The organism is Kluyvera fluvialis (assembly GCF_059725275.1).
On the sequence record NZ_AP046142.1, the window covers coordinates 4,016,667 to 4,074,337 of the forward strand.

Sequence of the window (57,671 nt, forward strand, 5' to 3'; positions counted from 1 at the left end):
ATCTGGCGCATCTGAACGTCGGGCAAGAGGCGTGGCAACTTCCTATTCCTCTGGTGAAAACGGGTCAGGGCTGGCATTTTGATATGCCCGCCGCCCAGGAGGAGATCCTCACGCGAACCATCGGTCGTAATGAACTTTCGGCTATTGGCGCACTGCACGCCTACGTCGATGCCCAGGAGCGCTATTACGCGCTGAATCAATCGTATGCGCAAAAAATTGTCAGTAGCGAAGGGAAAAAAGATGGTCTTTACTGGCCAGTCTCACCGGGCGAAGAGCCTAGCCCTCTGGGGCCAGCCTTCAGCCCGCAAGAGCCTGGAGCAGGATATCACGGCTATCGTTTTCGTATTATTCCCGACCACAACAGCGGTTTTGCGATGGTGGCCTGGCCTGTCGAGTACGGCCAAACGGGCGTGATGAGCTTTATGATTAGCGGCGATGATAGCGTTTATCAGGCCGATCTTGGCGAAGCATCACCACAGAAAGCGCAGGCGCTAAACGCTTACGCCCCGGATAGCAACTGGCATCCCGTCAACCCATAATACAAAAGGCCGCTCAACAGAGCGGCCTTTAAATTGCGCGGGTAAAGTGAACCGCAGCGCCAATCAGATTCGCGTCATTGCGGTACTGACACGCCACCACGCGCGGCAGAAATTCAGATAGCCCTTTCTCAGCGACACTCTCACGTAACTGTTGCTGAATACCGGCAATAACCGCATCGTTAGACGAAATACCGCCGCCGATAATAATGCAATCGGGATCGTAGCAAACCTGTAAATTGAGCAACCCAGTCGCCATCCAGTGATAAAATGACGCCACCTCCTCCTGCGCCAAAATATCGCCCTCCTCCGCCAGGCGGAAAATATCACTACCGTTTAGCGAGTCAGCAATCAGCGCCTTACGTTCGCAATAACGTCTCGCCATCGCTACCGCCGTACCCAATTCGCTAAACGTCTTGCCATCGTGCAATGTCATCAGACCAAACTCACCGGCATATTTGTGCGCCCCTCGATGCAGGGTTTTATTACGCACCACCGCCCCACCGACGCCAGAGCCGACAATCACAAATAGCACCGTTTCATCCCGCTGCCCTGCCCCTATGGCGGCCTCTGCAATAGCGGCGGCATTCGCGTCATTCTCAATACAGACCGGCAGTTTAAACAGTGCGCGAAGCTCATCCACGATGCAAAAGTGATGAATATAAGGAATTGCACTTAACCCGCCAATCACGCCCCTTTCAGGATCGACATTCCCCGGCGCGCTTATCGACACCCCTTCAAGCGTAAAATCCTGCCGGTACTGGTGGTAAATCGCCATCATCGCCGCCTGCATTGCCGGCCAATCGGCGGGGGTTTTAAACGCAGATTTTTGCACCAGCGAGCCGTTGTCCCAGACGCCATATTTTACCGATGAGCCACCCCAGTCAAAAAGTAAGATCGCCATTCGCATCCTCCATAATTATATTTAAACAACAAACCATAAATAACAATTATATATAACGTATTGCACATCTGTTTATTTACGACAAGAAAAACAAAAGCTCAATGTAAAAATCAACTTAACCATTAAACCAGGATTAAAGTCACAAAAGACATATCCTTTATTAAAATTGGTATTTACATGAAAAAAACGAAGCGTATGTTAGCTGACACTACGCGTATCAATTATTCAACAAGATTTCCATGGAATATTATCCGATTAGATTTATGGAGCCTTAAATATGAATATTTCACTTTTTTGTAACTCAGGTATGTCCACCAGCATGATGGCCAAAAAATTAAAAGCGGCGTATGCCGCAGCAGGAATAGAACATACCGTTGAAGCGTATGATTATTCCAGCTTGCCTGATGTCGCCCCAGACTCACAGATCATTATCCTCGGGCCGCAAATTGCCTGGGCGCAGGAAGATATCAAACGAGATTACCCGGAAAAATTAACCTTAACGCTGGGTATCCAGGAGTTTGGCAGCATGGATGGCGAGCGGCTTAAACAGCGAATCGATGCGCTACTGAAAGACTAATTTTATTGTCATTACAGGGATGGGGTTGCACCAATGTCAACAACTGCTCTTCAGATGGCGCTCACCAAAGGCATCAGCAAAATTGCGGGAAACCGCTTACTACTGACGCTGCGTGACACCTTTATTATGTCAGGCGTTCCATTAATGATTGCCGGTATCGCTATTATGATAAGCTCCGTTTTTCTCGATCCGGCGGGTATTATTTTTGGCCCATCCGGGCTGGGGCTTGGAGAACTGTTTTACAGCAGTAGCGAGGCATGGAAAACCTCTGCAATGGCGGCGAGACTGGTGCTGCTACAGCATTACTGTAATTACTTTATCAATGGCACGATGGCGATAAACGCCCTGCTGATTATTGTCGGTTTCACATTCTTCGGCACACGGCGCTTTTTCCCGAAAAATAAAGAGCCAATTGTGGTGGTCTTTTACTCGCTGGCGGCGTTCTTTATTTGTCTGCCGTGGGAATTTACCACTAACGATATCAATCAGCAGGTCGTCACGCTAAGCGGCATCGTTAACACTCGTTTTATCGGTCAGGAAGGGATTTTTACCGGCCTGTTAGTTTCTGGCCTAACCATCTGGCTATTTAATCGTATGGTGGAGCTGAATTTCACCATCAAAATGCCGGACAGCGTCCCGCCCGCCGTGGCGCGTAGTTTTGAGTCGCTGATCCCCGGTAGCTTCACCCTGCTGGTGTTTGTCATCCTGGCGGCGATACTCCACGCCTGCTTTAGCTCCTCTGTGCCGGAAGTTCTGCTCTCGATGCTGCAAAAACCCGCGCTGGCAGCCGCGTCAACGCCCTTCTTTGCGGTTGTCGCCATCGTCACCACTGGCCTGCTGCAATGGTTCGGCATCCACGCCACCTCCGTCTGGGGGCCAATATTCGGGCTGACGTGGGGCATTAACGATAACGAAAATATTATGGGCGTGGCGCATCATCTGTATTCTACGCTCTTCTTCAATTTCTCGGCAGTTTCCTCCGGTGGGATGACCGTCGCACCGATTATTGCCGTCTGGCTTTTTTCACGTCTGGCGGAAAACCGTAATACGGCGAAGATCGCCTTTGCACCGGCTATTTTTAATATTAGTGAACCGATTAATTTCGGCCTGCCCATTATTCTCAACCCGGTGATGTTTATTCCTTATATGTTGAGCTGGATCATTCCATTTTTCGGCGCGGTGATGCTCACCAATATGGGAATGTTGCCCATCATCACTAATAACGTTCCGTGGACCGTTCCGCCCATTATCTCAGGCATTCTGTTTACCGGACAAATATCCGGCGGCATTTATCAGCTACTGGTTATTGTAGTCATGACTGCTGTGTATATGCCGTTTATCCGAATAGCCAACTCAATCAATGAAAGCCGTCTGAATGCGGAGAACCGATAAGCATGGAAGAACATATTCTCAATAAAGCCGTTAATGGCTGGGATTACCAAAAAAGCGATCGCCTCTTTTATCATGAGGGCTATCATTACGACTATGTCACCGAGGTGACGGGGATTAATCAAAAAGAGGACGGCGTTGAGATTCTGGTGACGCTAACCAGCGGCAAAGCGGCTTGCCTGACACTGGCGGTAGTGGAAACAAACAACCTCTATTTTACCTTCAGCCCGCTGCCGGTTAACCATGAAATGCCCGCGTTTTATCTGCCGGTAACGGATTTACCGCGCCGTCCGTTGGCCGTCAGCGCCGGTAGCAACAGCACCGTTCTGCGCGACGGCGAACTCAGCGTGGCGCTCACCCACTCCCCTTTTGCACTCCAGGTCGGCCGTGGCACGCAGCGTTTTACGTTATCCAGTAAAAAAGTGTCGCGTCAGCCCGTGACTCCAGGCCTCGGCATCCGCATTGATGAGCTGGGCCAGACGGAGACATTTCTCTCATGGGAAATGAAAAACGGTCAGCATTTTTATGGCCTCGGCGAAAAATTCGGTAACGTCGAAAAATCACAGACCCGCATCACCAGCTACGTGATGGACGCCTGCGCCACTAACTCAACGGATCTCAGTTATAAAGCCCATCCCGTGCTGCTCAGCGATGCCGGATATGGTGTGCTGATGGCAACCGCCAGAAGAACGCACTGGGAAGTGGGCCATTTCTGTTTTGAGTCTGCCAGCGTGCTGTGCGAAAGCGGCTTACTGCGCGGCTATCTTTTCTTCGCCGACTCGCTGAAAGCGTTAGTCAGCATCCAGGCGCAAATGCAGGGAACACCGGCGCTCCCCGCCCCCTGGACGCTGGGCGTCTGGTACAGCCGCTGCGCTTATCAAAACGCGAAAGAGGTGCTGGACATTAAGCGCCAGCTTGAAGCGCACCGCCTCCCCTACGATGTACTTCACCTGGATGTGAACTGGGGCAAACATTACTGGTATAAGGATTTTTGGGTCGATTGCTGCGACTTTGAATGGGGCGATGCCAATTTCCCCGAGCCGGAAGCGTTCTTTGCCGCGCTGGAAAAAGAGAACGTGGCCTGCTCGGTATGGATCAATCCTTATCTTCCACCAGACACCGATATTTACCGCGAGGCGCTGGAAAAGGACTACCTGGTCAAAACCCAGGACGGCGGCATCGCCCATATTTACCGGCGCAATGTCAGCGAAATCGGCATTCCCGACCTCACCAACCCGCAGGCTTACGCGTGGTGGAAAGGTTATCTTAAAATACTGCTTGGCCGTGGCCTGAAAGCCTTAAAACCGGATTATGCCGACCGCATTCCTGCGGATGCGCGGTTTTATAACGGCTACAGCGGCAAAGATATGCATAACGCCTATATCTGGCTGTACGCCAAAGTTTGCTATGAGGCGACGCAGGAGGTTCACGGCACGGCGCTGGTGTGGAAAAGACCGGGATTTTTGGGCTGCGGACGCTTCGCCGGGACGTGGTCCGGGGACGTCGAATCCACCTTCGAGGGGCTAAAGCATACCCTACGCGGCGGGCTGAGCGTCGGTTTTAGCGGCGAATGCTACTGGAGCAGCGATATCGCCGGTTTTAAAGGACAGGATGTTGACCCGGAACTTTATATCCGCTGGTCACAGGTGGGATTGCTCTGCTCTCTGGCGCGCTATCATGGGGTTAGCCCACGCGAACCGTGGTATTTCGGCGAGCAGGCGGTGGAGATTGTCAGACGCTACAGCCAGCTTCGCTATCAGTGGCTGCCGCAGTTACTCGCGCTCGGCTGCGAAGCCGAAGATTCGGGCCTGCCGCTGATGCGCCATCTGGCGCTGGTGTTTGAAGGCGATCCCTTTGTCCACGCCATTGACGATCAATTCATGCTCGGCGAGAGCATCATGATTGTTCCCGTTCTGGAACCAGAGCAGCAGCAGCGAAGCATCTATCTGCCTGCGGGGCGCTGGTATTCACTGCATGACAGAAACTGGCATGAAGGTCAGCGTGTTATCACTGTCGATATCACCCTTGATGATATTCCTCTCTTTATTCGTGAAGGGGCGATGATTCCCACTTTCGCCCAGGCAATTAGTCATCTGAAATCCTTTAACCATGTGCCGGTGATATTGCAGGGCTACGGCGATATCACTCAAAACAGCGGCGTTCTCGTCGATGAAAATCGCCATCGCTATCACTGGGCCATTGAAAATGGCGTGGTTCACAGCGACTACCCCGGCACCGTGGCATTTACCCATATCGTCTAATTTCTGGCAGGGCTGAAAATGAAACTGATATTTCCTGATAAATTTATGTGGGGTAGCGCCGCTTCCGCGACCCAAACCGAAGGGGCTAGCCAGCAGTTCGGTAAAGGCAAGAACGTTTGGGATCGCTGGTTTGAACTGGAGCCAGAGCGATTTCACCGCCGCGTCGGGCCGCAGGATACCTCGCAGTTCTATAAGAATATGCACGAGGATATCGCTTACTTAACGGCAACCGGACATAACTCATTTCGTACCTCAATTAGCTGGTCGCGCCTGTATCCCTTAGGCACTGGTGAGATAAATCCCCAGGCGGTCGATTTTTATAATGAAATGATTGATGAGTTAATTCGCAACGGCATTACGCCGATAATTAACCTCTTCCATTTTGATATGCCGATAGCGATGCAGGAGATCGGCGGATTTGAAAATGAACAAGTGGCGCATCATTTTGCCGATTATGCCGCAAGCTGTTTCCGTCTATTTGGCGACAGAGTTAAATACTGGTTCACCTTCAACGAGCCGATTGTCCACGTAGAAGGCGGCTATTTATACAATTTCCATTATCCTAACCGGATGGACCCGGAGGCGGCAGTACAGGTCGCCTTTAATACCTTATATGCCAGCGCACTGGCTATTGCACAGTACCGTGAACAGCAGCAGGACGGGAAAATAGGGATCGCTTTAAATCTGACGCCGTCTTACCCACGCAGCCAGCATCCGGCCGATCTGCGCGCGGCGGAAATTGCCGATCTATTTTGCAACCGCTCGTTCCTCGATCCGGCAGTCAAAGGCGAGTTCCCCAGCGAACTGGTGGCACTGCTGAAAAAACATCAGCTACTGGGGCAAATGCCCCCGCATGCTTGCGAGGTGATCCGCCGCCATACCGTCGATTTTTTAGGGGTGAATTACTACCATCCTCGTCGGGTATGCGCCCGCAGTTCTCTGCCTAATCCAGAAGCGCCGTTTACGCCTGAATACTATTTTGATAACTACACCATGCCTGGCAGCCGAATTAACGAGGATAAGAACTGGGAAATATACGAGAAAGGGCTTTACGATATCGCGCTTAATATCCGCGATAATTACGGCAATATTCCCTGGATGGTATCTGAGAATGGCTTTGGCGTGAAAGATGAGCGCAAGCGTATCGTGAATGGCGAGCTGAACGATGATTACCGCATTCAGTTCTATCGCGATCACCTGCTCTGGCTGCATAAAGGGATTCAGGAAGGGAGCCAGTGCTTTGGTTATCATGTCTGGACGTTTATTGATAACTGGTCGTGGTCTAACGCTTACCGGAATCGCTATGGGCTGGTTTCGCTCGATCTCTCCACAGGCAATAAGCTGATTAAAAAAAGCGGTTACTGGTTTAAAGCGTTACACGACGCCAATGGCTTTGACCACTAAGCGCCTTGCCGGATGGCGCTACGCTTATCCGGCCTACGTTATATTTTGTCGGCCCGATAAGGTGTAAGCCGCCATCAGGCATTGCTGTGACATTGCCGGATGGCGCTGCGCTTATCCGGCCTACGTTATATTTTGTCGGCCTGATAAGGCGTAAGCCGCCATCAGGCATGGTGTTTAGTGTCTACGCCACCTGAAATGCAATATCACGTAGCGTTTCCTGTGTGCGCCAGCTAAGTGGTATAGTGGTTTTATTTGCATATTCAAAATAGCGAAATGACCGATAATTCTCTGAAATATAAAATAATATTTAATGATATAAGAAGCAAAATCATTACAGGTTATTATAGTATCAACCAGCAACTTCCTCTGGAAAAGGAGCTGGGCAGCCTCTATAACGCCAGCAGAATTACGGTCAAAAAAGCGATGGATTTACTGGTCAACGACGGGCTTATTATTAAGCGCAGGGGCGTCGGGTCGTTTGTTAAGGGCGCAGCCTCGCTGGCAGGAAATATGCCGCTGAACAGCAAAAATTTCGGTTTTTCTGCGGCTCACCCAGAAGAATCGGTATCAACCAAACTGGTTCAGTTTAGCGTCGTCCACCCTCAAGAAAATAGCGTTAAATATCTTCATATCGACTCCAACGATTTTGTTTATCAGTTTATTCGTGTCCGTTACGTTGATAAGCAACCTTATTGCATTGAATATACCGATATTCCCGTAACGCTCTTTCCCGGTATTCGTATCGATAATCTGATGGACTCGGTTTATCGCTATATTGAAGTCGAAACTAATTTCTCCATCCAAAGCCAGCACCAGACTTTACGGGCATGTCGAGCCAATACGCTGGAAGTGGAGAATCTCGCGATTAATCCCGTCGATCCCATCATGGAAATTGAGCAAGTGTCGTATCTGGATAATGGCCTGCCGTTTGAATACAGCATTATCCACTACCGTCACGATCGCTACGAACTTCAGCACGTCAATATTAATAGTTAAAATAGATATCCTCCGGCATAGCCGGAGGTTTTTCAGATAGGTTACACCCGTAAATTGTGCGTAATGCCAGCACGACTTCGAATAAAAGGATCAGAACCAGGTTTCAAGTTGCACACCAAACAGCAGAACGCCGCCATTACGATAACCCTCGCTACCCAATGTATCGGAGGTAGAGTAGTTATCCAACGACTTATCCCAGTTCATGTAAGTTGCGAAAAAGCGAATTTCCGGGCGCTCAAATAAATCGGTGACATTATGCATTTTAAAGGTTGGGGCAAAGGTTAATTTCATATAACTACCGTTGACCGACTGACGACCATTAAAGCCCTTAGGGTCGATATTCATATATTGATAACTAGCTTCATATTGCAGGGCGAAGTTTTGGTTGATCTCCTGAATAAACCGCGAGTTAAGGGTTACCCAAAAATAGTGGTCGTCACTGAGATAACGGTTATTGCTGCTTTGTGTAACCAGCAATGGTGCCCAACTGAATTGGCCGTTAAGTGGCGTGACTCCGTAAGAGGCAAATTTGACGGTCCAGGCATCGTCAATCAAGTAACCATCAGAACCCGGACCGCGAACTTCCGCGCCAAGTCCTTTGCCGTACAGTAGCACGGTCTTTGACGAACCAGGCCCCAATCCGTAAAAACTGTCGCCATGATAAGCCAGCATGGTATTAATACCGCTCGACGCGGCCTTATCCGTCGCCAGACCATCATTAATCCGTTTATTATTATCTTTCGCGTAAAGACCATTGAGCATCCATTGCCACGGCCCAAGTCGGTTATTCAACGTAAATGTGTAGTTCTGAATAAAGGTATTATCCGCTCCGGTCATGTTGTTATATTCAACATTTTCCATGGTATCGATATCATCAAAGTTACGCCCATAGACCGAGAAATTCGTTTTAACATCCCCCCAAAAATTGACGTCGTAAACTCCGGCGCCGGTGCCGATCAGGTTCATCATATCGGAATCAAGCCAATGGATATCGAAGTTGTCGCGATCTTCACGTTTTCCCGCCCACAAGGTCGCTTTTTGAAATGGCCCGCTAAAGGTTGGCATATCGCTCATTTCAACAAAAGCCTGCCGCACATTCATCTGTCCGTTAAAAGAGCTGTCGGTATTGTAAGTTTTATCCCATTCAGCAATTTTCATGTAGTAACGCAGTTTTGCATTATTTTCATACTGACGGAGATAATTCATATCTGCCGTCACATAAGTATCAGACTCATTGCCCAGGCGCCCAACGCTACCGCCAGAGCTACCGGCTGGCGTCATTGAAGGGCCGACAGTGGTGGTGTTGCCCTGCTTACTGCTGAGAATGCCAGTGCGCGCGTAGCCGCCAAATTTCAGCTCCGTCATTTGCCCGCCCGAAGCCTCTTGACTAAAAGCTGGAGACGTTGTCAGCGCAATGTCGCTGTGAGGTTGTCGCACGGTGCGTAATTCTTCCTGCGCTTGTGCCGCACTTCGCTCCGCCGCTGCGGCTCGCTTTTCGGCCTGATTGATTTTCTGTTCCGCCAGCGATAATTGCGATCGTGACTGATGGAGTTCTTGCTCTAGTTTTTCCAGACGCGCACTAATGTCACTCAGAGTCAGTTCTGCGCTGTACCCAACGCAGGGTAAAAGTAATGCACCAAAGGCAAGATTATTTATTTTCATTGTATTTTCTCATAAGCCAGCAGACGTGCGCGGGCAATAAGAAACCCTACGCACTACTGCGCATATATAATCATTAATAATTAGCGAATTACGCTATGCTATTATTATTTAATTTCACTTTATTATCCGTGGGCGATTTATTCACATTGACCAACAGGGAGGTTAAAGTAAAGGCGAAAATAAATACCGCGATCCCCACACAGACATAACTTACGACCTGGTAGCGGTCATAGATATACATTAACGGTGATAACAACACTGCCAGACCGTAAGAATTGGCTTTGACCGATAATAAAGAGAGCACCATTCCGCCCAGCGCCGAGCTGGTTAACATGATGGCGATAGCACGAACGCCGGAGCGCATCACAATCCCAAATAGCGCAGGTTCTGAAACCCCTAATAACTGAGTGGCAGTAGCGGAAACCCCCGCCGTTTTAAATGCCGGATTACGGGATTTCAAAGAGATCGCCAGACATACGGCGGCATTGGCAAAACCATACATCGCGCAAACGGTGATGAGCGGGTTAAAACCCGTACCAGCAATAAGTGAGGTTTCAATCATGATGAACATATGGTGCATACCGGTCATCACCGCAATAGGATAGATAAACCCGATCAGCAAACCACCAATACCCGCAGGCAAGGAGAGGAACTTCTGAATTGCCTGAATCGCATAATATTCAAAACCGTGTACCAGTGGCCCCAACACCAGCAAAGCGATGATCACCGATAATAAGATCACGACAAATGGCGTGAAGATCAGATCCATCGAGTTCGGCATAATTCTGCGCAGAACAATCTCTAATTTTGCGCCGATAATCCCAGTGATCAACGCTGTCAAAATCGATCCCTGATAACCCACCAGTGGAATAAAACCAAACACGTAGATAGGGCTGGCATGACCATAAGCCACCTCATAGGCGTTAGGCAACGCAGGAGAGACGAGCATCAGACCAATAAGAAAACCGATAATTGGCATACCGCCGAATTTTTTAAATGCAGACCAACAAATAAACGCCGCCAAAAACGCAAACGAGGTATCACATAATACAGTCGCTAACGTTTTCAGATATAGGGGGATATTTTCAGTATTACTACCAAAATAGGCCAGCACAGTGTCATTGAATAAGACCCCTTTCAGGCCGAGGAAAAGGCCGGTTGCGCCAAGTATGGGGACAATTGGCACAAAAACGTCGGATAAATTACGAATTCCCCGCTGTAGCGGGTTTCCGCTCTGGCATGTCATCTCGTCTTTGCTCACCTCACTGACATTAAATGCAGCGGCCAACTCACTATAGACTTTATTGACAATTCCGACGCCGAGTATAATTTGATATTGCCCAGAATTAAAAAAAACGCCTTTTACTTCACTAATATTGCGAATTTTTTCATCATCAATACGTTTTCGGTCTTTGACCTGCAAGCGTAAACGTGTGGCACAGTGCGTTGCTGATATAATATTTTCAACACCAATGACATTGACTATTTCGACAGCTATATTTTTAAACTTGCTCATTTTCACATCCCTTTAATAAGAATGGTCTGGTAAGGTTGCAGACAAGAATTGACGCTATCATAGTTATTAAGCAGCACTTCACCTGTGGGTATCATATAAGGCAGAGGCTGGTCGCTCATATTGGTTATGGAGATAAACCGCTGGCTTCCCGCGCTTCTTACATAAGCAATAATGTCATCGGCTTCCGTTTCCAGTGGCGTGAATGCCCCGTAAATCAGCACGTCCGGGAAAATTTTATTACGCAGTTCAATCATTCGTTGATAGAAGTGGAACACCGAATTTGTCTGTTGCAGCTGATCTTCAGCATTGACGGTAAAGTCGCGGGTGGAAAATTCTAGCCATGGCTGCGCACCGTCATTGAAACCACCATAACTATTGTTCGCCCACGGCATAGGGGTACGCGTGTTATCGCGGGAGCGCTGGTTAACAAACGCCAGAGACTGTTCCGGGGTAAAGCCTTCGGCTATTGCACGGTGATAATTATCAATACTGGATATGTCATTAAATTGTTCAATACTGTCACGGCTGAAGTTGGTCATCCCCAACTCCTGACCTTGATAAATATACGGGGTTCCATGCATAAAGAAATACATTGCCGCCAGCGCTTTCGCCCCTGTCGCATTATGGAAATCAGGATTGCGAATCAACTTTGAGAGCGCACGAGGTTGATCATGGTTTTCAATAAAGGTAGTGCCCCAGCCAGAGTTAATAAATGCCTTCTGGCTGGCAAACAACGTTTCTTTAAACTCTTTCACCGTCCAGTGACGGCGGCGGAACCATTCGGAACCGCTTTCCACATCTATATCAGCGGCGTGAAAATCAAAAATCATATCGAAGTAACCATCAGGGCCGATAAAACGATCGTACTCCGCCAAAGAAACTCCCGGCGCTTCCCCCACCGTGACACAGGCAAAACGGTGGAAAGTCCGCGCTTTTAACTCATTGAGGAAAACCTCAATCCCCGGACGATTACGCGATTTCTTTTTGATGGAAACCAGACCATCAACTCCGTCGGTAGGCAGGGAACCATAATCCTGATCCTTTTTAATAAAGGTAATCGCATCCACCCTAAATCCCGCAATACCTTTTTCCAGCCACCAATTGATCATGGTGTAGATCTCTTCACGCAACGCCGGGTTTTCCCAATTCAGATCCGGCTGTTTGCGATGGAAGGTATGCAGATAGTATTTATCTTCACCAGGTACTTTTTCCCACGCGCTACCACCGAAAATCGATCGCCAGTTATTCGGTGCTGCGCCAGCAATGCCAGATTTGAAAATATAGTAATCGCGATAGGGAGAAAGCGGCTGTGCCAGCGCATCCTGAAACCACGGATGCTCGTCACTGGTATGGTTCACCACCAGGTCGATCATTATCTGAATACCGTGCGCACGGGCTTGTACGATCAGATCGTCGACATCCTGCATCGAACCAAAATCCGGGTTCACCGCATAATAATCGGCAATATCATAGCCATTATCCGCCATCGGCGATTGATAAAAAGGCGACACCCAGATCATGGTGATACCGAGTTTTTGCAAATAGGGCAGCTTAGCGATGATGCCTTTAATGTCGCCAATGCCGTCGTTATTGCTGTCATAAAAGCTCTTCGGATAGACCTGATAGATTACTGCTTCTTTCCACCATACCTGGTGAATGGATGACTCTGACATAATTCCCTCTCTGGATATGAAATCGATACCATATTGTTTGAAAAAAAATTCAAGCTGACTGGCGGATCACCAGTTCAGGTTTCAGCAGCGCGGCATCGTACTGATACTTCTGGCCATGAATTAACGCCAACAAGTACTCCGCAGACACCTTGCCCAACGCAGCAATCGGCTGGCTAACCGTGGTTAACGGGATATTGAGCATTTCGGCGACAGGCAGATTATCAAAGCCGACGACCGCAATATTTTCCGGCACTCGTAGACCGTTCGCCGTCAACGTGGAGATAATCCCGCAGGCAACTTCGTCACTCCCCGCAAAGATGGCATCAGGACGCAGGGGCATTTGCAGTATTTCTCTGGCTATCGCCTGACCATCCTGGTAGGTATGTTGATGGCGGAAAAGCCACTCTTCGTTAACGGTCAAACCCGCTTCTTTCATCGCTGTCAAAAAACCGCTATTTCTGCGGCTACCGTGGCCTTTTTGCTGAAAGCCACCGCCGGTAGAGTACGCAATATGGCGATAACCTTTTGCGATCAAATAGTGGATCGCATGATAAGTCGCACTCCTGTCATCCACCCGAACAGCGGGCAACATTGAGGTTTCACTGCCAGCATTACACAAAAGGATTGGCCCATATTTTTGATATTCTTCAATTACCTGGGGTTCACTTTCCACGGCACAGAGGATCAGACCGTCGATTATTTTTTTCTTTAATAAATCAAGGCAGTTTTTTTCTTCGCCGGGGCTATTGTGGTTCTGGACTATCAGCACCGAGTAGCCATTTTTACGCGCGGTACTTTCAAGCGCATCAACTAAGCTGGCGAAAAAGGGGTTGGTGATCCGCGAAATCAGCACGCCAATACGTTGGCTTTTGACGCCACGCATTTGCTGCGCTGCCGTGCTGGGTTCATAATCCAGCGCCTTCATGGCTGACAGAATTTTTTCTCTTTTATCATCAGAGATATAGGGATGATTATTAAGAAATCGTGAGACGGTGGTGACTGATAAACCCGCTTTTTCAGCGACATCTTTGATAGTAGCCATAGTAAATTATGAAATCGATATCAGAATGCTCACGAAAATAAGGGATAACGAAGGCGTAAAGCAATACAATTTATTGAAAACATGATTAGCCTCACAAAATGTTTAGCGACAAATTTTTTATATCTCATTTAACAAAAATGATCCCGCCCGAAACCCTTTCTATTTTCGTTCTTTGACTATTCCTCGGGTCTAAAAATTATGTTTTAATTTGCTAAACCGGTTTAACAAAGTTTAGCCAGAAAGGATTAACCATGAACAGAAAAGTATGGGTTATCGGCGATGCAGTCGTTGATTTGCTGCCGGAAAGCGAAGGATGTTTGCGAAAATGCCCCGGTGGCGCGCCCGCAAATGTGGCTGTAGGTATTGCTCGACTCGGTGGTAATAGCGGTTTTATCGGCCGTGTTGGCGATGACCCTTTTGGTCATTTCATGCACAGCACACTGAGGCAGGAAAATGTAGATATTGCGCATATGTCTTTTGATAGCGAACAGCGCACCTCTACCGTGGTAGTTGATCTTAATGAGCAGGGTGAACGAACTTTTACTTTTATGGTGCGCCCCAGCGCCGATTTGTTTTTACAGCAAAGCGATCTCCCGACATTTTCCGCTGAACAATGGCTCCATATTTGCTCTATTGCACTGAGTGCGGAACCCAGTCGAAGCACCACGTTCGCCGCGATAGATAAGATAAAAAGTGCGGGGGGATACCTCAGTTTCGATCCCAATATTCGAACCGATCTATGGTCAGATCAGCAGCAACTACGTGAGAATATTGAACGTGCGCTAACTCTGGCGAATGTGGTTAAGCTGTCGGAGGAAGAACTGTTTTTTATTAGCGGCCACGACGTATTGCTTGAAGGGATTACCCAACTGGTGCAACGTTTCAAATTAGAACTCTTGCTGGTTACAAGGGGGAAAGAGGGGGTATCCGTTGCCTTCCGTGGGCAAATTATTGATTACCCTTCTCGTCCGACAATCAGTATTGATACGACGGGTGCTGGCGATGCCTTTGTCGCCGGTCTGCTTTTCAGTCTTGCAACTCATGGGATGCCGGATAATTTACAAACACTGGAACAAGATATCAGGCTGGCACAAACCTGCGGCGCACTGGCAACAACCGCTAAAGGCGCAATGACCGCCCTTCCCCGCATGGATGAGCTATTGGCTCGTTTTCGCCTTGAAGACACCGATAACAACGCGTATGCCGGATCGGTTCAAAACATGATGGTAGATTAACAGGTCGCATTCCCGACATTTTCAATTTAAATTAAACCGGTTTAGCCGATTTCATTTCATGCAGCAGAAAATATCTCTGCTGCAAAAATAAAAATGGGTACGAAATAATGTCACTACCATCACATTTGCCTGCTATTTTACACGCGATTACACAAAATCGCCCACGCGCGCTGGCCGATAATCATTATCCTCAGTGGCATCATGCTCCCGTTACCGGGCTAATGAATGATCCCAACGGATTTATTCAGTTTGCCGGACAGTACCACCTATTTTATCAGTGGAACCCGCTCGCCTGCGATCATTCCTTCAAGTGTTGGGGACACTGGACTTCCTTCGACCTCGTGCATTGGCGACATGAGCCTATCGCCCTTTTGCCTGACGAAGAGTATGACCGTAATGGCTGCTACTCCGGTAGCGCCGTTGAACAGGACGGGATGCTGAGACTTTGCTACACCGGTAACGTGAAATTTGCTGACGGTAGCCGTACCGCCTGGCAGTGTATGGCGACACAGAATGCCGACGGTACTTTTAGCAAACAAGGCCCCGTGTTGCCCCTCCCTGAGGGATATACCGGGCATGTTCGCGATCCAAAAGTCTGGCAGCACAACGACCGCTGGTACATGGTGCTGGGCGCTCAGGATTTACAGCATCGCGGTAAAGTGCTGCTGTTTAGTTCCACCGATTTGCAGCAATGGCATAGTCATGGCGAAATTGCTGGCTACGGCCACAGTGGCCTGGAAGAGAGCGGCTATATGTGGGAGTGTCCCGATCTGTTCCCGCTCGGTGAGGAACATATACTGATTTGTTGCCCACAGGGTTTGCCTCGTGAAGCGCGTCGCTTCCTCAATACCTACCCTGTCGTGTGGATGCGGGGTCACTTTGACTATGTCCACGCCACATTGGATTATGGCCCACTGCATGAAGTCGACAGCGGCTTCGAATTCTATGCGCCACAAACCATGATGTCAGAGGATGGACGCCGCTTACTGGTGGGTTGGATGGGCGTTCCTGACGGAGAAGAGACGAGCCAGCCAACGTGCGAGCAAGGTTGGATCCATCAGATGACCTGTTTACGTGAACTGAGCTGGCACAACGGCACGCTGTATCAACGTCCGCTGCGAGAATTAACCACCTTACGCGGCGAAATGCATCAGTGGCAGGGAAACACGCTGTCACTACAGCCAGCAGAATTATCGTTTGAGATTGCCTCGGGTAGCGAAATGGCGCTCGACTTCGCCGGCGTATTGACCCTCACCGTTAACAGCGACGGGCTTCAACTTGCGCGCCCAAGCCTCCAGTCTGCTGAAATGCACCATCGTTACTGGAGAGGTACGGTGCGCAGTTTGCAGATCCTGATTGACCGTTCCAGCGTAGAGATTTTCATCAACGATGGTGAAGGTGTGATGAGCAGCCGCTTCTTCCCCAGCTATCCCGGACAACTCACTTTCAGTGGCTCGATGCCCGTGGCATTCCGTTACTGGTTACTACGGTCATGCATGATAGAATACGCGCCTTAAATTACAGTTTCTTTTGCGATGATGAAAACCAAACGCGTTACGATACAAGATATTGCCAACATGGCTGGGGTCTCAAAAGCGACCGCTAGCCTGGTACTTAATGGTCGAGGTAAAGAGCTACGCGTTGCGCAAGAGACGCGTAAACGCGTGCTGGCTATCGCTCGCGAACAACATTATCAACCGAGCATTCACGCCCGCTCGTTACGCGATAATCGCAGCCATACCATTGGTCTTATCGTGCCGGAAATCACTAATTATGGGTTTGCCGTTTTCTCACACGAGCTGGAGATGCTGTGCCGTGAGGCCGGCGTCCAATTAATTATTGCCTGCACTGATGAAAACCCCGCCCAGGAGAGCATCGCAGTTAACAATATGGTTGCCCGCCAGGTTGATGGTTTGATTGTCGCATCCTGTCTGTATAGCGATGCCGACTACCTAAAACTGAGCGAGCAGTTACCCATCGTGTTGTTTGACCGCCGTCCAGGCGGAAGCACCTTACCCCTGGTGATGACCGACTCCATCGCCCCGACGACAGAACTGATATCGCGCATTGCACCGCTGCATAAAGATGAATTCTGGTTTCTCGGAGGTCAGCCTCGATTATCGCCCACCCAGGACCGGTTGGCCGGGTTCACTGAGGGGTTGATGAAGGCAGGCGTTGCTCTGCAACCCGAATGGGTGAGTCATGGTAACTACCATCCAAGCTCTGGCTATGAGATGTTTGCGGCGCTCTGCGCGCGCCTCGGACGGCCGCCGAAAGCGGTGTTCACCGCAGCCTGTGGGTTACTGGAGGGGGTGCTGCGCTATATGAGTCAGCATCATTTGTTGGCTTCCGATATCCATCTGGCCAGTTTCGACGATCATTATTTGTATGATTCTCTCTCCCTGCGCGTTGATACTATCCGGCAGGACAATCGCCAGTTAGCCTGGCACTGCTATGATCTCGTAAGCCATCTCATTGATGGAAAAACACCGCAGACACTACAGCGTTTTCTACCTGCAACTTTGCAGATTCGTTATCAGTAATCCCGCCCGGCCTTCAGCGCTATCCAAAAAAAAACGACCCTAAGAAAGGGTCGTTCGTCGCTCATAAACCCGGTATTCCGTTCACTTAACCTATCTTAAGTGAACGGGCTTAACCGTTAAGCCGCTTTTTCAGCGCAGAAGTATTACTTCTTCTTCGCTTTCGGATTCGGCAGGTCAGTAATGCTACCTTCGTACACTTCTGCGGCCAGGCCAACAGATTCGTGCAGGGTCGGGTGAGCATGGATGGTCAGCGCGATATCTTCGGCATCACAACCCATTTCGATAGCCAGACCGATTTCACCCAGCAGCTCGCCGCCGTTAGTACCGACAATCGCACCACCGATAACACGGTGAGATTCTTTGTCGAAGATCAGTTTGGTCATACCGTCTGCGCAGTCGGAAGCGATAGCACGGCCAGAAGCAGCCCACGGGAAGGTGGCGGTTTCGTAGCTGATGCCTTTTTCTTTCGCTTCTTTCTCGGTCAGGCCAACCCATGCCACTTCTGGTTCAGTGTAGGCAATAGATGGAATGACTTTCGGGTCGAAGTAGTGTTTCTTACCGGCGATAACTTCAGCGGCAACGTGACCTTCGTGAACACCTTTGTGCGCCAGCATTGGCTGACCGACGATATCGCCGATAGCAAAGATGTGCGGCACGTTAGTGCGCAGCTGTTTGTCAACGCGGATGAAGCCACGGTCGTCCACTTCCACGCCAGCTTTGCCCGCGTCGAGGTTTTTACCGTTCGGCACACGGCCAATCGCAACCAGCACGGCGTCGTAGCGCTGCGCTTCTTTAGGCGCTTTTTTGCCTTCCATGGAAACGTAAATACCGTCTTCTTTCGCTTCAACGGCAGTTACTTTGGTTTCCAGCATCAGGTTGAATTTCTTGCTGATGCGCTTGGTGAAGACTTTCACCACGTCTTTGTCGGCAGCCGGGATAACCTGGTCGAACATTTCAACCACGTCAATCTCTGAACCCAGCGCGTGATATACGGTCCCCATTTCCAGACCGATGATACCACCGCCCATAACCAGCAGACGTTTAGGAACTTCTTTCAGTTCCAGAGCATCAGTGGAGTCCCACACACGAGGATCTTCATGTGGAATGAATGGCAGTTCGATCGGACGGGAGCCCGCCGCGATGATCGCGTTGTCGAAGTTGATCACGGTTTTGCCGTTTTCGCCTTCAACTTCCAGGGTGTTAGCCCCGGTAAATTTACCCAGACCGTTGACCACTTTCACTTTACGGCCTTTCGCCATACCAGCCAGACCACCGGTCAGCTGCGTGATCACTTTCTCTTTCCAGGTACGAATTTTGTCGATATCGGTTTTCGGCTCGCCGAAGACGATACCGTGCTCAGCCATTGCTTTGGCTTCTTCGATAACTTTTGCTACGTGCAGCAGTGCTTTAGAAGGGATACAGCCGACGTTCAGACAAACACCACCGAGGGTGCTGTAACGTTCTACGATGACGGTCTCCAGACCTAAATCCGCGCAACGGAAAGCAGCAGAGTAGCCTGCCGGGCCCGCCCCAAGTACCACGACCTGAGTTTTAATTTCAGTACTCATCATGACCTCTTAATTATTTCCGGCGGTCCTGGGTACTCTTGTCGCCCATATCCACCGGGACGTTCTATCCGTGTTTATAGTACAAAATTGTTAACAATTTTGAAACAACAAACGGCAAACGAATTTGTCCTTTATTGCTGATAACCCCAAAAATACGAAGAGATTATCAGAAAAAAGCCGGCCGTCAGGCCGGCTTTTTCAATTACATCACCAGCCGACGAATGTCAGACAGGGTGTTGTTGATGATGGTAATGAAGCGCGCACCATCAGCACCGTCAATCACACGGTGGTCGAAGGACAGAGAAATCGGCATCATCAGACGCGGAACGAACTCTTTCCCATTCCATACCGGCTCCATTGCCGATTTGGACACACCGAGGATAGCCACTTCCGGCGCGTTCACAATCGGAGCGAAGTGGGTAGTCCCCAGACCGCCGATGCTAGAGATAGTGAAGCAACCGCCCTGCATTTCGCCAGCAGTCAGCTTACCATCACGCGCTTTCTTGGAGATGGTGGTCAGTTCACGAGACAGCTCGGTGATGCTCTTCTTGTTCACGTCTTTAAAGACTGGAACCACCAGGCCGTTCGGGGTATCAACTGCCACACCGATGTTGATGTATTTCTTCAGCGTCAGACGCTGGCCGTCTTCAGACAGGGAGCTGTTGAAGCGTGGCATCTGCTCAAGCGCCGCAGCAACCGCCTTCATGATGAAGACCACTGGGGTGAATTTCACGTCCAGTTTGCGTTTCTCAGCTTCTGCGTTCTGCTGTTTACGGAACGCTTCCAGGTCAGTGATATCGGTTTTGTCGAAGTGGGTAACGTGCGGGATCATCACCCAGTTACGGCTCAGGTTAGCACCAGAGATTTTCTGGATACGACCCAGTTCCACTTCTTCGATTTCACCAAACTTGCTGAAGTCCACTTTCGGCCATGGCAGCATCCCAGGGATACCACCACCAGCCGCCGCCGGTGCTGCGTCAGCGCGTTTAATAGCGTCTTTCACGTAAGCCTGTACGTCTTCGCGCAGGATACGGCCTTTACGACCCGTGCCCTTCACTTTCGCCAAGTTAACACCGAACTCGCGCGCCAGGCGACGAATCACCGGAGTTGCGTGAACGTAAGCGTCGTTTTCTGCGAAGTCAGATTTGCCTTCAGCTTTCGCCGCAGGCGCCGGAGCGGCAGCTTGCGCTGGGGCCGCAGCCGGTGCTGGAGCTGCCGCCTGAGCTGGAGCCGCAGCCGGTGCGGCGCCTTCTACTTCGAAGACCATAATCAGAGAACCGGTTTTCACTTTGTCGCCGGTGCTGATTTTGATTTCTTTTACCGTACCCGCGAACGGAGCCGGAACTTCCATAGAGGCTTTGTCGCCTTCTACGGTGATAAGAGACTGTTCTGCTTCGATTTTGTCGCCAACTTTAACCATCACTTCGGTGACTTCAACTTCGTCACCGCCGATGTCTGGTACGTTAACGTCTTTCGCGCCACCCGCAGCCGCTGGTGCAGCCGCCGCCGGAGCAGCCGCCTGTGCAGGCGCGGCAGCAGGTGCAGAACCCGCCACTTCGAATACCATGATCAGTGAGCCGGTAGACACTTTGTCGCCGGTGTTCACTTTAATTTCTTTCACAGTACCGGCGAACGGTGCTGGGACTTCCATCGAAGCTTTATCGCCTTCTACGGTGATAAGAGACTGTTCAGCGGCAACGGTGTCGCCCACTTTCACCAGGATCTCAGTCACTTCGACTTCATCACCACCGATGTCCGGTACGTGAACGTCTTTTGCCGCTGCCGCAGCAGGTGCTGCTGCCGGAGCTGCTTCTTTCTTCTCTTCTGCCTTAGCAGGTGCAGCATCAGCTGCACCGTCGGCGGAATCGAAAATCATAATAAGTTTACCAGTCTCGGTTTTGTCGCCGACAGAGACTTTAATCTCTTTAACGACGCCAGCCTGTGGAGACGGAACTTCCATAGAGGCTTTGTCACCTTCTACGGTGATAAGCGACTGTTCAGCTTCAACTTTGTCGCCTACTTTGACCAAGATTTCGGTGATTTCAACTTCATCAGACCCGATGTCCGGTACATTGATTTCGATAGCCATTGTTCTTTTACCTCTTACGCCAGACGCGGGTTAACTTTTTCTGCATCGATGTTGAATTTAGTAATTGCGTCAGCAACCACTTTCTTATCGATTTCGCCACGTTTAGCCAGTTCGCCCAGAGCCGCTACAACCACATAAGAAGCGTCAACTTCGAAGTGGTGACGCAGGTTCTCACGGCTGTCGGAACGACCGAAGCCATCAGTACCCAGTACGCGGTAATCGTCAGCTGGAACGTAAGTACGTACCTGCTCAGCGAACAGTTTCATATAGTCAGTAGATGCTACGGCCGGAGCGTCGTTCATCACCTGAGCGATGTACGGAACGCGCGGAGTTTCCATTGGGTGCAGCATGTTCCAGCGTTCACAATCCTGGCCGTCACGCGCCAGTTCAGTGAAGGAGGTTACGCTGTACACATCAGAACCTACGCCGTAGTCTTTCGCCAGGATCTGAGCGGCTTCACGAACGTGACGCAGAATAGAGCCTGAACCCAGCAGCTGAACTTTACCTTTGCTACCTTCGAGGGTTTCGAGTTTGTAGATACCTTTACGGATACCTTCCTCTGCCCCTGCTGGCATTGCCGGCATGTGGTAGTTTTCGTTCAGCGTGGTGATGTAGTAGTAAACGTTCTCTTGTTTCTCACCGTACATACGCTCCAGACCATCGTGCATGATGACCGCAACTTCGTACGCGTAAGACGGATCGTAAGAGATACAGTTCGGGATAGTCAGAGACTGAATGTGGCTGTGACCATCTTCGTGCTGCAAGCCTTCGCCGTTCAGCGTAGTACGACCGGAAGTACCACCGACCAGGAAGCCGCGAGCCTGTTGGTCGCCAGCCTGCCAGCACAGGTCACCGATACGCTGGAACCCGAACATCGAGTAGTAGATGTAGAACGGAATCATCGGCAGGTTGTTAGTGCTGTAAGAGGTCGCAGCCGCCAACCAGGACGCGCCAGCACCCAGTTCGTTAATACCTTCCTGAAGAATCTGACCTTTCTCGTCTTCTTTGTAGTAAGCAACCTGCTCACGGTCTTGCGGGGTGTACTGCTGACCGTTCGGGCTGTAGATACCAATCTGACGGAACAGACCTTCCATACCGAAAGTACGCGCTTCGTCGGCGATGATCGGAACCAGACGGTCTTTAATAGACTTGTTCTTCAGCATCACGTTCAGGGCACGAACGAAAGCGATAGTGGTAGAAATTTCTTTGTTCTGCTCTTCCAGCAGCGGCGCGAAATCTTCCAGCGTTGGCAGCTCAAGCTTCTCGGTGAAGTTCGGCTGACGGCTTGGCAGATAACCGTGCAGTTTCTGACGCTGTGCGTGCAGATAAGTGTGCTCTTCGGAACCTTCAGGGAAGGTCACGTATGGCAGTTTTTCGATGTCTGCATCGGCAACCGGCACGTTGAAACGATCTCGGACGTAGCGTACGCCGTCCATGTTCATTTTCTTAACCTGGTGAGCGATGTTTTTACCTTCAGCGGTATCGCCCATGCCGTAACCTTTAATGGTATGGGCCAGGATTACAGTTGCTTTGCCTTTGGTTTCCTGCGCTTTTTTCAGTGCAGCGTAAACTTTCTTCGGATCATGACCACCACGGTTCAGCGCCCAGATCTGCTCGTCAGTCCAGTCAGCAACCAGTGCAGCGGTTTCTGGATATTTACCGAAGAAGTGTTCACGAACGTAAGCGCCATCTTTGGATTTGAAGGTCTGGTAGTCGCCATCAACGGTTTCGTTCATCAGCTGAATCAGCTTACCGCTGGTGTCTTTACGCAGCAGCTCATCCCAACGACCGCCCCAGATAACCTTGATAACGTTCCAGCCAGCACCCGCGAAGATACCTTCCAGTTCGTTAATGATCTTGCCGTTACCGGTTACTGGGCCATCCAGACGCTGGAGGTTACAGTTGATAACGAAGACCAGGTTGTCCAGTTTTTCGCGGGTGGCGATGGTGATAGCACCCTTGGATTCTGGTTCGTCCATTTCACCGTCGCCCAGGAAGGCGTAAACGGTCTGTTTGGAGGTATCTTTCAGGCCACGGTGTTCCAGATATTTCAGGAATTTAGCCTGGTAGATAGCACCGATTGGACCCAGACCCATTGATACGGTCGGGAACTGCCAGAATTCTGGCATCAGTTTCGGATGCGGGTAAGAGGACAGACCATTACCGTGAACTTCCTGACGGAAGTTGTTCATTTGTTCTTCGGTCAGACGGCCTTCAAGGAACGCACGTGCATAAACGCCCGGAGAGATGTGACCCTGGAAGTACACCAGGTCGCCGCCATCCTGCTCGTTGCGTGCACGGAAGAAGTGGTTGAAGCACACTTCGTAGAAGGTCGCAGAAGACTGGAAGGATGCCATGTGGCCGCCCAGTTCCAGATCTTTTTTGGAGGCGCGCAGAACGGTCATAATCGCGTTCCAGCGGATAGCAGAACGAATACGGCGTTCCAGCTCCAGATTGCCCGGGTATTCCGGTTCATCTTCAACGGCAATAGTGTTGACGTAACCGCTAGTTCCTGCACCTGCCGCTACCTGAACGCCACCTTTACGGGCTTCAGAAAGCAGTTGGTCGATAAGATACTGAGCACGCTCAACACCTTCTTCACGGATGACCGATTCGATCGCCTGTAGCCAGTCGCGAGTTTCGATCGGATCCACGTCATTTGGGAAACGTTCTGACATGGGGGTATTCCTTATCTATCTAGTACGTTGATTTGTCTGGAACCTGTCCCATTGTGCTCTCGCAAAGAACACAATAAGACAGGTTCTGCGTTTAGTTGCTGCGCTCATTTATTGGCGCTTATCACACATCTTTCTGGTAAAACTGCTGCCAGAAAAAACTCAATCCTTTCTCTGCTGGAGGCGGCGTAACGAGCGCTCACGGCGGCTCTGTTCACGGCTTCTGTCCAACAAAATTTCTTCGATAAACGCCAGGTGGCGATGTGACGCTTCACGCGCCTGTTCAGGCTCACCGGCGATAATCGCTTCAAAAATACGGGTACGATGATTGCTGACCAGCGGGAGCATCTCCCGGCGGGCGTACAGCAGTTCAAAGTTTTGGCGAACGTTTTGCGCCAGCATAGGTTCCATACAACGTAGCAGATGTAAGAGAACCACATTATGTGCCGCTTCGGTGACAGCAATTTGATACTGAAGGACGGCATCAGACTCAGCGTCGAGGTCGCCTGATTCTTGAGCCCGTTCAATGGCCTGATGCAGCTCGCGAATACGTACGCGGTCTTCATCAGTACAGCGCAGTGCCGCGTAATAAGCCGCGATACCTTCCAGCGCGTGGCGGGTCTCAAGCAGATCAAACTGAGATTCAGGGTGGTCGGACAAAAGCTCAACCAGCGGATCGCTGAAGCTCTGCCAAAGGCTGCTTTGAACAAAAGTCCCGCCGCCCTGGCGACGAAGCAGAAGCCCCTTAGCTTCAAGGCGTTGAATCGCCTCACGCAGCGAAGGGCGAGAAACGTCGAACTGTTTTGCCAGTTCGCGTTCAGGTGGAAGTTTTTCGCCGGGGCGCAACGTCCCCTCAAGAATCAAAAACTCCAACTGCTGCTCAATCACATCGGATAATTTTGGTTGGCGGATTTTGCTGTAGGCCATAGTTCCCTGTCTCTGCCATTAGCCCGTAGTCAATTGGTCTTACCAATTTCAAGTTCGTAGCGCTAAAGTAACAAAGTATTCACCTTGTGTCCATAAAGGTTTTGATTGAAATCAGTAAACCGGGTGTTTTTTAACAACATTACAGAAGTAACGTTTCAGAAATGTAACTTTACTCAAAAACCAGCTTTACCTATAAAGAAGTACAATTAACGTAATCAGAACAAAAATAAGCACACTGAACCGTTTCAACCCAATAAATACTGAATATTAAATCGACAAGAACGATTAATAATTCATATTCTTCGTAATGTAAGATTTGCATTCTTGCGTGATAACTGTCGGCTTTTTACCCAACCCTTCATCAGCCCTTCATAAAGCAGGTGCATTCCGCATCGCTTACCACTATTCTTCTGATGACGAAAGAGCTTCGCCTCTTTTTAAGAAATGCATTTTGTAAATAAAACAATACAGAAAACGGAATTTCTTAATTACATACGCACAACAGCGTCACCATAATAACCATATACGAGGTTTCACAATGGAAGGTCAACAGCAAGGCTCCCAGCTTAAGCGCGGCCTTAAGAACCGCCATATACAGCTGATTGCGCTGGGCGGCGCTATCGGCACAGGCCTGTTTCTCGGCAGCGCCTCTGTTATTCAATCCGCCGGGCCGGGCATTATTTTGGGCTATGCCATCGCCGGTTTTATTGCCTTTCTGATAATGCGCCAGTTGGGTGAAATGGTCGTCGAGGAGCCGGTAGCTGGCTCTTTCAGCCACTTTGCTTATAAGTACTGGGGGAACTTTGCGGGCTTCGCATCGGGCTGGAACTACTGGGTGCTGTACGTTCTGGTTGCCATGGCTGAACTGACTGCCGTCGGAAAATATGTGCAGTTCTGGTATCCAGAGATCCCAACCTGGGCATCCGCAGCCGTTTTCTTTATCGCCATTAACGCCATCAACCTGACCAACGTTAAGGTGTTCGGCGAGATGGAGTTCTGGTTTGCGATAATCAAAGTTATCGCCGTGATTGCGATGATTTTGTTTGGCGCCTGGCTGCTGTTCAGCGACTCCGCAGGCCCGCAGGCCACCGTGCGTAACCTGTGGGAACAAGGCGGCTTCCTGCCAAACGGCTGGACGGGCCTGGTCATGATGATGGCGATTATTATGTTCTCCTTCGGCGGCCTCGAACTGGTGGGGATCACCGCCGCAGAAGCCGATAACCCGGAGCAAAGCATCCCAAAAGCCACCAACCAGGTTATCTACCGCATCCTGATTTTCTATGTCGGCTCACTGGCGGTACTGCTTTCCCTGATGCCGTGGACGCGCGTCACCGCCGACACCAGCCCGTTCGTGCTGATTTTCCATGAACTCGGCGACTCTTTTGTCGCTAACGCGCTGAATATCGTGGTACTGACGGCAGCACTGTCGGTCTACAACAGTTGCGTATACTGCAACAGCCGTATGCTGTTTGGTCTGGCTCAGCAGGGCAATGCGCCAAAAGCGCTGCTTAATGTCGATAAACGTGGCGTGCCGGTTAACACCATTCTGGTCTCTGCGCTGGTCACTGCGCTGTGCGTGCTGATTAACTATCTGGCTCCTGAGTCAGCCTTCGGCCTGCTGATGGCGCTGGTGGTTTCTGCGCTGGTTATCAACTGGGCGATGATTAGCCTTGCGCATATCAAGTTCCGCAAAGCTAAACAGCAACAGGGCGTAACGACTCGCTTCCCCGCGCTGTTCTATCCGCTGGGTAACTGGGTGTGCCTGGTATTTATGGCGGCGGTGCTGGTCATTATGGTGATGACGCCGGGGATGGCTATCTCCGTCTGGCTGATTCCGGTATGGCTGGTTATTCTTGGCATCGGCTTTATGTTTAAGCAGAAAAGCGCCAAAACCGTTAAAGCGCATTAATCGTGCTAACGCCCTGTATCAGCAACGATACAGGGCGTTCACCCTTCTCGCCAAATCAGCAGCAATTGTGTCCCTATCTCCTCACAGAGATCTGGCGATAAATTCAGATAAACAGTCAGTCAAAGAGAGAATGGGCGATGCGGTAACCGGAGTGCCGGATTCTGGAGGCTATTGCCCGGTAGCGCTACGCTACCGGGCCTACGATACGTTGACGGCAATATCGAATTACACCAACGTTCCGTAAATGGTCAGCAGTGCCATAATCACCACTACCGCATACGAGGTTTTCTTCGCCATCGAGACAGCGGCTTTAGGCGTGGCAACCTTATCCATGTGCGGTTCGCGCACCAGCGAATATTGCGCCAACTGGGTCAGCACCTGGTATTGTGAGGAATGGCGATCGCCCAACGATGCAAACCATGCTGGCAATGCCTTCTCGCCGTGGCCTATCAACGCATAGACCACGCCTATCAAACGCACCGGTATCCAATCCACCACGTGCAAAATGGCATCAATACCAGACTGCAAACGGTGATGCGGCGTTTGATAACGCGCCAGCCAGGACTGCCACGCACGTAAAAACGCATAGCCTATCAGCGCCACCGGCCCCCAGGAGCCGCCGACAACAAACCAGAACAGCGGCGCCAAATAGAAACGGTAGTTAATCCACAGCAGCGCATTTTGCAGCTCGCGCAAATACTCACGCTCATCACACCCCGCCGGAACACCGTGAATCAGCGTCAGTTCGCTCGCCATCGCATCACGGGCGTGGCTATCATCGCGGGAAGCCGCTTTCAGATAAGCATGATAATGCAGGCGCACACGGCCTGCGCCAATGCACAGCAGACCCAGCAAAATCCAGAAAATGAGCTGCGGCACATTGAACAATACGCCGTCCAGCACACTCTGGATAACCGCAACCACGGCCATTGCCACAATCATCATCATCAGCGTCGCGGCGAGCGAATAATGCTTCACCCGACGAAACAATGCCTCTAAGCGGTGATCAAGCTGCCAGTGCTCGCCGAGTTTAAACAGGCGCTCGGCAAACAGCACCAGAAGCGTGGTAAACAACGTCATGTCATCTCCTTATTTGACGAGGGGTGACCAATGCGCGGAAACGAGGCCAGTCAAATGCTGGGCCGGGATCGGTTTTACGCACAGGCGCAATATCGCTGTGGCCGGTTATATTGTCGGCAATCGCAGGGTATTCAGTGATTAACAGCTGGGTTAACGCCGCCAACTGTTGATATTGTGCATCGGTGTAGGCCAGCGTATCAGTGCCTTCTAGCTCAATACCGATAGAAAAATCATTGCAGCGCTCGCGCCCGTGGTAACTCGACACGCCAGCATGCCAGGCACGCTTATCAAAGGGAACGTACTGCACAATTTCGCCATCCCGACGGATCAAACAGTGCGCAGACACCCGCAGATGGGCGATTTCAGCAAAGAAAGGATCGGCGGAGGGATCGAGCGTACCGGTAAACAGGGCGTCAATCCAGGGGCCGCCAAACTGCCCCGGCGGTAGACTAATATTATGTACAACCAGCAGCGATGGGGTTTCGTCCTCCGGGCGGCAATCGTGATGTGCAGACGGCACGTGCCGAACGCCCACCAGCCAGCCCTTATCTAACAGCATGCTGGATCTCCTTATGTGTGGTGCTGATACTCGCTTCAGAGTAGCATGTTTCAATCTTTCGCATCGTTACCAATTTGGAGCTTTATCATGCCGCCTCGCCGCTATAACCCAGACCATCGACGTGACGCGCTACTGGAACGTATCAACCTCGATATCCCTAACGCCGTCGCGCAAGCGCTACGCGAAGACCTGGGAGGAGAAGTCGATGCCCAGAATGATATTACCGCACAACTCTTGCCGGAAAAAACACAGTCTCATGCCATCGTTATTACCCGTGAAGACGGTGTATTTTGTGGCAAACGCTGGGTTGAAGAGGTCTTTATCCAATTGGCTGGCGACGACGTCACCCTGACATGGCACGTTGATGACGGCGATGCGATCATCGCAGACCAACCGCTGTTTGAAATTATCGGCCCATCCCGCATCCTGCTGACCGGCGAGCGCACCGCCTTAAACTTTGTGCAGACGCTCTCTGGCGTGGCCAGCGAAGTGCGTAAATACGTCAAGCTACTGGAAGGCACGCACACGCAACTGCTGGACACCCGCAAAACCCTGCCAGGCCTGCGTACCGCGCTAAAATACGCCGTGCTGTGCGGCGGCGGCGCGAACCATCGTCTGGGGTTATCCGATGCGTTCCTGATTAAAGAAAACCACATTATTGCTTCGGGTTCCGTACGTCAGGCGGTAGAAAAAGCCTTCTGGCTGCACCCGGATGTGCCGGTAGAAGTGGAAGTCGAAACCCTGCAAGAGCTGCGCGAAGCGCTGAAAGCCGGGGCTGATATCATCATGCTCGACAACTTTGATACCGAGCAAATGCGCAAAGCGGTGAACATCACCCAGGGCCAGGCACAGCTGGAAGTTTCCGGCAACGTCACCTTCGACACCATCCGCGAGTTCGCCGAAACCGGCGTTAATTTTATCTCCGTCGGCGCACTGACCAAACATGTCCGTGCGCTCGACCTGTCGATGCGTTTTCGCTAGTCCCCTCATGCCCTCCTGATGAGGGCATTTTTCCGAGCCTCGTTCCAGTTATGCTTGCACCACTGCAAACGGCTGAAAAACACTGGAACGCGGCATCCTGAATCACTTTTTGCCCCTCGCGCCCCCTTTCCCCCTCTGACACAGTGGCTCCGAACTTAGCAAGGAGCAAACCATGAACAAACAGCAGGGCTTCACCCTCATTGAATTAATGGTGGTCATCGGGATCATCGCTATTCTCAGCGCTATCGGGATTCCGGCCTATCAAAACTACCTGCGTAAAGCCGCCCTTACCGACATGCTACAAACCTTCGTCCCCTACCGTACGGCAATTGAACTGTGTGCTCTCGATCGCGGAGGCGTCGCCAACTGCGATGCGGGCAGCAACGGCATTCCATCAGCCACCACCACGCGCTATGTCTCAGAAATGAGCGTGACGCAAGGTACTGTCACAATGACCGGCCAGGAAAGCCTCAATGGCTTAAGCGTTACGCTGGTTCCCCGTTGGGATAACGCCAATGGCATCACTGGCTGGCAACGTACCTGCGCGATTCAGAGCGACAGCGCGCTACAGCAAGCCTGTGCAGATGTTTTCCGCTTTGACGCCCAGTAACAGAGGGGAAAACAATGAAACCGGAACAGTTACTCACCCTATGCCAGCGCCATCGTGCCGTACTGCTGGCTAACGAAGCCGAAACGCTTAACATCGCTGTTGTGGGCACTCCACCGGGCGAGCTGATGGACTCGCTGCGTTTTGCCACCCAAAAGCGCATTGATATCGTGTGCTGGGAGCAAGAACAGATGGACACCTATCTCCAGCAGGCCAGCCACCTTGCGCCTCCCGCCGCGCATGAGGAGAATGACAACGCGGTAGACCTGCTTAACCATCTGTTTAAACAAGCGTTACAACGGCGGGCATCCGATATTCATTTCGAACCAACGGAACATCACCTCCGTGTGCGCTTGCGCGTAGACGGTGTTCTTCATGCCCTGCCCATCGTTCCTCTGGCGCTGATGGCCTCTATGATTGCACGACTAAAAGTGCTCGGCAGCCTCGACATAGCCGAGCGCCGCTTACCGCAGGACGGGCAATTCACCCTCGAATCCACCGATACGCCGCTCTCTTTTCGTATATCCACGCTGCCCTGCCGATATGGCGAAAAGGTTGTCCTGCGCCTGCTGCATAAAGTAGAGCAGGCGTTAGATTTACAGCGACTGGGGATGTCGTGCGATACGCTGGCACAGTTTCAGTCGGCCTTAAACCAACCGCAGGGGCTAATTCTGGTTACTGGGCCGACAGGCAGCGGGAAAACGGTCACGCTTTACAGTGCATTGCAAAGCCGTAACCGTAGCGACGTCAATATTTGCAGCGTGGAAGACCCCGTTGAAATCCCGCTAGAGGGCCTTAACCAGACACAGGTCAGCCTGCGGGCAGGGCTGACGTTTCAGAGCGTTTTGCGCTCCCTGCTACGGCAAGACCCTGACATCGTGATGGTGGGGGAAATTCGTGATGGCGAAACGGCGGAAATCGCCATTAAAGCCGCACAGACAGGGCATCTCGTGCTTTCGACGCTACACACCAATTCGACGGTAGAAACGCTGGTGCGCCTGGAACAAATGGGTGTTGCGCGCTGGATGGTCTCCTCGGCTCTGCTGATGGTGGTTGCTCAACGTCTGGTGCGAAAGCTCTGCCCACACTGCCGCCAGCAGGCGTCGGGTGAACCCCCTCTTCCGCACACATTATGGCCGCGCCCGCTTCCACATTGGACAGCGCACGGCTGCCAGCAGTGCTACCACGGCTATCAAGGGCGTTTGGCGCTGTTTGAACTTCTGCCGCTAACCCCTTCGCTACGCCAGGCGATTGCTAATGGCGTCACCCCGACAGAGCTTATGCAACATGCCCGGCAGTCAGGAATGACCACCCTGTTTGAAAATGGCTGTCAGGCTGTCGAGCAAGGGCTTACCACACAGGAAGAACTGCTTCGCGTACTTGGGATACCGCAACATGCGTGAACAACTGTGGCAGTGGCGTGGGTTGGCTGCCGATGGGCAAGCGCAAAGCGGCACACTTTGGGCCAACCATCGCCCGGCAGTACTCATCGCATTACAACAACAGCGCATCACGGTGGTGTCGTTAAAGCGGCGAAGCGTCAATACCGCGCAGTGGCGGGCACAGCACACTTGTGCGGTCATCAGCCAACTGGCGACCTTATTACAGGCAGGGTTGACGCTTTCGGACAGCCTGGCACTGCTTGCCCAGCAGCATCCTGTCGCGCAATGGCGTGCCCTGCTCGACACGCTAGCACAAAGGCTGGCTCAAGGGGTTTCGCTATCAGAAGCGTTGCAACAATGGCCACAGGCTTTTCCACCGCTGTATCTGGCGATGATCCGCACTGGTGAGATTACCGGCAAGCTAGAACATTGCTGCCTTGAGTTAGCTCGCCAGCAAAAAGCCCAGCTTCAGCTTGCCGCTAAGGTGAAAACCGCTCTGCGTTACCCACTGATTATCCTGTCATTAGCCGTGTTGGTGGTCACGGCAATGGTCGGTTTTGTGCTGCCAGAATTTACCGCTATCTACCGCACCTTCAACACGCCACTGCCGACGTTAACGCTGGCGGTCATGGCGACAGCCGCATTTGTGGAGCAGAGCTTTATCCCGTTATTGCTGCTCTTTCTGCTGCCTGTTGCCCTGAGTGCTATGTTGAAAAACCATCCCCCCTGGCAACGCATGCGCCAACGAATACTGCTCGCCATCCCCGTCATGGGGAAACTGGCTCGTGGGCAGATGCTTAGCCAGATTTTTACCGTACTGGCGCTCACCCAACGGGCAGGTATCGCCTTTTTGCAAGGGCTTGAAACCGTCGAAGAGACGCTGAGTTGCCCATGGTGGCGCGAGGTGATTACACGTCTACATCAGGATGTGGCGCAGGGCAGCGCTATCTGGCAAGCCATGGAGAATAGCCAGGTATTTACGCCGCTGTGCTTGCAGCTCGTCAGAACCGGAGAAACATCGGGGGCGTTAGATGAAATGCTGGAAAATTTGGCGCGACATCATAATGAAAGCACTCAGACACTCGCCGAGAATTTAACATCGCTGCTGGAACCCGCACTGCTGGTGGTCACAGGCGTAATTATTGGGACATTAGTGGTGGCGATGTATCTGCCCATTTTTCACCTAGGCGATGCCATCAGTGGGATGGGATAACGCTGGCGCAGAGCGCGCCAGCGAAACGTCGGACATTACAGGCTGTTGAACACGCGGTTCTCTTGTTCCTGTACCCGAATAAAGGTGGTGCGTTTGGTCAGCTCTTTCAAACGTGACGCGCCCACATAGGTGCAGGCTGAACGCAGGCCGCCTAAAATATCGCGCGCGGTGTTTTCAACCGGGCCGCGCAGTGGCAGCTTAACGGTTTTGCCTTCTGCGGCACGGTACTGTGCAACGCCGCCCACGTGGCGATTCATGGCCGACTCGGAGCTCATGCCGTAGAACAGCATGAATTTCTCGCCGTTTTCTTCCACAATTTTGCCGCCGCTTTCGTCGTGGCCTGCCAGCATACCGCCAAGCATCACGAAGTCTGCACCGCCACCGAAGGCTTTCGCCACGTCGCCCGGCATTGTGCAGCCACCGTCGCTAACGATCTGGCCGCCCAGGCCGTGTGCCGCATCAGCACACTCGATAACAGCGGAAAGCTGCGGGTAGCCGACGCCGGTCTTCACGCGGGTGGTGCATACCGAGCCAGGGCCGATACCTACTTTCACGATATCTGCGCCAGACAGAACCAGCTCTTCGCACATTTCGCCCGTCACCACGTTGCCTGCGCAGATGGTTTTGCTTGGCCATGCTTCACGCGCTTTAGCGACAAACTGGACAAAATGCTCAGAGTAACCGTTTGCAACATCGATACATACAAAGGCCAGCGACGGGTGAAGCTTGAGGATCTGCTGAGTTTTTTCAAAGTCAGCGTCGGAAGTGCCGGTAGAGACCATCACATGCTTAAGCACATCTTCGGACTCAGCCTGGACAAACGCTTTCCAGTCTTCAACGGTGTAGTGTTTGTGTACAGCGGTCAGAATACCGAAAGAGGCGAGAACTTTTGCCATACCAAAAGTGCCCACAGAATCCATATTCGCAGCAATAATCGGCACGCCTGACCAGCGTTGACCTGAATGCTTAAAGGTGAATTCGCGTTCCAGTTCAACATCGGAACGGCTTTTTAGGGTAGAGCGTTTAGGGCGGATAAGAACGTCTTTGAAACCTAACTTCAGATCTTCTTCAATACGCATGTGCGGATTCCTGGGGTTAATGGCAATTAATATGAGAGCACAACTCCAGTAATACAATCATACGCACTAATCAGGTCTTCACAAGACTGCGAATTTCACTTTTTTTAAGCTACAATCCCATAAATTTACCTGGCGAATAGTACGGTGCATTATTGATTCATCAGCACTGCACTGCCATTTTTTTAACCAAATGATTTTCATACTAAAAATCCAGGGCTAAGCGGTATGACTTACACAGTAGCGTTAACAGGCGGCATCGGCAGTGGTAAAAGTACCGTCGCAGATGCATTTTCTCGCCTGGGTATTAACGTTATTGATGCAGATATTCTTGCCCGTCAGGTCGTTGAGCCTGGCACATTCGCACTTGCGGCCATCGCAGAACATTTTGGTTCCTCTGTCCTTATGCCGGACGGCACACTTAATCGCCGGGCTTTACGGGAACGCATTTTTGCTCATCCTGATGAAAAAGCCTGGTTAAATGCCCTCTTACACCCCTTAATTCAGCAGGAAACCCAACGCCAATTTGCGCAGGCGACATCACCTTATGTCTTGTGGGTTGTGCCGTTGCTGGTGGAAAACAAACTCTATAGCCAGGCCGATCGTGTCTTGGTGGTCGATGTATCACGTGAAACCCAGCTTCATCGGACGATGCAGCGCGACCAGGTATCGCGTGAACATGCGGAAAATATTCTTGCAGCCCAGGCCACGCGTGAAGATCGTCTGGCCGTGGCTGATGACGTTATTAATAACAACGGCACACCAGATGCTATTGCATCGGATGTTGCCCGCCTTCACGCGCTCTATCTGGAGCTTGCGGCACAGGCTGTATCACAGGAAAAATCGTAATGCACACCCACATCCTTTTTGAGCATCCCTTAAACGAAAAAATGCGTACCTGGCTGCGTATTGAATTTCTGACTGAGCAATTGAATGCCAATTTACCTATCAGGGATCCCGCCAGTGCACTGCATTTTTTCCGTAACGTTGGGGATTTGCTGGATGTGTTCGAGCGCGGCGATATCCGCACTGAACTTCTAAAAGAGCTGGAACGTCAGCAGCGTAAATTGAAAGCCTGGTGCGAAGTGCCCGGCGTCGATTTAAGTCGTATTGATGCACTACACCAACAGTTAAAAAACAGCAGCAGCATTTTGATGGCAGCGCCGCGCATCGGCCAATTCTTACGTGAAGACCGCCTGATTGCCCTGGTTCGCCAGCGTTTGAGCATCCCAGGCGGCTGCTGTAGCTTTGACCTGCCAACGCTGCATGTCTGGCTGCATAGCAAGCAGCATCTGCGCGATGCTCAGGTAGAGTCCTGGATGGCAAGCCTGGAGCCACTGAACCAAGCGCTATCACTCATTCTCGACCTCGTGCGCAACTCAGCTCATTTCCGTAAACAGACTAGCCTTAACGGCTTTTATCAGGACAATGCCGATGATGCCGACCTTCTGCGTCTGAAGATGGAGCTGTCCTCTCAGCTTTACCCACAGATTTCCGGCCATAAGAGCCGTTTTGCCATTCGCTTTATGCCACTGGATAGTGACAACGGCACCGTGCCGGAGCGTTTGGACTTTGAGCTGGCATGCTGCTAAGGAGAAATAATGACTGACGTAATCACGGTAAATTGCCCCACCTGTAACAGACCGGTTATCTGGGGAGAGCAAAGCCCTTACCGCCCGTTTTGCTGTAAGCGCTGCCAGTTGATTGATCTCGGCGAATGGGCGGCAGAAGAGAAGCGAATTCCCAGCAGCGGCGATCTCTCCGATACCGATGGCTGGAGCGAAGACCCGCAGTAATCACCCACCGGCCACTGCGTAGGCCGGATAAGGCAAAGTCGCCATCCGGCAATCGGTTTTCAACCGGCCTGATGGCGCTGTGTTTATCAGCCCTACCCCGCAATCAGTTTATCGATAATCGGGGCATTGGCAGGAGGAAACTCATCCGCCACTAAATCCTGTTGCGCAACCCAACGTCCGGGCTGCCCCTCTTTGCCCCACGGCTCGCCTTCCCAACCATCAACCAGCCAAAACCACAGCGTAATGTGGCGATCCGGGAACTGATACTCCAGCTTATCAAACGGTTTCAGCGATGTTACCGTAATCCCAACCTCTTCTTGCAGCTCGCGAATCACCGCGTTTTCAGCGCTTTCGCCCGCTTCAATTTTACCGCCGGGAAACTCCCACTTATGCGCCATATGCGCATCGGCGGCACGTTGGGTGATATAGATTTCACCTGCGGCATTGCGAATGATGCCGACGGATATTTGCAGTATTTTCATTTTGTCTTATCCATAAAAAAGGCGCAGAGTTCTGCGCCTTTTACTTTTTTAGCTGACCTTAGCTCAAGCGGCCGTGGCACTGTTTGTATTTTTTACCGGAACCGCATGGACATGGGTCATTACGCCCCACTTTACGCTCACCGGTTTGTGCTGCCAGCTCTTCAGCCACAGCGGCGTCATCGCTCTGATGGCTCAGCTGTTGCATCTGTGCCAGGCGCTCGGCCTCTTCACGACGCTGCTGCTCCATCTCTTCGACTTCTTCCGGCATCCGCACCTGTACTTTGCTCAGGGTGCTGATAACTTCATATTTCAGCGATTCCAGCATAGCAGCAAACATCGCGAAGGATTCACGCTTGTATTCCTGCTTCGGATCTTTTTGCGCATAGCCACGCAGGTGGATCCCCTGACGCAGGTAGTCCATCGCCGCCAGGTGCTCTTTCCACAGGGAGTCGAGCGTTTGCAGCATCACGCCTTTTTCGAAGTGACGCATCATCTCAGCGCCAACCACGTCTTCTTTGCGCAGGTACACTTCTTTCGCGCTTTCCAGAATACGCTCGCGCAGTGTCTCTTCGTGCAGCTCAGGCTCTTTATCCAGCCATTCAGCAATCGGCAGTTCCAGATCGAAGTCGTTTTTCAGGCGTTCTTGCAGGCCAGGGATATCCCACATTTCTTCCAGTGACTGCGGTGGAATGTGCGCATCGATGGTGGCTTTGAACACATCTTCGCGGATGCTGTTAATGGTTTCGCTAACGTCAGAGACGTCCAGCAGTTCGTTACGCTGGGAGTAAATAGCGCGACGCTGGTCGTTAGCAACGTCATCATATTCCAGCAGTTGCTTACGAATATCGAAGTTACGGCTTTCCACTTTACGCTGGGCGTTGGCGATAGCTTTGGTCACCCACGGGTGCTCGATAGCTTCACCAGGCTTCATCCCCAGTTTACGCATCATGCCGGACACACGGTCAGAAGCAAAGATACGCATCAGGGCATCTTCCATCGACAGATAGAAACGGGAAGAACCCGCATCACCCTGACGACCGGAGCGACCACGTAACTGGTTATCGATACGGCGAGATTCGTGACGTTCAGTACCAATGATATGCAGGCCACCGGCCGCCAGTACAGCGTCATGACGAACCTGCCAATCTGCTTTGATCTGGGCAATTTGTTCAGGCGTTGGATCTTCCAACTGCGCTACTTCCGCCTGCCAGCTACCGCCGAGCATGATATCAGTACCACGGCCCGCCATGTTGGTTGCGATAGTGACTGCTGACGGGTAGCCCGCTTGCGCAACGATATCCGCTTCGCTGGCGTGGAACTTGGCGTTCAGAACGTTGTGTTTGATGCCCGCTTTGGTCAGTTCATTAGAGACCACTTCGGATTTTTCGATAGAGATCGTACCCACCAGCACTGGCTGGCCGTTTGCGGTACGTTCTTTAATATCTTCGATAATCGCCTGAATTTTTTCCGCTTCGGTCATGTAGACCAGATCAGGCATATCTTTACGGATCATCGGACGGTTGGTTGGAACCACCACCGTATCCAGCTTGTAGATGGAGCTGAATTCGAATGCTTCGGTATCTGCAGTACCGGTCATACCGGCCAGTTTCTCATACAGACGGAAGTAGTTCTGGAAGGTGATGGACGCCAGCGTCTGGTTTTCGTTCTGGATTTCCACGCCTTCTTTGGCTTCAACGGCCTGGTGCAGGCCATCAGACCAACGGCGGCCCTGCATGGTACGGCCGGTGTGTTCATCGACAATGATAACTTCGCCATCTTTAACGATGTAGTCAACGTCGCGGGTGAACAGCACGTGTGCGCGTAGCGCAGCGGTAACATGGTGCATCAGCATGATGTTGCCCGGAGAGTACAGCGACTCGCCTTCGTCCATAATGCCTTCTCGCACCAGGAGTTCTTCAATCAGAACCAGACCGCGTTCAGTCAGGTTAACCTGGCGCGCTTTCTCATCAACGGAGAAGTGGCCTTCACCCTGGAACGTGTCGGAGTCTTCTTTCTCCTGGCGAACCAGGTGAGGAATAATTTTGTTAACGCGTTTGTACATTTCCGAGCTGTCTTCCGCTGGACCGGAAATAATCAGCGGGGTACGCGCTTCATCGATCAGGATGGAGTCAACTTCATCGATCAATGCGTAGTGTAATTTACGCTGCACGCGTTCTTCAGGGCTGAACGCCATGTTGTCGCGCAGGTAGTCAAAACCGTATTCGTTGTTAGTACCGTAGGTAATGTCTGCGTTGTAGGCCTCACGCTTCGCCGGAGCTGGCATACCAGACATGTTGATACCAACGCTCATACCGAGGAATTCGAACAATGGACGGTTGTTTTCGGCGTCACGTTGCGCCAGATAGTCGTTGACGGTAACGACGTGTACGCCCTTGCCGGACAGCGCGTTCAGGTAAGCTGGCAGCGTCGCGGTCAGGGTTTTACCTTCACCGGTACGCATTTCTGCGATGCAGCGCTCGTTCAGAACCATACCGCCCAGCAGCTGTACGTCAAAGTGACGCATACCAAACACGCGCTTACTAGCTTCACGGACAACGGCAAAGGCTTCCGGGATCAGGCTTTCAACGCTTTCGCCTTTTTCGATACGCGCACGAAACTCGGCAGTTTTTGCCTTCAACTCTTCGTCGGAGAGTTTTTCCATCTCCGGCTCCATCGCATTGATGATGCCAACGGTTTTACGCATACGGCGCAGGGTACGGTCGTTACGACTGCCAAAAACTTTGGTTAATAATTTGATTAACATAATAAAATCTCAAACGCCCCGACATATCGGAGTCAAAAAAATAAAGGAATAAAACGGCTATTTTCAGACGAGGCGCAGCGGCCCGGCGCGAATGCCCCACACCTGGCTAAGCCAGGTGCGAACGCTAAAAGCGGAAGGAGGTAAAGCGGGTAGCGCAGCGGCTTGAGCAATAACCGTCGCCGGCTGGCTTTCTACGTTAAGTAACGCATTCAGCGTGTCGAGCAGTGCCAGATGCTGTGCTTGTAGCGGCGATGCGGTTTCAGCAACCGGCGACGCATTGGGCACCATGGCAAAAGAGAGGTGGCGAATAACCGTTCGAATGGCATGTTGATGCCAGTAATCAACGCTAAAGGAAGGACGACGATTGTTCTCCAGCCGCGCCAACTGCGTGAAGTCTATTTTCTGCGACGGGTTATGGTTGCTGGTTGTCGCACGAGCAGGCGAAGCTGGCTCGGTATTATTCGCAAGCGCAGGCAGGCCAAAACTAGCAGCAACCATCCCCAACAGGAGATGTGGCCAGAAGTAGCGTCTACCAAACTGTCGCCAACGCGTCAGCATTCCACTCACGTAATGTTCCACCTTCGGTTTTAGAGACCGTTATTTTATTTTCGCGCTCAGATATTACCATTATTGCGGCATCACGGCAGTAGGAATGACGAAATCATCACCGAAAAACGGGTTAAGAAAGCAGCGTTTGCACAGATGGGTCGCTTTTATCGCGATAAAGACGAAACAAAAACAGAGTGGTGGGGGTAAAAAGAAAAAACGACTGGTTCCCTGACCGGAGAGAGTGCCAGGTTGCCAGTCGAATTTACGCGACGGTTAAGCTTATGCCAGAACCGTTGACGGCGCTTTGAATGCCAGTGGCAGTTCCGCGTCGTCCTGGAAGGTCACATATTCCCAAGCTTCCTGTTTTGCCAGAACAGCTTGCAGAAGTTTGTTATTCAGCGCATGACCGGATTTATACGCGGTAAATGCACCAATAATGTTGTGACCACACATGAACAAGTCACCGATAGCATCCAGCATTTTGTGACGAACGAATTCATCTTCAAAACGCAGACCGTCTTCGTTCAGTACGCGATAATCGTCAACAACGATGGCACAATCGAAGCTGCCGCCCAGGCACAGGCCACGGGATTGCAGATATTCGATATCACGCATGAAACCGAAAGTACGGGCACGGCTGATCTGGCGCATAAAGGCGTCTGCGGAGAAATTCATCGCATAACGCTGAGTGCTGGAGTCAATCGCCGGATGGTTAAAGTCGATGGTGAAATCCAACGTGAAACCATTGTACGGCTTGAATTCAGCCCATTTATCGCCATCTTCAACACGCACGGTGTCTTTAATACGGACGAATTTCTTCGCGCAGTTCAGTTCATCAATGCCAGCATCCAGCAGCAGATAAACGAAAGGCGCGGCACTACCGTCCATGATCGGGATTTCTGGCGCATCGACTTCAATAACGATGTTGTCGATACCCAGGCCCGCCAGCGCGGCATTGAGGTGCTCTACGGTAGAAATCCGCACGTCATGCTCATTGACCAGGCAAGTACAGAGCATTGTATCACGCACAGATTTGGCATCGGCCGGAAAATCTACCGGTGGATTCAAGTCGGTGCGACGATAGATGACCCCGGTATTTGCCGGCGCAGGGCGTAACGTCAGAGTGACTTTTTTGCCGGTATGCAAACCGACGCCAGTCGCCTGAACGATACGTTTAAGAGTCCTTTGTTTGATCATCGTATAATCTCGCCAAATAATCTATCCAACCGAAGTGTACTATACATTCGGTAGGCCACTTTAGCACAAAGAGCGCAGATTCCCAACTTCCAGCTAATTCTTAATCAGCTTGCTTACGCAGGAAGGCTGGAATATCCAGATAATCCGGCTCTTTAGTTGTCTGCGGCGTATTGTCGTTGACCACTTTTGCTGCCGGTTTCTGCTCTTGCGTCAACGGCGCCATACCATGTTGCTGGTAGCGATCCAGAACCGGCTGCTGGGTTTGCTTGTTGGTGACCAGAGTGATTTCTGGACGTTTGTCCATACCAATTCCAGTAGCAACAACGGTAACGCGCAGTTCGTCGTTCATATCTGGATCCAGAGAAGTACCGATAACCACGGTCGCGTTATCCGATGCGAAAGCACGGATGGTGTTACCCACGGTTTCGAACTCATCCAGACGCAGGTCAAAGCCAGCGGTGATGTTGACCAGCACGCCACGAGCGCCAGACAGGTCGATATCTTCCAGCAGTGGAGAAGAGATAGCCATTTCAGCCGCTTCTTCCGCACGGTCTTCGCCGCTCGCCACACCAGAACCCATCATCGCGTAGCCCATTTCGGACATCACGGTGCGCACGTCTGCAAAGTCAACGTTCATCAGGCCAGGACGAGTAATCAGCTCTGCGATACCCTGAACCGCGCCTTTCAGCACGTCATTCGCCGCGCCGAAAGCGTCGAGCAGAGAGATTCCACGACCCAGCACTTTCAGCAGCTTGTCGTTCGGGATGGTGATAAGCGAGTCCACATGCTTGGACAGCTCAGTGATACCCTGCTCCGCAAATGCCATACGCTTCTTGCCTTCGAAGTTGAAAGGCTTAGTCACGACAGCAACGGTCAGAATACCTAAATCTTTTGCGACTTCAGCAACCACTGGCGCAGCACCGGTACCAGTACCACCACCCATGCCTGCTGCGATAAACACCATGTCTGCACCTTCTAACGCAGCGCGCAGTGCTTCACGGTCTTCATCTGCCGCATTACGGCCTACTTCCGGGTTAGCCCCAGCACCCAGACCTTTGGTAATACCGCTACCAATCTGGATAGTCTGGCCAACCGCCGTTTTACGCAGTGCCTGCGCATCGGTGTTAACTGCAAAAAACTCGACGCCTTCGATGCGCTCACGCACCATGTGTTCAACGGCATTACCGCCGCCGCCACCGACGCCGATGACTTTAATCACCGCGTCGTTGGTCAGTTCCATAGGTTCAAACATAGTTTCTCTCCGTTTTGTGCCTGTCGCCCGAGACCGCAAATTTTCTCCGGTCTCTTTAAAAATTAAAACTCTTTCCGTAACCAGCTATTCAGTCGCTTGATCCACGAACCAACCGATGCAGTTACGCGCTTTTCTACTTCTGCTTCACCACTCAAGTGGGACTCTTTCCCGTAGTGCAGCAGGCCCACCGCCGTTGAGTAATACGGCTCTTGGGCATAGTCCGTCAGACCGGTAATATTCAGCGGTGCGCCAATACGAACTTGCGTATGGAACACGCGCTGGGCACAGGCCGCTAAGCCTTCAATTTGCGCCGCGCCGCCGGTCAACACAATCCCCGCCGCGAGGTGGTGTTTAACCCCTTGCTGACGAAGCTGTTCTTGTAACTGTAAAATCTCTTCGTTGACGAGGTTCAAAAGCTCGGTATATCGCGGCTCAATGACTTCTGCCAACGTCTGACGCTGTAGGCTACGCGGTGGACGACCACCAACGCTCGGCACTTCAACGTTCTCATCTTTGCCCACGATAGAGCCTAACGCACAGCCATGACGAACTTTAATCGCCTCGGCATCGCTTGGCGGTGTGCCGAAGGCGTATGCGATATCGCTGGTCACCACGTTCCCAGCATATGGGATAACTTTGGTGTGGCGCAGTGCGCCGCCAGTATATACGGCGATATCCATTGTACCGCCACCGATATCCACAACACAGACGCCTAGCTCACGTTCATCTTCCGTTAATACGGAATAACTGGATGCCAGCCCGGCGAAAATTAGCTGATCGACCTTCAACCCACAACGTTCAACCGCTTTGACGATGTTCTTTGCCATGTCGTTGTGGCAGGTAATCAGATGTACCTTAGCTTGCATACGCACACCGGATAAGCCTACCGGGTTTTTAATCCCTTCCTGGTAATCAATGGCGTATTCTTGCGGAATAACGTGCAAAACACGATGTTCGTCACGGACGCGAACAGACTTCGCCGTGTGCACCACGTTTTCTACGTCTTCCTGCGTCACTTCTTCTTCTGAGATGGGAACCATCCCAATCTCATTTTGACAGCTAATGTGTTTACCGGAAAGCGCCAGATACACTGAAGAGATCTGGCAATCCGCCATCAGCTCAGCCTGGTCGATAGCACGCTGTACGCATTTCACTACCGACTCAAGGTCGTTTACCCCGCCTTTATCCATACCCCGGGATGGGCAACTGCCGACCCCAATGATATTAATCACTCCGTCGGGCAGAACTTCCCCTACTAAAGCGGCTACTTTTGCTGTGCCGATCTCCAGTCCAACTACCAGTTTTCTGTCCGTCGCCTTGATCATTGTTGTTCTGCCTGTGCCTGATTCTGTTGTTGTGTCGCGTCTGGCGTAGGAGCAGGTTCCCAGCCTACTGCCGCTCCTGAGTCATAACGCAAATCAACATAGCTAATTCGATTACCCTCTGCTTGCGCCTGTTGCAGTAGAACTGGATACAGTTCTAAAAAACGCGACAGGCGCTTCATCGTATCGCCCCGCCCCAGATTCAGCTTAATGTCATTATTAAGCGTCAACTGCCACGAACGGCGCGCGGTCATCGCCGCAACCTTTAACGTGAACTTCCCTTTCGCGAGCACCGCTCCCATGTCGTGATACCCCTGTAGGACTTCGCTTGCGCTGCCTTCAGGGCCATAGAGCATAGGTAAGTTCTGCTTGCTGGTTCGGTCAGCCGGTACGCTAAAGGCATTGCCCTCGGCATCTACCATGTGCTGATCATTCCAACGTGCAATTGGCACATATTCAACCAGATGAATCTTCAATTCGTCCGGCCACTGCTTTCTTACGCTTGCCTGTTTAATCCACGGCAGACGCTCAATCTGGCTCTGAACGATGTTGACGTCCTGAGTCATAAACGTCCCCGGCGAACCCAGCGCCAGGATCGACTGACGAATATCATCGTTACGTGTGTAATGACGCTCGCCGGTCACCACCAGTTTTGAGATGGGCAAACGTTGCGCATCTTCCATCCATCCCAGCACAACCCAGCCGCTAACAAACACGGTACACAACACCGCCAGCAGGAACAGAATCCCTGCCAGGCGCGTTCCATTATTGCGCCGTGAAGAGGCGTACTCTTCTTCTTCACGGTTCCGCGTATTCAGCGCAGCCTGCGACATATCACCCCGCCAGGTCCAGAATTCGTACTACCAGCTGCGAGAAGCTCATTCCAGCCTGACGTGCCGCCATCGGCACCAGACTGTGGCTGGTCATCCCCGGAGACGTATTCGCCTCCAGCAGATAATACTGCCCGTCGCTATCTTGCATCACATCAATGCGGCCCCAACCACGGCAGCCTAAAACTTTCCAGGCTTTCAGCACCAGAGACTGCATTGCAGCTTCCTGGGAAGATTCTTCACAGCCAGGGCAGAAATATTTTGTCTCATCAGAGAGATACTTCGCCTCATAATCATAGAAGGTTCCAGCAGGTTGGATGCGAACTGACGGTAAAATTTCTTCACCGAGCACCGCCACCGTAAATTCTGGCCCACTGAGCCATTTTTCTACCAGAACTTCATCATCATGTTGAAACGCTTGCGTTAACGCATCGGCAAGTTGGTCACTCTCGGTAACTTTCGACATTCCGACGCTCGAGCCTTCTCGGCTCGGTTTAACAATTAACGGCAAGCCCAACGCGGCAACCTGCTGTAAAATCTCACCAGACAGCCCTGCAACGAAAGCATCACGCGTGATGGCAACCCACGGAGCCACCGGTAATCCCGCCCCCTGCCACAGTAATTTACTGCGCAGTTTATCCATAGAAATAGCGGATGCCATGACACCACTGCCGGTATAAGGCAGTTGAATAAGCTCTAACATCCCCTGAAGCGTGCCATCTTCCCCACCGCGACCGTGCAGCGCAATAAACGCTTTCTTAAAACCCATATTTTTTAACTGGGTAACATCGGTGTCTTTCGGGTCAACCGGATGCGCGTCAACGCCCGCTTCGCGTAACCCGGCAAGCACTGCTGCGCCGGAATTTAACGAAACATCGCGTTCAGCTGAGGTTCCGCCCAGAAGAACCGCGATTTTATCAGCCATGACGCGGTTCCTCCTGAGTTTGCGGCTTCAGTTTGATTTCAGCTAAGTTACGCGCGATTTTACCAATATTTCCTGCGCCCTGGATTAAGACAAGATCATTCCCCGTCAGCACAGAAGCCAGCATATCGGCAACTTGAGCCGGGTCGGAGACCAGAATCGGGTCAACTTTCCCACGTCCACGAATGGTACGACACAGCGAGCGGCTGTCGGCCCCTGGAATGGGCGCTTCGCCCGCCGGATAGACATCCAGCATCAGCAAGGCATCAACCTGAGTCAGCACATGGGCAAAATCGTCATACAGGTCACGCGTACGGGTATAACGGTGCGGCTGGAACACCATCACCAGTTTTTTATCCGGCCAGCCTGCGCGCGCGGCTTTGATGGTCGCGTCCACTTCCGTAGGATGATGGCCGTAATCGTCCACCAGCATCGCGGAGCCTTCTTTGCCATTCACTTCCGCCAGCGGGAACTCGCCGAGAAAATCAAAGCGGCGCCCCGTCCCCTGGAAGCTTTCCAGCGCACGCAAGATAGCGTCATCGTCGATACCCTCTTCTGTCGCAACCGCAACCGCCGCCGCCGCGTTCAACGCGTTATGGCGACCCGGTGCGTTCAGCGTGACGCGCAGGTCATCTTTGTCCTGGCGTACGATGGTGAAGTGCCCCTGCGGGCCAATCTGCTGATAATCTTCAACGCGCACATCGGCGTCGTCGCTAAAACCGTAGGTGGTGATTTGACGACCAACGCGCGGCAACAGCTCGCGAATCACCGGATCATCAACACACATGACTGCTCGACCATAAAACGGCAAATTATGCAGAAAATTAATAAAGGTCTGTTTTAAATTTTCAAAATCGCCCTGATAGGTGTCCATATGGTCAGCTTCGATGTTGGTCACAATCGCCACCATCGGCTGCAAATGCAAGAACGAAGCGTCGCTTTCATCGGCTTCAGCAATCAGGTAACGGCTGTGCCCCAGGCGCGCATGTACGCCTGCCGCTTTCACCAAACCGCCGTTAACAAAAGTTGGGTCTAGCCCGGCTTCGGCATAAATACTGGAAACCATCGCCGTCGTCGTGGTTTTACCATGAGTCCCGGCAACCGCGATTCCGTGACGGAAACGCATCAGTTCTGCCAGCATTTCTGCACGGCGGATAACCGGGATACGCGCTTCATGTGCAGCTACAATTTCCGGGTTATCGGCGGAAATCGCCGTTGAAACCACCACCACGCTCGCGTCACGAACGTTTTCCGGGCGGTGGTTGAAATAAATGGTGGCACCCAATTGAGTCAACTGCTGCGTCACCGGATTCGGCGCGAGATCGGAACCGCTGATCTGATACCCTTCGTTGGCCAACACCTCGGCAATACCGCCCATACCGGCGCCGCCGATGCCAACAAAGTGAATGTGCCGGACGCGACGCATCTCGGGCACAATAGAACGCAGTTTCGCCAGTTGTTGTGTATTCATTCTCTTAAACGCCATCACTTCTAAAATTCGGGCGACGCAAATGCGCCGCGATGATTAAGCCTTTGCCGCCAGGCTTACTTCTTTTGCTACCCGCTCGGTAGCATCCGGGATAGCTGCTGCGCGTGCGCGTGCGGCCATCTCTAATAATGTGTTGCGATCCCAGCCTGCCAAGGTGTCCGCCACTGCCTGCGCGGTAAACTGCGGCTGTTCGAAAATCTTCGCTGCACCGGCTTTTTCCAGCGGCAGCGCATTCCAGTATTGCTGACGGTCTTTATGCTGGAACGGCACGAAAATCGCTGGCAGCCCTGCCGCCGCAATTTCGCTTACCGTCAGCGCGCCGGAGCGGCACACCACCACGTCGGCCCATGCATAGGCTGCCGCCATGTCGTCAATAAATTCGGTCACTTTATGCTGAGGCTGACCCGCATCGGTATAAGCCTGCTCAACCGTTTGTTGGCCGCCTTTGCCGCTCTGATGCCAAATAGTCACCGCATCGCCAAGACGCTGCGCCACCTGCGGCATCGTCTGGTTAAGAATGCGAGCGCCCTGCGAGCCGCCAACAACCAGCACACGGATTGGGCCATCACGCCCCACCAGGCGCTGTTCCGGCAGCGGCAGCGCCAGTACGTCAACGCGCACCGGATTACCGACCACATCGGCATTCGCAAACGCGCCTGGGAAAGCCTGCATCACTTTGGTGGCGATTTTCGCCAGCCATTTGTTGGTCAGACCGGCAATGCCGTTCTGTTCATGCAGCACCACCGGAATTCCCAGCGACCACGCCGCTAAACCGCCAGGCCCAGATACATAACCGCCCATACCCAGCACCACGTCTGGCTTAAAGCGTTTCATTATCGCGCGCGCCTGACGCCAGGCGTTAAAAATACGCATCGGAGCCAGCAGCAGCGCTTTCAGGCCTTTACCGCGCAGGCCAGAAATGTGAATAAAATCAATCTCAATGCCGTGCTTAGGGACCAGGTCAGCTTCCATACGATCGGCGGTTCCCAGCCAGCGAACTTGCCAGCCCTGATCCATTAAATGGTGCGCAACCGCCAGCCCAGGGAATACGTGCCCCCCAGTACCGCCTGCCATCACCATTAACCGTTTTGTTTGACCGCTCATCGGGAACCTCGGGTAAACGCCTGCGCATTTTCCAGACGTGTTTCATAATCAATACGTAATAAGAACATGATGGCAGTCGACATAATCAGAAGACTGGAGCCACCGTAACTTATCAACGGCAGCGTCAGGCCTTTCGTCGGCAACATACCCGCCGCGGCCCCAACGTTAACCAGCGCCTGGAAGCTGAACCACACGCCAATTGCGCAAGCCAGGAATCCAGAAAAACGTTGGTTGATCTCCAGCGCTTTGCGACCGATGGACATGGCGCGGAAAGCGACGAAGAATACCATTAAAAGTGCCAGTACCACACCGATATAACCTAATTCCTCGCCGATGATGGCGAAGATAAAGTCGGTATGTGCTTCCGGCAGATACTCCAGTTTCTGTACCGAGTTGCCTAAGCCCTGCCCCCACATTTCGCCGCGACCGAACGCCATCAGCGATTGGGTTAGCTGGTAGCCGCTACCGAATGGATCTTCCCACGGGTTCCAGAAAGAGGTCACGCGGCGAATACGATACGGTTCGGCGAGAATCAGCAGCACCACCGCCGAAATCCCCATGCCGATAATCGCGATGAACTGCCACAGCTTAGCGCCCGCGAGAAACAGCATCGCCAGCGTGGTCACGAACAGCACCACCACCGTACCGAGATCCGGCTGCGCCAGCAGTAAAATCGCCAGCATGAAGATAACGCCCATCGGCTTTAAGAAGCCGCGCAGGTTATTACGCACTTCGTCCGCTTTACGCACCAGATAGTTGGCGATATAGCAAAACAGCGACAGCTTGGTCAGCTCGGCAGGCTGAATACGCAGCGGGCCGAAAGCAATCCAGCGCGATGCCCCGTTCACCGAACTCCCCACCACCAATACAATCAGCAACATGCAAATCGAGGCAATCAGCATAAAAGTACTGTGGCGCTGCCAGAACGCCATCGGCAAGCGCAGCGTAATCAGTGACAACGCTAACGCCAGCAGCAAATACAGCCCATCACGTTTGGCGAACAGGAAAGGGTCGTTCGCCAGACGCTGACCTACCGGCATCGACGCCGAAGTCACCATGATAAAACCAATTGCCGCCAGGCCAAGCGTCAACCACAGCAGCGTGCGGTCATACATAATCAGGCTATCAGAGTCTTTCTCCCGAGAACCCATCACCCAGCCTTTCAGCGCGGCAAACAGCCATGCGAAAATCCTCATGCCCGGCAGACGCGGCAGCCTCAGTTGAGGCAGTCTCAGGCGCGGGAGCGATAAACGCATCAACCTAACTCCTTCGCCAAACGAGCGAACACGTCACCGCGCTGCTCAAAACTTTTAAACTGATCAAGGCTGGCACACGCTGGCGACAACAGCACCATATCACCCGCTTTCACCTGCGGCGCAATCAGGCGCATCGCCTGTTCCATCGTTTCCGTCTGGGTTGCGATTTCTGGGCGCAGCGCAGCCAGTTGGCCACCATCACGACCAAAGCAGTACAGGCGAATGTTATCACCAGCCAAATAGCGCAACAGCGGGGAGAAATCCGCCGATTTACCGTCGCCGCCCAGCAGCAGATGCAGCGTACCCGCGACGTGCAGACCATTTAACGCCGCTTCTGTACTGCCAACGTTGGTGGCTTTTGAGTCGTTAATCCAGCGCACGCCGTTATGCTCAAGCACAATCTGGAAACGGTGAGCCAGCCCGGTAAAGGTGGTCAGCGCTTTCAGGCTGGTAGCACGAGGCAGGCCAACGGCATCCGCCAACGCCAGCGCCGCCAGCGCGTTGCTGTAGTTGTGTTGCCCCGTTAGCGGCATCTCTTTGACGTTCAGCACTTTTTCGCCCTTCACGCGCAGCCAGGTTTCGCCCTGCTGGCGGTTAAGGTGATAGTCACCAACATCGACACCAAAACTGACACAACGTTCATCCGCACCGCGCACTGGCATCGTCAGGGCGTCACCCGCATTCACCACGCACAGCTTCGCGTTTTCATAAATGCGCAATTTCGCCGCACGATACTGCTGAAGCCCCAGCGGGTAGCGATCCATGTGGTCTTCGGTCACGTTCAGAATGGTCGCCGCCGCCGCATGAAGGCTAGAAGTGGTTTCCAACTGGAAGCTGGACAGCTCAAGCACGTACAGCTCGCGAGATGGATCGAGCAGCATCAGCGCAGGCAGGCCAATATTGCCGCCCACGCCCACGTTCACGCCCGCCGCTTTCGCCATTTCACCGACCAGCGTCGTCACCGTGCTTTTACCGTTTGAACCGGTAATTGCCACAATCGGCGCTTGTGCTTCACGACAGAACAGTTCGATATCACCAACGATTTCAATGCCTTCATCCGCAGCACGGGAAAGCGCCGGATTCGCCAGCGCGATACCAGGGCTTGCAACGATAAGGTCAGCCGCCATTAACCAGTCTTCGTTCAGACCGCCGACATGGCGTTCTACCGTCTCTGGCAGTTTATCCAGACCGGGTGGCGTCGCTCGAGTGTCCATAACGCGCGGCGTCACGCCTTTTGCAAGGAAGAAATCCACGCAAGACAGCCCGGTCAATCCAAGACCAATGATAACGACGTTTTTACCCTGGTAATCTGCCATGATTAACGTACCTTCAGCGTTGCCAGGCCAATCAGCACCAGCATCAGCGAAATAATCCAGAAGCGCACAATGACGCGCGGCTCCGGCCAGCCTTTCAGTTCATAGTGGTGATGAATTGGCGCCATACGGAAGATGCGCTGACCGCGCAGCTTGAAGGAACCGACCTGCAAGATAACTGACAGGGTTTCCACCACGAAGACGCCGCCCATGATAACCAGCAAGAATTCCTGACGCAGCAGCACGGCGATGATGCCCAGCGCGCCACCCAGTGCCAGTGAACCAACGTCGCCCATAAAGACTTGCGCTGGATAGGTGTTGAACCACAGGAAGCCTAAACCCGCACCGACAATCGCCGTACAGACAATCACCAGCTCACCCGCATGTCGCAGGTAAGGAATGTGCAAATAGCTGGCAAAGTTCATGTTACCGGTCGCCCATGCCACCAGCGCAAAACCCGCAGCCACAAAGACGGTTGGCATAATCGCCAGGCCGTCGAGGCCGTCGGTCAGGTTGACTGCATTCCCCGTGCCGACGATAACAAAGTACGCCAGCAGGATGTAGAACAGCCCCAGTTGCGGCATCACGTCTTTAAAGAACGGAACCACCAGCTCAGTCGCCGGAGTGTCTTTCCCCGCAAGATACAGCGCGAACGCCACGCCCAGCGCAATCACCGACATCCAGAAGTATTTCCAGCGGGCAATCAAGCCTTTGGTATCTTTACGCACCACTTTGCGATAGTCATCGACAAAACCGATGATGCCGTAGCCTACCAGCACCGTCAGTACGCACCAGACGTACGGGTTAGACGGGTACGCCCACAGCAGCACTGAAACCACAATCGCGGTGAGGATCATAATCCCCCCCATTGTCGGGGTTCCGCGTTTGCTAAAGTGAGACTCTGGGCCATCGTTACGTACAACCTGGCCAAAAGACATTTTCTGCAAGCGGGCAATCATGCGCGGGCCCATCCACAAAGAGATGAACAGCGCGGTCAGCAGGCTGACGATGGCGCGAAACGTCAGATAGGAAAAGACGTTAAAGCCGGAATAATATTTGACCAGATGTTCGGCCAGCCACACTAACATGTCCCGTTCTCCTGTAATGCGTGTACGACCTCTTCCATGGCGGCACTACGTGATCCTTTCACCAAAATAGTGATAGTTTTATTTTCATTTATCAGCGCGTTAAGGCGCGCAATCGCCGATGTTTTATCAGTGAAGTGCTCCCCTGCCCCACTGGCATCGCTAATGGCCTGGCTTAATTTACCGACGCTCAGTACCCGATCGATTCCTGCCGCTTTCGCCGCATCACCCACCTGGATATGACACGCTTCGCTTTCCGCGCCCAGTTCCGCCATATCGCCTACCACCAGCACACGGTAGCCCGGCATTTCCGACAGCACCTGCACCGCCGCCGTCATCGAACCGACGTTGGCGTTGTAAGAGTCGTCCAGCAACAGTTGGGTTTCCGCCAACTGAATCGGGAACAGACGCCCCGGCACGGCTTTCAATTGTGCCAGCCCAGCTTTCACCGCCGCTAAATCCGCGCCAACCGCCATCGACAACGCAGTTGCCGCCAGCGCATTGGCAATATTGTGACGGCCCGGCAGTGGCAGCAGCACATCGGTGCTGCCATTCGGGGTTTGCAGCGTAAATCGCGTACCTTGCGCCGTAATGCGGATATCCGCCGCGCTAAAGTCGCTGCCCGCCGCCGTTGGCGAGAAGCGCCATACGGTACGGTCGCCAATAATATGCTGCCAGTTAGCCCAGTCGTTATTGTCGGCGTTCAGAATGGCGATGCCGTTTTCCGGCAACCCGGTGAAAATCTCGCCTTTCGCTTTCGCGACACCGGCTAATGAACCAAAACCTTCCAGATGCGCAGCCGCCAGGTTATTCACCAGCGCCGCTTCCGGGCGAGTTAAGCCCACCGTCCAGGCAATTTCACCCTGGTGGTTAGCGCCTAACTCAATGACCGCGAACTGATGCTCTGGCGTCAGGCGCAGCAATGTCATCGGAACGCCGATATCATTGTTGAGGTTGCCTGCGGTATACAGTGTGTTGCCACACTGAGCCAGAATTGCGGCGGTCATCTCTTTAACCGAGGTTTTGCCGGAGGAGCCGGTCAGCGCAACAACGCGCGCCGGAACCTGCTGGCGCACCCACGCCGCCAGCTCGCCAAAGGCCAGACGGGTATCGCTTACCACTAACTGCGGCAGATCGATATCCAGTCGGCGGCTAACCAGTAACGCGCCAGCGCCACCGTCTTTTGCCGTTTGCGCAAAATCATGCGCGTCAAAGCGTTCGCCTTTCAGCGCCACAAACAGGCAACCGGGGGTTAATTTACGGGTGTCGGTCGTGACGTTTTCAATCCGTACATCATCGCCCTGAAGCTCACCGTGCAGGACATCGGCAAGCTGGTTGAGGGTTACGCTAATCATGCCACCGCTCCCAGCAGACGGGCTGCGGTAACGCGGTCGGAGTAGTCAAGACGGCGATTGCCGACAATCTGATAATCTTCGTGGCCTTTGCCCGCCAGCAGAACGACATCGTTCTCTTTGGCTTGCATAATGGCGTTGGTGACGGCTTCCGCGCGGCCTTCCATCACCTTCACATGCCCAGCATCGACCATTCCTGCCAGAATGTCGTTGATGATTGCGCGCGGCTCTTCGGTACGCGGGTTGTCATCAGTGACCACCACAATGTCCGAGAACTCTTCAGCAATCGCGCCCATCAGCGGACGTTTGCCTTTGTCTCTGTCGCCACCGCAGCCAAAGACGCACCACAGCTTGCCGGAGCAGTGCAGGCGCGCGGCCTGGAGCGCTTTTTCCAGCGCGTCCGGCGTATGGGCATAATCCACCACCACCGTCGGTTTACCCGGTGCGCTAAAGACTTCCATGCGCCCGCAAACAGGCTGCAAACGCGCTGCCGTTTTCAGTAAATCTGCCAACGGGTAACCCAGCGCCAGCAGCGTCGCCAGCGCCAGCAGCAGGTTGCTGACGTTAAACGCGCCCATCAGGCGGCTTTCAATTTCGCCGTTGCCCCAGGAGGAGTCAAAACGGATGGTCGCGCCGCTGTCGTGATAATTCACCTCAACCGCTTTCAGCCAACGTCCGTGGCAGTTCGGGTTGATGTGGTCTTCCATCGATACCGCCACCGCATCCGGCAGACGGCTCAGCCAGCGACGGCCAACTTCATCGTCTGCGTTCACAATGGCCTGGCCACAATGGTGCGTGGAGTACAGCAGCCATTTTGCGGCTTCGTAATGCTCCATATCACCGTGGTAATCCAGATGATCGCGGCTGAGGTTAGTAAATACTGAGGCGGCAAATTTCAGGGCCGCCACGCGGTGCTGCACCAGGCCGTGGGAAGAGACTTCCATCGCGGCCATCGTAGCGCCTTGCGCCACCAGGCCAGAGAGCACGTGCTGAACATCCACCGCAGAACCGGTGGTGTTTTCCGTTGGGATAACTTTACCCAGCAGGCCGTTGCCGACCGTTCCCATCACCGCACTGGTTTCACCCAGTTGCTGGCACCATTGCGCAATCAGCTGTGTGGTGGTGGTTTTGCCGTTAGTCCCGGTTACGCCAATCAGGCGCAGGTTTTCCGATGGCTCATGGTAAAAACGCCCGGCCAGCGCCGATAAACGTTCGTTGAGTTGGCTGAGGTAAATAACTGGTACGCCGTGCATCTCGCGGATTTCGCCGTCGGTTGCTTCATCTTTTGCCTCAGCAATAATGGCAGCAACACCTTGCGCAATCGCCTGCGGGATATAACGACGCCCGTCCGCCTGATGACCTACTACCGCTACGAACAGATCGCCCGATGCAGCCACACGGCTGTCGAGCGTCATCTCTCGCAGTGCTCGCTCCGGCGCATTTGGCACCCACGGAGCAAGAAGGTCGCGCAAATTACGATCTGCCACCTGAACCCTCGCCTTGATTAATTACAAATTCACTTTTTTCACTCGTTGCCAGCGCATCCGGCTCGATGTTCATGGTGCGCAACACGCCGCCCATGATGGCACCAAAGACCGGCGCGGAAACGGCACCGCCGTAATATTTACCCGCCTGCGGGTCGTTGATAACCACCACCAGCGCAAAACGCGGCTGGCTGGCTGGCGCAACGCCTGCGGTGTAAGCAATGTATTTATTGATATAGCGCCCGTCCGGACCGACTTTTTTCGCCGTACCGGTTTTAATCGCGATGCGATAGCCCTTAATTGCAGCTTTCACGCCACCGCCGCCCGGTAACGCCACGCTTTCCATCATATGAACGACAGTGCGGACGACAGATTCGGGGAACACGCGCTCGCCGGGAACCGGCGGGTCAACTTTGGTTATCGACAGCGGACGGTAGATGCCGAAGCTGCCAATGGTTGCGTAGACTCGCGCTAACTGTAACGGCGTTACCATTAGCCCGTAGCCGAAAGAGAAGGTGGCCCTCTCTATGTCAGACCACCGTTGTTTTTGAGGATATAAGCCACTGCGTTCTCCGACCAACCCCAAATTGGTCGCTTTTCCCAGCCCAAAACGTGAGTAGGTATCTACTAACGCTGAGGACGGCATCGCTAACGCCAGCTTGGAAACACCAACGTTACTCGACTTCTGTAAAACCCCGGTCAGGGTCAATTCGCTGTAGCGCCCCACATCTTTGATTTCGTGGCCGTTAATTCGATATGGAACAGTATTCAGCACCGTGTTTTCACGCACAACGCCACGCTGCAAGGCGGTCATTACCACCATCGGTTTGACCGTTGAACCTGGTTCAAACACGTCGGTGATGGCCCGGTTACGCATGGTGTCTTTCGCAGTGCCGGTAAAGTTGTTCGGGTTGTAGGACGGGCTGTTCGCCATCGCCAGCACTTCGCCGGTGCTCACATCCACCAACACGGCGCTGCCGGATTCCGCTTTGTTAAACGCCACCGCGTTATTCAGCTCGCGGTAAACCAGCGCTTGTAAGCGTTCATCAATGCTCAGCGCCAGGTTATGCGCGGCCTGGCTGTCGGTAGAGGAGATATCTTCAATGACGCGACCGTAACGGTCTTTACGTACGATACGTTCGCCCGGCTGACCAGTTAGCCATTTATCAAAGCTTTTCTCTACCCCTTCAATCCCCTGGCTATCAACGTTGGTGAAACCAATTAAGTGAGCGGTAACTTCCCCGGAAGGATAGTAACGGCGCGACTCTTCACGCAGGTAAATCCCCGGCAGCTTCAGCTTCTTGATGTAGTCAGCCATGTCAGGGTTAACCTGACGCGCCAGATAGATAAAGCGCATACGTGGGTTGGTGTTGATACGCGTCGCTAGCTGATCGAGCGGCATATTCAGCGCGTCAGCCAACGCTTTCCAGCGATTGTTGAGCACCACACCACCCGCTTCGTGCAGCTCTTTCGGGTCAGCCCAAATGGCTTTCACCGGCACACTCACCGCCAGCGGGCGGCCGGAGCGATCGGTAATCATTCCGCGAGAGGTGGCGACTTCCTGCACGCGTAGCGAGCGCATGTCGCCCTGACGCACCAGCATGTCGGGGTTGATAATCTGTAACCACGCAACGCGCCCCAGCAAGAATGCCAGTGCCACCAGAATACAGCCGCAAAGCAACGCAAAACGCCAACTGATAAAGTTGGCCTGTTCTTCCTGACGTTTTGGTTTAAGCGTTTTTGCCGCTGGTTTCATGCGTCGCAATAATCCTTATTTCTGTACAACAATGTTTTCTTTTGATGGATCAACATGCTGCATCTGCAACTTTTCGGTAGCGATACGTTCGACGCGACTGTGATCGCCGAGCGCATTCTCTTCAAGTATCAGGTTGCGCCATTCGATATCCAATGCATCACGTTCCAGCACCAACTGTTCACGTTGGGCCGTCAGCAGACGCGTATGGTGAGCCGTTGTCACCACCGTTACCGCCGTAACAATGATGCAAATGAACAGACAGAGTGGCAGCTTCCCGAACTGCAAAAGGTCGTCGCGAATGACGCCAGGCAAAGCATGGCGCTCGCCGTTTCCTAACGACCCGGTAATTTTGCTAAGGGTTTCTGTCACTCTGCCGATCATGCGTTCGTCCTTTCTGCAATACGCAGCACTGAACTACGAGCACGTGGATTTTCAGCCACTTCTTCTTCGCCCGGCATCAACTTGCCTAGCGCTCGTAAATGACGACCACCCAGTTTCCTGAGTTGCTCTTCAGTCATCGGAATCCCCGCCGGAACCTGTGGACCACGGCTTTGCTCACGCATAAAGCGTTTCACAATGCGGTCTTCCAGCGAATGGAAACTGATGATGGAAAGCCGCCCACCCGGGGCCAGCACGCCAAGCGAGCTTTTTAGCGCTTGCTCTATCTCCTCCAGTTCACTGTTTACCCAAATGCGCACCGCCTGGAAGGTACGGGTCGCGGGATGTTTGAACTTGTCTTTCACCGGCATGGCAGCGGCAATCACTTCCGCTAGCTCTTTGGTGCGGGTCATTGGCTGCTCGCGGTTACGCTCGACGATGGCGCGAGCGATGCGTTTGCCAAAGCGTTCCTCGCCGAAGGTTTTAATCACCCACGCGATATCCGCTTCATCTGCGGTTTGCAGCCATTCAGCGGCAGATTGGCCGCGAGTAGGGTCCATACGCATGTCCAGCGGGCCATCGCGCATAAAGGAGAAACCGCGTTCAGCATCGTCCAGTTGAGGTGATGAAACGCCAAGATCCAGCAAAATGCCGTCGATCTTGCCGACAAGCCCACGTTCGGCGACGTAGTCAGCCAACGCAGAGAAAGGGCCATGAACGATGGAAAAACGCGGGTCATCGATGGTCTGAGCGACCGCAATCGCCTCAGGATCGCGATCGATTGCCAATAAGCGCCCCTGCTCGCCAAGCTGCGAGAGGATTAGGCGCGAGTGACCACCGCGACCAAATGTGCCATCAATATAGATACCGTCTGGACGGATATTCAGGCCGTTAACCGCCTCATCCAGCAGTACCGTAGTATGTTTAAAATTTTCCGTCATATTTATAAGGACAAATCCTGCAATCGCTCCGACAGCGCCCCTGAAGCAGATTGCTCAGCGTCGATATCTTCCTTGACCTGTTGATACCAGGCCGTTTCATCCCACAGCTCAAACTTATTGAACTGCCCGACCAGCATCACTTCTTTGGTCAAACCGGCGTGTTGCCGTAAAACCGGCGCAATCAGCAGTCGCCCGGCGTTGTCCATCTGGCATTCGCTGGCATGTCCCAACAACAGCCGCTGCACGCGGCGTTCAAGAGGGTTCATGCTCGACAAACGCGACAATTTTTGCTCGATAATTTCCCATTCGGGCAGAGGATAAAGCAGCAGGCAGGGGTGATGGATGTCAATGGTACACACCATTTGACCTGTAGCACTCTCGATCAGCGTGTCCCGATATCGGACAGGGACGGCTAAACGTCCTTTACTGTCGAGATTGACTAACGTTGCCCCTCGGAACATGCCAGCCTCACCCCTTATTACCACTTTACCCCACAAATTCCCACTCAAAGGAGTTTACGGAGCAGAGGAAAAGCTTGTCAAGCCAGCATGGATGCCAACGGAGTCCAAAAGACCACTAATTGCGGCTGACAATA

At 52.5% G+C, this 57,671-nt stretch carries 46 protein-coding genes and 2 pseudogenes (1 of these 48 only partly in view); 17 read left to right on the top strand and 31 right to left on the bottom strand.

Going from position 1 to position 57,671, the window contains the following annotated elements; genetic code table 11:
• Window positions 1–539, top strand: the 3' portion of a protein-coding gene (locus AC6I4B_RS19070) for a DUF2950 family protein (RefSeq protein WP_497767402.1). The gene continues 253 nt to the left of window position 1, outside the view; 539 of the gene's 792 nt are visible here — the last part of the coding sequence; its start codon lies beyond the left edge, outside the window; the stop codon is at window positions 537–539.
• 28 nt (window positions 540–567) lie between these two features.
• On the opposite strand, the gene AC6I4B_RS19075 is transcribed toward AC6I4B_RS19070, so the two are convergent.
• Window positions 568–1,440: an ROK family protein gene (locus AC6I4B_RS19075; RefSeq protein WP_497767403.1), complete on the bottom strand. Its 873-nt coding sequence runs from the start codon at window positions 1,438–1,440 to the stop codon at window positions 568–570.
• A 277-nt stretch (window positions 1,441–1,717) separates the two neighbouring features.
• Here AC6I4B_RS19075 and AC6I4B_RS19080 point away from each other — a divergent pair, with 277 nt between their 5' ends.
• The 5 genes from AC6I4B_RS19080 (at window position 1,718) to AC6I4B_RS19100 (ending at window position 8,067) form a co-directional block, all read left to right on the top strand.
• Window positions 1,718–2,017 (top strand): PTS sugar transporter subunit IIB, encoded by a 300-nt coding sequence (locus tag AC6I4B_RS19080; RefSeq protein WP_497767405.1) that lies wholly within the window; start codon window positions 1,718–1,720, stop codon window positions 2,015–2,017.
• 33 nt (window positions 2,018–2,050) lie between these two features.
• Window positions 2,051–3,409: a PTS transporter subunit EIIC gene (locus AC6I4B_RS19085; protein WP_497767406.1), complete on the top strand. Its 1,359-nt coding sequence runs from the start codon at window positions 2,051–2,053 to the stop codon at window positions 3,407–3,409.
• A 2-nt stretch (window positions 3,410–3,411) separates the two neighbouring features.
• Window positions 3,412–5,667 (top strand): glycoside hydrolase family 31 protein, encoded by a 2,256-nt coding sequence (locus AC6I4B_RS19090; protein WP_497767408.1) that lies wholly within the window; start codon window positions 3,412–3,414, stop codon window positions 5,665–5,667.
• Window positions 5,668–5,685: 18 nt separating this feature from the next.
• A complete protein-coding gene (locus AC6I4B_RS19095; RefSeq protein WP_497767410.1) occupies window positions 5,686–7,071 on the top strand; it encodes a glycoside hydrolase family 1 protein in 1,386 nt (461 codons plus the stop codon).
• Window positions 7,072–7,344: 273 nt separating this feature from the next.
• On the top strand, window positions 7,345–8,067 hold the full coding sequence (locus AC6I4B_RS19100) for a GntR family transcriptional regulator (protein WP_497767412.1): 723 nt from the start codon (window positions 7,345–7,347) through the stop codon (window positions 8,065–8,067).
• Window positions 8,068–8,157: 90 nt separating this feature from the next.
• Here the strand turns inward: AC6I4B_RS19100 and AC6I4B_RS19105 are convergent, their stop codons facing one another.
• From AC6I4B_RS19105 to AC6I4B_RS19120, 4 genes are all read right to left on the bottom strand, one after another.
• On the bottom strand, window positions 8,158–9,729 hold the full coding sequence (locus AC6I4B_RS19105) for a carbohydrate porin (RefSeq protein ID WP_497767414.1): 1,572 nt from the start codon (window positions 9,727–9,729) through the stop codon (window positions 8,158–8,160).
• A gap of 88 nt (window positions 9,730–9,817) precedes the next feature.
• Complete coding sequence (locus tag AC6I4B_RS19110; RefSeq protein WP_497767416.1) at window positions 9,818–11,245, bottom strand: PTS transporter subunit EIIC; 1,428 nt, start codon at window positions 11,243–11,245, stop codon at window positions 9,818–9,820.
• Between the two features lie 2 nt (window positions 11,246–11,247).
• On the bottom strand, window positions 11,248–12,918 hold the full coding sequence (locus AC6I4B_RS19115) for an alpha-glucosidase (RefSeq protein ID WP_497767417.1): 1,671 nt from the start codon (window positions 12,916–12,918) through the stop codon (window positions 11,248–11,250).
• A gap of 49 nt (window positions 12,919–12,967) precedes the next feature.
• Window positions 12,968–13,960 (bottom strand): LacI family DNA-binding transcriptional regulator, encoded by a 993-nt coding sequence (locus AC6I4B_RS19120; protein ID WP_497767419.1) that lies wholly within the window; start codon window positions 13,958–13,960, stop codon window positions 12,968–12,970.
• Between the two features lie 251 nt (window positions 13,961–14,211).
• Between AC6I4B_RS19120 and cscK the strand changes: the two are divergent.
• From cscK to AC6I4B_RS19135, 3 genes and pseudogenes are all read left to right on the top strand, one after another.
• Window positions 14,212–15,120, top strand: a pseudogene (gene cscK / locus AC6I4B_RS19125) (fructokinase); the annotation flags it as partial.
• A 182-nt stretch (window positions 15,121–15,302) separates the two neighbouring features.
• Window positions 15,303–16,712 carry a sucrose-6-phosphate hydrolase gene (locus AC6I4B_RS19130; RefSeq protein ID WP_497767421.1) on the top strand — a complete coding sequence of 470 codons (1,410 nt, stop codon included), beginning with the start codon at window positions 15,303–15,305 and terminating at the stop codon, window positions 16,710–16,712.
• A gap of 21 nt (window positions 16,713–16,733) precedes the next feature.
• On the top strand, window positions 16,734–17,738 hold the full coding sequence (locus tag AC6I4B_RS19135) for a LacI family DNA-binding transcriptional regulator (RefSeq protein WP_497772250.1): 1,005 nt from the start codon (window positions 16,734–16,736) through the stop codon (window positions 17,736–17,738).
• A gap of 143 nt (window positions 17,739–17,881) precedes the next feature.
• Here the strand turns inward: AC6I4B_RS19135 and lpdA are convergent, their stop codons facing one another.
• The 4 genes from lpdA to pdhR form a co-directional block, all read right to left on the bottom strand.
• Window positions 17,882–19,306 carry a dihydrolipoyl dehydrogenase gene (gene lpdA, locus AC6I4B_RS19140; protein ID WP_497772251.1) on the bottom strand — a complete coding sequence of 475 codons (1,425 nt, stop codon included), beginning with the start codon at window positions 19,304–19,306 and terminating at the stop codon, window positions 17,882–17,884.
• A 202-nt stretch (window positions 19,307–19,508) separates the two neighbouring features.
• Window positions 19,509–21,395 (bottom strand): pyruvate dehydrogenase complex dihydrolipoyllysine-residue acetyltransferase, encoded by a 1,887-nt coding sequence (aceF, locus tag AC6I4B_RS19145; protein WP_497767423.1) that lies wholly within the window; start codon window positions 21,393–21,395, stop codon window positions 19,509–19,511.
• A gap of 14 nt (window positions 21,396–21,409) precedes the next feature.
• Window positions 21,410–24,073, bottom strand: a complete 2,664-nt coding sequence (gene aceE / locus AC6I4B_RS19150; protein ID WP_497767424.1) for a pyruvate dehydrogenase (acetyl-transferring), homodimeric type — start codon at window positions 24,071–24,073, stop codon at window positions 21,410–21,412.
• Between the two features lie 159 nt (window positions 24,074–24,232).
• Window positions 24,233–24,997: a pyruvate dehydrogenase complex transcriptional repressor PdhR gene (gene pdhR / locus AC6I4B_RS19155; RefSeq protein WP_497767426.1), complete on the bottom strand. Its 765-nt coding sequence runs from the start codon at window positions 24,995–24,997 to the stop codon at window positions 24,233–24,235.
• Between the two features lie 538 nt (window positions 24,998–25,535).
• On the opposite strand from pdhR, the gene aroP reads away from it, so the two are divergent.
• Window positions 25,536–26,906 (top strand): aromatic amino acid transporter AroP, encoded by a 1,371-nt coding sequence (gene aroP, locus AC6I4B_RS19160; RefSeq protein ID WP_497767428.1) that lies wholly within the window; start codon window positions 25,536–25,538, stop codon window positions 26,904–26,906.
• Between the two features lie 225 nt (window positions 26,907–27,131).
• Here aroP and ampE read toward each other — a convergent pair whose 3' ends face one another.
• Together ampE and ampD are read right to left on the bottom strand one after the other, a co-directional pair.
• Entirely contained in the window at window positions 27,132–27,986 is an 855-nt protein-coding gene (ampE, locus tag AC6I4B_RS19165) for a beta-lactamase regulator AmpE (RefSeq protein ID WP_497767430.1), read from the bottom strand.
• A pseudogene (ampD, locus tag AC6I4B_RS19170) lies at window positions 27,983–28,545 on the bottom strand (1,6-anhydro-N-acetylmuramyl-L-alanine amidase AmpD). The gene ampE and the pseudogene ampD overlap by 4 nt, the downstream one beginning before the upstream one ends.
• A gap of 87 nt (window positions 28,546–28,632) precedes the next feature.
• Here ampD and nadC point away from each other — a divergent pair.
• The 4 genes from nadC to hofC all read left to right on the top strand — a co-directional run bounded on the left by nadC (window position 28,633) and on the right by hofC (window position 32,728).
• On the top strand, window positions 28,633–29,526 hold the full coding sequence (nadC, locus tag AC6I4B_RS19175; protein ID WP_497767431.1) for a carboxylating nicotinate-nucleotide diphosphorylase: 894 nt from the start codon (window positions 28,633–28,635) through the stop codon (window positions 29,524–29,526).
• Window positions 29,527–29,698: 172 nt separating this feature from the next.
• A complete protein-coding gene (gene ppdD / locus AC6I4B_RS19180; protein ID WP_497767433.1) occupies window positions 29,699–30,136 on the top strand; it encodes a prepilin peptidase-dependent pilin in 438 nt (145 codons plus the stop codon).
• 14 nt (window positions 30,137–30,150) lie between these two features.
• Window positions 30,151–31,536 (top strand): type II secretion system protein GspE, encoded by a 1,386-nt coding sequence (gspE, locus tag AC6I4B_RS19185; protein WP_497767435.1) that lies wholly within the window; start codon window positions 30,151–30,153, stop codon window positions 31,534–31,536.
• Entirely contained in the window at window positions 31,529–32,728 is a 1,200-nt protein-coding gene (hofC, locus tag AC6I4B_RS19190) for a protein transport protein HofC (protein WP_497767436.1), read from the top strand. The genes gspE and hofC overlap by 8 nt, the downstream gene beginning before the upstream one ends.
• 35 nt (window positions 32,729–32,763) lie before the next feature.
• Here the strand turns inward: hofC and AC6I4B_RS19195 are convergent, their stop codons facing one another.
• The gene (locus AC6I4B_RS19195) at window positions 32,764–33,807 is read right to left on the bottom strand and encodes a GMP reductase (RefSeq protein WP_497767438.1); all 1,044 of its coding nucleotides are present in this window, start codon (window positions 33,805–33,807) and stop codon (window positions 32,764–32,766) included.
• Window positions 33,808–34,032: 225 nt separating this feature from the next.
• Between AC6I4B_RS19195 and coaE the strand changes: the two genes are divergently transcribed.
• The 3 genes from coaE to yacG are packed head-to-tail and all read left to right on the top strand — an operon-like array spanning window position 34,033 to window position 35,600.
• Entirely contained in the window at window positions 34,033–34,653 is a 621-nt protein-coding gene (gene coaE, locus AC6I4B_RS19200; protein WP_497767439.1) for a dephospho-CoA kinase, read from the top strand.
• Entirely contained in the window at window positions 34,653–35,396 is a 744-nt protein-coding gene (gene zapD, locus AC6I4B_RS19205; protein ID WP_497767441.1) for a cell division protein ZapD, read from the top strand. Before coaE ends, zapD begins: the two co-directional genes overlap by 1 nt.
• Before the next feature lie 9 nt (window positions 35,397–35,405).
• Window positions 35,406–35,600 carry a DNA gyrase inhibitor YacG gene (gene yacG / locus AC6I4B_RS19210; RefSeq protein WP_497767443.1) on the top strand — a complete coding sequence of 65 codons (195 nt, stop codon included), beginning with the start codon at window positions 35,406–35,408 and terminating at the stop codon, window positions 35,598–35,600.
• 92 nt (window positions 35,601–35,692) lie between these two features.
• On the opposite strand, the gene mutT is transcribed toward yacG, so the two are convergent.
• The 19 genes from mutT to mraZ form a co-directional block, all read right to left on the bottom strand.
• A complete protein-coding gene (gene mutT, locus AC6I4B_RS19215) occupies window positions 35,693–36,082 on the bottom strand; it encodes an 8-oxo-dGTP diphosphatase MutT (RefSeq protein ID WP_497767444.1) in 390 nt (129 codons plus the stop codon).
• A gap of 58 nt (window positions 36,083–36,140) precedes the next feature.
• Entirely contained in the window at window positions 36,141–38,846 is a 2,706-nt protein-coding gene (secA, locus tag AC6I4B_RS19220; RefSeq protein ID WP_497767445.1) for a preprotein translocase subunit SecA, read from the bottom strand.
• A 63-nt stretch (window positions 38,847–38,909) separates the two neighbouring features.
• Window positions 38,910–39,413 carry a secA translation cis-regulator SecM gene (gene secM / locus AC6I4B_RS19225; protein WP_497767447.1) on the bottom strand — a complete coding sequence of 168 codons (504 nt, stop codon included), beginning with the start codon at window positions 39,411–39,413 and terminating at the stop codon, window positions 38,910–38,912.
• 261 nt (window positions 39,414–39,674) lie between these two features.
• Window positions 39,675–40,592, bottom strand: a complete 918-nt coding sequence (gene lpxC / locus AC6I4B_RS19230; protein WP_497767448.1) for a UDP-3-O-acyl-N-acetylglucosamine deacetylase — start codon at window positions 40,590–40,592, stop codon at window positions 39,675–39,677.
• Between the two features lie 100 nt (window positions 40,593–40,692).
• Window positions 40,693–41,844, bottom strand: coding sequence for a cell division protein FtsZ (gene ftsZ, locus AC6I4B_RS19235; protein ID WP_497767450.1), 1,152 nt, complete (start codon window positions 41,842–41,844; stop codon window positions 40,693–40,695).
• A 62-nt stretch (window positions 41,845–41,906) separates the two neighbouring features.
• On the bottom strand, window positions 41,907–43,169 hold the full coding sequence (ftsA, locus tag AC6I4B_RS19240) for a cell division protein FtsA (protein ID WP_497767451.1): 1,263 nt from the start codon (window positions 43,167–43,169) through the stop codon (window positions 41,907–41,909).
• Complete coding sequence (gene ftsQ / locus AC6I4B_RS19245; RefSeq protein WP_497767453.1) at window positions 43,166–43,999, bottom strand: cell division protein FtsQ; 834 nt, start codon at window positions 43,997–43,999, stop codon at window positions 43,166–43,168. Before ftsQ ends, ftsA begins: the two co-directional genes overlap by 4 nt.
• A gap of 1 nt (window position 44,000) precedes the next feature.
• Window positions 44,001–44,921 (bottom strand): D-alanine--D-alanine ligase, encoded by a 921-nt coding sequence (locus tag AC6I4B_RS19250; protein ID WP_497767454.1) that lies wholly within the window; start codon window positions 44,919–44,921, stop codon window positions 44,001–44,003.
• Window positions 44,914–46,389 (bottom strand): UDP-N-acetylmuramate--L-alanine ligase, encoded by a 1,476-nt coding sequence (murC, locus tag AC6I4B_RS19255; RefSeq protein WP_497767456.1) that lies wholly within the window; start codon window positions 46,387–46,389, stop codon window positions 44,914–44,916. The genes AC6I4B_RS19250 and murC overlap by 8 nt, the downstream gene beginning before the upstream one ends.
• Before the next feature lie 54 nt (window positions 46,390–46,443).
• Window positions 46,444–47,511, bottom strand: coding sequence for an undecaprenyldiphospho-muramoylpentapeptide beta-N-acetylglucosaminyltransferase (murG, locus tag AC6I4B_RS19260; RefSeq protein WP_497767458.1), 1,068 nt, complete (start codon window positions 47,509–47,511; stop codon window positions 46,444–46,446).
• On the bottom strand, window positions 47,508–48,767 hold the full coding sequence (ftsW, locus tag AC6I4B_RS19265; protein WP_497767459.1) for a cell division protein FtsW: 1,260 nt from the start codon (window positions 48,765–48,767) through the stop codon (window positions 47,508–47,510). The genes murG and ftsW overlap by 4 nt, the downstream gene beginning before the upstream one ends.
• Window positions 48,767–50,083 (bottom strand): UDP-N-acetylmuramoyl-L-alanine--D-glutamate ligase, encoded by a 1,317-nt coding sequence (murD, locus tag AC6I4B_RS19270; protein ID WP_497767461.1) that lies wholly within the window; start codon window positions 50,081–50,083, stop codon window positions 48,767–48,769. The genes ftsW and murD overlap by 1 nt, the downstream gene beginning before the upstream one ends.
• Window positions 50,084–50,085: 2 nt before the next feature.
• The gene (gene mraY, locus AC6I4B_RS19275; RefSeq protein WP_497767463.1) at window positions 50,086–51,168 is read right to left on the bottom strand and encodes a phospho-N-acetylmuramoyl-pentapeptide-transferase; all 1,083 of its coding nucleotides are present in this window, start codon (window positions 51,166–51,168) and stop codon (window positions 50,086–50,088) included.
• Window positions 51,162–52,520, bottom strand: a complete 1,359-nt coding sequence (gene murF / locus AC6I4B_RS19280) for a UDP-N-acetylmuramoyl-tripeptide--D-alanyl-D-alanine ligase (protein ID WP_497767464.1) — start codon at window positions 52,518–52,520, stop codon at window positions 51,162–51,164. The genes mraY and murF overlap by 7 nt, the downstream gene beginning before the upstream one ends.
• A complete protein-coding gene (gene murE / locus AC6I4B_RS19285) occupies window positions 52,517–54,004 on the bottom strand; it encodes a UDP-N-acetylmuramoyl-L-alanyl-D-glutamate--2,6-diaminopimelate ligase (protein ID WP_497767466.1) in 1,488 nt (495 codons plus the stop codon). Before murE ends, murF begins: the two co-directional genes overlap by 4 nt.
• A complete protein-coding gene (locus AC6I4B_RS19290) occupies window positions 53,991–55,757 on the bottom strand; it encodes a peptidoglycan glycosyltransferase FtsI (RefSeq protein WP_497767468.1) in 1,767 nt (588 codons plus the stop codon). Before AC6I4B_RS19290 ends, murE begins: the two co-directional genes overlap by 14 nt.
• Window positions 55,758–55,772: 15 nt before the next feature.
• Window positions 55,773–56,138, bottom strand: coding sequence for a cell division protein FtsL (gene ftsL / locus AC6I4B_RS19295; RefSeq protein ID WP_497767469.1), 366 nt, complete (start codon window positions 56,136–56,138; stop codon window positions 55,773–55,775).
• Window positions 56,135–57,076, bottom strand: a complete 942-nt coding sequence (gene rsmH, locus AC6I4B_RS19300; protein ID WP_497767471.1) for a 16S rRNA (cytosine(1402)-N(4))-methyltransferase RsmH — start codon at window positions 57,074–57,076, stop codon at window positions 56,135–56,137. The genes ftsL and rsmH overlap by 4 nt, the downstream gene beginning before the upstream one ends.
• A 2-nt stretch (window positions 57,077–57,078) precedes the next feature.
• Window positions 57,079–57,537 carry a division/cell wall cluster transcriptional repressor MraZ gene (mraZ, locus tag AC6I4B_RS19305; protein ID WP_497767472.1) on the bottom strand — a complete coding sequence of 153 codons (459 nt, stop codon included), beginning with the start codon at window positions 57,535–57,537 and terminating at the stop codon, window positions 57,079–57,081.
• Between the last annotated feature and the right edge of the window lie 134 nt (window positions 57,538–57,671).

What these genes read in the sequence shown, in the direction of transcription:
- AC6I4B_RS19080 (WP_497767405.1), top strand. Translation starts at nt 1,718, where the DNA reads ATGAATATTTCACTTTTTTGTAACTCAGGTATGTCCACCAGCATGATG.
- mraY (WP_497767463.1), bottom strand. Translation starts at nt 51,168, where the DNA reads ATGTTAGTGTGGCTGGCCGAACATCTGGTCAAATATTATTCCGGCTTT.
- nadC (WP_497767431.1), top strand. Translation starts at nt 28,633, where the DNA reads ATGCCGCCTCGCCGCTATAACCCAGACCATCGACGTGACGCGCTACTG.
- ampE (WP_497767430.1), bottom strand. Translation starts at nt 27,986, where the DNA reads ATGACGTTGTTTACCACGCTTCTGGTGCTGTTTGCCGAGCGCCTGTTT.
- coaE (WP_497767439.1), top strand. Translation starts at nt 34,033, where the DNA reads ATGACTTACACAGTAGCGTTAACAGGCGGCATCGGCAGTGGTAAAAGT.
- AC6I4B_RS19105 (WP_497767414.1), bottom strand. Translation starts at nt 9,729, where the DNA reads ATGAAAATAAATAATCTTGCCTTTGGTGCATTACTTTTACCCTGCGTT.
- hofC (WP_497767436.1), top strand. Translation starts at nt 31,529, where the DNA reads ATGCGTGAACAACTGTGGCAGTGGCGTGGGTTGGCTGCCGATGGGCAA.
- ppdD (WP_497767433.1), top strand. Translation starts at nt 29,699, where the DNA reads ATGAACAAACAGCAGGGCTTCACCCTCATTGAATTAATGGTGGTCATC.
- zapD (WP_497767441.1), top strand. Translation starts at nt 34,653, where the DNA reads ATGCACACCCACATCCTTTTTGAGCATCCCTTAAACGAAAAAATGCGT.
- murC (WP_497767456.1), bottom strand. Translation starts at nt 46,389, where the DNA reads ATGAATACACAACAACTGGCGAAACTGCGTTCTATTGTGCCCGAGATG.
- rsmH (WP_497767471.1), bottom strand. Translation starts at nt 57,076, where the DNA reads ATGACGGAAAATTTTAAACATACTACGGTACTGCTGGATGAGGCGGTT.
- ftsA (WP_497767451.1), bottom strand. Translation starts at nt 43,169, where the DNA reads ATGATCAAGGCGACGGACAGAAAACTGGTAGTTGGACTGGAGATCGGC.
- AC6I4B_RS19075 (WP_497767403.1), bottom strand. Translation starts at nt 1,440, where the DNA reads ATGGCGATCTTACTTTTTGACTGGGGTGGCTCATCGGTAAAATATGGC.
- AC6I4B_RS19120 (WP_497767419.1), bottom strand. Translation starts at nt 13,960, where the DNA reads ATGGCTACTATCAAAGATGTCGCTGAAAAAGCGGGTTTATCAGTCACC.
- AC6I4B_RS19250 (WP_497767454.1), bottom strand. Translation starts at nt 44,921, where the DNA reads ATGGCTGATAAAATCGCGGTTCTTCTGGGCGGAACCTCAGCTGAACGC.
- aceE (WP_497767424.1), bottom strand. Translation starts at nt 24,073, where the DNA reads ATGTCAGAACGTTTCCCAAATGACGTGGATCCGATCGAAACTCGCGAC.
- ftsQ (WP_497767453.1), bottom strand. Translation starts at nt 43,999, where the DNA reads ATGTCGCAGGCTGCGCTGAATACGCGGAACCGTGAAGAAGAAGAGTAC.
- ftsW (WP_497767459.1), bottom strand. Translation starts at nt 48,767, where the DNA reads ATGCGTTTATCGCTCCCGCGCCTGAGACTGCCTCAACTGAGGCTGCCG.
- mraZ (WP_497767472.1), bottom strand. Translation starts at nt 57,537, where the DNA reads ATGTTCCGAGGGGCAACGTTAGTCAATCTCGACAGTAAAGGACGTTTA.
- aceF (WP_497767423.1), bottom strand. Translation starts at nt 21,395, where the DNA reads ATGGCTATCGAAATCAATGTACCGGACATCGGGTCTGATGAAGTTGAA.
- secA (WP_497767445.1), bottom strand. Translation starts at nt 38,846, where the DNA reads ATGTTAATCAAATTATTAACCAAAGTTTTTGGCAGTCGTAACGACCGT.
- aroP (WP_497767428.1), top strand. Translation starts at nt 25,536, where the DNA reads ATGGAAGGTCAACAGCAAGGCTCCCAGCTTAAGCGCGGCCTTAAGAAC.
- AC6I4B_RS19115 (WP_497767417.1), bottom strand. Translation starts at nt 12,918, where the DNA reads ATGTCAGAGTCATCCATTCACCAGGTATGGTGGAAAGAAGCAGTAATC.
- AC6I4B_RS19130 (WP_497767421.1), top strand. Translation starts at nt 15,303, where the DNA reads ATGTCACTACCATCACATTTGCCTGCTATTTTACACGCGATTACACAA.
- murF (WP_497767464.1), bottom strand. Translation starts at nt 52,520, where the DNA reads ATGATTAGCGTAACCCTCAACCAGCTTGCCGATGTCCTGCACGGTGAG.
- gspE (WP_497767435.1), top strand. Translation starts at nt 30,151, where the DNA reads ATGAAACCGGAACAGTTACTCACCCTATGCCAGCGCCATCGTGCCGTA.
- AC6I4B_RS19090 (WP_497767408.1), top strand. Translation starts at nt 3,412, where the DNA reads ATGGAAGAACATATTCTCAATAAAGCCGTTAATGGCTGGGATTACCAA.
- lpdA (WP_497772251.1), bottom strand. Translation starts at nt 19,306, where the DNA reads ATGAGTACTGAAATTAAAACTCAGGTCGTGGTACTTGGGGCGGGCCCG.
- AC6I4B_RS19100 (WP_497767412.1), top strand. Translation starts at nt 7,345, where the DNA reads ATGACCGATAATTCTCTGAAATATAAAATAATATTTAATGATATAAGA.
- murG (WP_497767458.1), bottom strand. Translation starts at nt 47,511, where the DNA reads ATGAGCGGTCAAACAAAACGGTTAATGGTGATGGCAGGCGGTACTGGG.
- ftsL (WP_497767469.1), bottom strand. Translation starts at nt 56,138, where the DNA reads ATGATCGGCAGAGTGACAGAAACCCTTAGCAAAATTACCGGGTCGTTA.
- AC6I4B_RS19195 (WP_497767438.1), bottom strand. Translation starts at nt 33,807, where the DNA reads ATGCGTATTGAAGAAGATCTGAAGTTAGGTTTCAAAGACGTTCTTATC.
- mutT (WP_497767444.1), bottom strand. Translation starts at nt 36,082, where the DNA reads ATGAAAATACTGCAAATATCCGTCGGCATCATTCGCAATGCCGCAGGT.
- AC6I4B_RS19095 (WP_497767410.1), top strand. Translation starts at nt 5,686, where the DNA reads ATGAAACTGATATTTCCTGATAAATTTATGTGGGGTAGCGCCGCTTCC.
- AC6I4B_RS19085 (WP_497767406.1), top strand. Translation starts at nt 2,051, where the DNA reads ATGTCAACAACTGCTCTTCAGATGGCGCTCACCAAAGGCATCAGCAAA.
- AC6I4B_RS19110 (WP_497767416.1), bottom strand. Translation starts at nt 11,245, where the DNA reads ATGAGCAAGTTTAAAAATATAGCTGTCGAAATAGTCAATGTCATTGGT.
- AC6I4B_RS19290 (WP_497767468.1), bottom strand. Translation starts at nt 55,757, where the DNA reads ATGAAACCAGCGGCAAAAACGCTTAAACCAAAACGTCAGGAAGAACAG.
- lpxC (WP_497767448.1), bottom strand. Translation starts at nt 40,592, where the DNA reads ATGATCAAACAAAGGACTCTTAAACGTATCGTTCAGGCGACTGGCGTC.
- pdhR (WP_497767426.1), bottom strand. Translation starts at nt 24,997, where the DNA reads ATGGCCTACAGCAAAATCCGCCAACCAAAATTATCCGATGTGATTGAG.
- murD (WP_497767461.1), bottom strand. Translation starts at nt 50,083, where the DNA reads ATGGCAGATTACCAGGGTAAAAACGTCGTTATCATTGGTCTTGGATTG.
- yacG (WP_497767443.1), top strand. Translation starts at nt 35,406, where the DNA reads ATGACTGACGTAATCACGGTAAATTGCCCCACCTGTAACAGACCGGTT.
- ftsZ (WP_497767450.1), bottom strand. Translation starts at nt 41,844, where the DNA reads ATGTTTGAACCTATGGAACTGACCAACGACGCGGTGATTAAAGTCATC.
- AC6I4B_RS19135 (WP_497772250.1), top strand. Translation starts at nt 16,734, where the DNA reads ATGAAAACCAAACGCGTTACGATACAAGATATTGCCAACATGGCTGGG.